Genomic DNA, 56,853 nt, shown 5'->3' with positions numbered 1-56,853 from the left:
GTGACTTATGCCAACTAGGCTGGATTTGGGGCTGGTTGCGTGGCATATGCTCCAGCTCACCACCCCAGACATGCGTCGGCCCCCGGCCGGGACTGGCATCCCGATCGAGGGCCTGACCACCGAGGAAGAAGCACCTTCCCGATGGATACGAAGAAGACTAGCGCGCGCCCTCACGCCTCCGGGCTCGTACACGTCAATGTCCGCCACACGACCCGGTACACGGTCGTCGGCAACCACCTCGCCCAGCACCGCGAGCTCTCGCTGCTCGCCAAGGGGCTGGCCCTCTACCTCCAGTCGCTGCCCGCCGGCGCCTCCGTCGGCATCAAGGCCATCGCCGCAGCGCACCCCGAGAGCGAGCTGCGCATCGCGGCGGCCATGCGGGAGCTGGAACGGCACGGATACCTGAAGCGGACCCGCGAGCGCCTCCCGGACGGGCGGATCCTGCCGCGCACCATCTCGTACAACCGGCCGGGGGCTGATCCGGAGCCCGTACGGGAGACCCCGAGGCGCGAGAGGCGCCCCCGCCCGGCGCCGATGCCCGCGCCCCCGGCACCAGCACCGGCACCGGCACCGGCACCGGCACCCGCTCCCCCGGTGCCGCTCGCCGAGCAGCACCTTCCCGCCGCCGCCCTGCTTGATCAGCTCCGCGTACGCGAGCCCCGGCTGACGCTGGGCGCGCGGGACATCGAGCGGCTCGCGCCGGGGGTCACGGACTGGCTCGCGCGGGGAGCCGCGCCGGAGGCGGTGTGCCGGACGCTGACGGCGGGGCTGCCGGACCGGCTGGGCCACCCCGCCGGCCTGCTGGCCCACCGCCTCGCGAACCTCCTGCCCCCACCGCCCCCGCCCCCGTCACCCCTCGTCTCGCGCAGCGGCCGGATGACGTACACCTCGCCGCGCTCGCCGTTCGCGGAGTGCGGGGACTGCGGACGCCCGTTCCGGGACGCGCCGGGCCCGGACGGCGTGTGCGCGGACTGCCGCGAGGAGCGGGATGGCGCGGGGGCGGAGGCGGCGGCGGCCTGAGGGCCAGGGATCAGAGGATCTCGATGTCCCGGACCTGCGGCGGGCGGTGCGGGAAGGTGATCTCGGTCCAGCGGTCGATACGGACCGAGTCGCCGTTGACGTCGTAGTAGATGAGGTCGTTGTTGCCGGTGGAGATCTTGTCGACCCACCAACTGCCGAAGCTGGTACGGCCCTTGTTCGCGTAGCAGTCGACGCTATCGCGACCGTTGCTGTGGGACCAGATCTTCAGGAAGTTCTCGCCGCCACGGCACTCGACGTGGTCGATGGCGTAGGCGCTGCCGGGGATGGCGATGGTGAGCGATGCCGCCGCGACGCAGGTCACGAGGGCTGAACGTACAAGCCTTGTCGACTTCTGGAGCACGATCTCTCCGTTCGGAGCTGTCGGGATCTATTGCGGGATCTGTGCAGGATCTGTTCAGGCATGTCGATCTAAAGGCGCGCCGCGAGCCGCCGAATGGCGTTCGCGGTCGCACACAGGAGACTTCTACGCGATCGATGCCCAGCGCAATCAACTTCACACGGGTCGACCGAAATTGGCACCATAGAGTCCGAATCCGACATCTAATGAATAGTTGCTACTTTTCGGCCAGATCGAGCCGCGAGCGGGAGGCCCCGCCGGCTGCCCCTCCCCGGCAGGAAGCGGGCCCCGTCGCTGCCGGGGCGCGGCGATGACAGGACTTCCGGCCACGGGGAGAGTGCGGCCCATGGGGAAAGACGGGGAGCTGTCGACGGCCGGCATGTGGGCGGCCCGGGCGCTGGTCGTGCTGGCCGGGGCGGCCGTCACGGCGATCTGCGTGGCACTGTGCGCGCAGACGTGGCGGGCGGCCGGGACCGGGCTGGGGATCGGCAGCGAGCGGGGGCGGTTCGTCGCGACGGCGTGCGAGGTGGACAGCGACGGCAAGGGAGGGGCGAGCACGGAGTGCGTCGGTACGTTCACGTCCGCCGACGGGCGCACGGTGCCGACCGGCCGGCTGCGAGCGCCGGGCGCGGACAGCATGGCGCCCGGGGATTCCTACGGCGTCCGGTGCGCCGTCGACGGAGGTGTGTGCGTGCGCGTGGAGGCGCTGGAGGTGACCGCGCGCGTCGTCGGCGCGGTCCTCGTCACCGTCGTCACGCTGCTCGTCCCCGCCGGGACGTGGGGCCTGGCCCGCCACGTCCACTCCGGGGCGGGGCGGGGCGGGGCGGGGCGGGGCGGGGACGGGTCCGGGCGGAGGCGGGGCGGCCCCGCCTCCGCCCGGACCCACCTCGCTGAAACGTTCGAAATCCGAACACTCCTGACCGGTTTCCGCCCTTGACGTGACCGCAAACTCTCACTGAACATTCGTCACACACAGCGCAACCGCACAGCACAACCGCACAGCTCCAACGCCTCGTACCACCACGGTGCGAGGCGCTCGTACGTTCCGTCCCATCCCCAGTTCGGAATCCGGAGCCCCCACATGAAGCTCTCCGCGAGATTCGCCGCCGCCGCCGGAGCCTCCGTGCTCGCGCTCGGCGCGTTCGCCGGGGCGGCGCCCGCCGCCTTCGCCTCGGGCCAGGCCGTGACGCCGCCCGACATATCCGTGGCCAACGTCAAACAGCACCTCACCGACCTCCAGGCGATCGCCACCGCCAACGGCGGCAACCGGGCCCACGGGCGCGCCGGTTACAAGGCGTCGATCGACTTCGTGAAGGGCAAGCTGGACGCGGCCGGATTCACCACCACGCTGCAGACCTTCACGTACAGCGGCACCACCGGCTACAACCTGATAGCCGACTGGCCCGGCGGCGACCCGAATCAGGTTGTCATGTCCGGGTCGCATCTGGACTCCGTGACGGCCGGCCCCGGCATCAACGACAACGGCTCCGGCTCCGCCGCGATCCTGGAGACCGCGCTCGCCGTCTCCCGCGCCAACCTCCAGCCCACCAAGCACCTGCGCTTCGGCTGGTGGGGCGCGGAGGAGCTGGGCCTGGTCGGCTCGAAGTACTACGTCAACAACCTGCCCGCGGCGGAGCGTTCGAAGATCAGCGGCTACCTGAACTTCGACATGATCGGCTCGCCCAACCCGGGCTACTTCGTCTACGACGACGACCCGACCATCGAGCAGACCTTCAAGACGTACTTCGCCGGGATCGGCGTCCCGACGGAGATCGAGACCGAGGGCGACGGGCGCTCCGACCACGCGCCGTTCAAGAACGTCGGGATCCCGGTCGGCGGGCTCTTCTCGGGCGCGGACTACATCAAGACCGCCGCGCAGGCGCAGAAGTGGGGCGGGACCTCGGGCCAGGCGTTCGACCGCTGCTACCACGCCTCGTGCGACACGACGGCGAACATCAACGACACCGCCCTCGACCGCAACGCCGACGCCATCGCGTACGCGGTCTGGAACCTGTCGAGCGGTACGACGACCCCGCCGCCCGGCAAGGTCTTCACCAACGACACGGACGTGACCGTCCCGGACAACGGCGCCGCGGTGACCTCGTCCGTGACCGTCACGGGTGTCACGGGCAACGCGCCGAGCAACCTGTCCGTCGGCGTGAACATCGTCCACACCTACATCGGTGACCTCGTCGTGGACCTCATCGCCCCCGACGGCTCGGTCTACAACCTGCACAACCGCGCCGGCGGCAGCGCCGACAACATCAACCAGACCTACACCGTGAACGCCTCCTCCGAGGTCGCCAACGGCGTCTGGCAGCTCCGCGTCCAGGACAAGGCGGCGGCCGACACGGGTTACATCAACCAGTTCAAGCTGACGTTCCCGTAAGGACGCGCCTACGCGCGAGAGCGCGGCGCACACAGCTCCCGGGTGGGTCGGTGACCATCGCCCCCGACCCACCCGGGGTCCCAACTCCGCTCCTACTTGCCCGCGTTGGCGGCATCCACGAGGGCCTGCGGCGTGACCGCGCCGACGTAGACCCTGCCGTCGTCCGTCATCAGGGCGTTGACGATCTTCGTCTTGAAGACCGTGCCCGAGCCGAACTTCCCGCTGACCTTGTCGCCGAGCGCGTCCAGGAAGCCCTGGACCTCCTTCGGCGCCTCGTCCGTCTTGGGCGCGGGGGCGCCGGAGTCGAGCTTGGCGATGGTGGTCCAGCCCTCGCCGATGACGTTGAAGCCGCCCTTGCCGTCGGCGCCCGCGGCCCCGCCGAGGCCGAAGTCGCCGAGCGCGCCCTCAAGCCCCTTGGGCAGCTGGTCGTGCGCCCCGCCCTTGTCGCCCGCCAGGCCACCCTCGCCGCCCTCGGCGCCCTCCGTCCCCTCCGTCACCTTGGCTCCCTTGGGAGCCTTGAAGGCGAAGGCGGAAGCATCCGGCTTGCTGAAATCGATCTTCGTGAAGCCCGCGTCGACGACGGGCTTGCCGCCGCTGACCGAGTTGAGCGTGAACTTCAGCGGGGTGCCGGTCCCCGCGTCGACGGCGATCTTGACGGACTCGACGGTCGAGCCGGACTGCTTGGGCTTGATCACGAGCTGGTACGCGTCACGGCCGGCGACCTTCGCGGTGCCGCCGACGGTGATGGAGGTGGTGTCGCCGGCGGCCTTCAGAACCTCGTCGGCGAGCTCCTTGGGCGTCCCGGGCACCCCCTTCTCACCCTTCTTCTCACCCCGTCCACCGTCCGTCTTCTCATGGAAGACCTCGTTGGACTTGCTGTCGTACGCCCAGACGTCGTCGCCGTTGTGGATCAGGCTGTACTCGTCGGAGCCGTCGACCAGCGTCAGCTTCTGGCGCTCGGGCCCGTCGGCGGCGAGCCGCAGGGTGTGCGAGCCCGAGACGAGCTGGGTCAGCTTGTCGGCCGGGTCGGCGGAGGAGGCGCCGGAACCGGCCCCGGCCCCGGCCCCGGACAGCAGGCCCGCGAAGGAGGGCAGGCCCAGGTCGGTGCTGATGCGGAACGTGCCGGACAGGGTCTGCGTGTCCGAGGCGGCGATCTTCTCGATCAGCTGCTGCGCGGTGATCTGGGGCAGGTCGGGGTCACCGGACGCCGCGAGCGCGGGGACGAGCCCGATCGTGGCCGCCGCCACCCCCGCCACGGCGACCGGGACGACGTAACGGCTCGCCTTACGCTGACGGTTTTCGTTCGTTGCCATGGTCTGCGCTACCTCCGTGGGCACCTTGGTCGATGACTCCATCTCACCAAACCCCCACCCCCGATACGTCAGCCCTCGGGATCAACCTGCCGTACCCCTCCAGGATGACCCGAACCCCGAGAACCCTGCCCTACGGCGGTCCCGCGGTAACCCGCCGAAACAGCCGCCGATCCTCCTCGGCGAGCTCCCGAAGCCCCGCAACCCCAGCCCGCCGCACCACCCGAAGCGACTCCTCCTGCCGGGCAACCTCCAGCTCCAGCAGGCTGCCCACAGTCCCGGCGGCAACCGCCCGAGGCCAGGCCAGAGCCGCCTTCCGCCCCATCTCGAAGCACTGCCCGAGCCGCTCCTCCCCAGCCTCCCGCACGGAGATGAAGGCGTAGAACCCGACCCGTACCCCCGCTTTCCAGAAGGGGGCCAAGGCGTGTGAGTCGGGGAACTCCTGCCCCATCTGCCAGTTGGCCGAGAACCCGGCGGCAGCCGTATCCACATCCATATCCCCGCCCAGATGCCGCCCGAGAACCGTCCGAACACCCCGCCCGACGACCCTCAGGGACTCCACCGCCCCCGCCTCCCCCGCCACGGACTCCAGCGCCCCCTCCATCCGCAACGTACCGACGCAGGCCAGCACCGCCGCCTCGGTGTAGCTGAGACCCGTCAGGTCGGATACGGGTAACGACACTCCTACCTCCACGTTCGCGGTTGGACTACGACGACGCGGTGACCCGCCGGAACAGCCGCCGATCCTCCTCGGCGAGCTCCCGAAGCCCCCCGACCCCGGCCCGCCGCACCACCCGAAGCGACTCCTCCTGCCGCGCGACCTCCAGCTCAAGCAGGCTGCCCACCGACCCGGCGCTGACTCCCCGAGGCCACAGCCCAGCCGCTTCCCGCCCCTGCTCGAAGCACTCCCGGAGACGCTCCTCACCCGCGGCCTGCACCGAAAGGAAAGCGAAGAAGCCGACGCGTACGCCCGCCATCCAGAAGGGGGCCAGTGGATGCGTGTCGGCAATCTCCTGATCGATCCGCCAGTTGGCAGACAAGCCCTTCGCGGCCGTCGCCACGTCCCTCTCCCCACCCAGATGCCCGGCGAAGACCGTACGGACACCCCGCCCGACAGTCCGCAGAGGCTCCACCGCCCCCACCTCCTCCGCCACGGACTCCAGCGCCCCCTCCATCCGCAACGTACTGACACAGGCCAGCACCGCCGCCTCGGCATAGCTGAGACCCGTCAGGTCGAGTTCAGGTAACGCCACTCCTGCCTCCCCCCTTCGCTCGGACTACGACGACGCGGTAACCCGCCGAAACAGCCGCCGGTCCTCCTCGGCGAGCTCCCGAAGCCCCGCCACCCCCGAAGCCCGCACCACCCTGAGCGACTCCTCCTGCCGAGCGACCTCCAGCTCCAGCAGGCTCCCCACCGGCCCGGCGCTGACTCCCCGAGGCCACAGCCCAGCCGCTTCCCGCCCCTGCTCGAAGCACTCCCGGAGACGCTCCTCGCCCGCGACCTGCACCGAAAGGAAAGCGAAGAAGCCGACGCGTATGCCGGCCTTCCAGAAGGGGCCCAGGGGATGTGTGTCGGGCAGCTCCTGCTCGATGTGCCAGTTTGCAGAGAAGCCCGTGGCTGCCGTAGCCACATCCATCTCCCCGCCCAGGTGACGAGCGAAGATCGTACGGACGCCCCGCCCGACAGTCCGCAGAGGCTCCACCGCACCCACCTCCTCCGCCACGGACTCCAGCGCCCCCTCCATCCGCAACGTACTGACACAGGCCAGCACCGCCGCCTCGGTGTAGCTGAGACCCGTCAGATCGGGTTCGGGTAACGGCATTCCTGCCTCCGTCTCACGGGCGATGGAGCGGCCGCGCCATCCGGCCCGCGGCGTCGCGGAAGGCTCGGATGGCTCGGATGGCCGGCATGTCGGACCGGCTCAGTGAGCGAACCACAGGTCGATGCCCGGATGAACCCGTTCCGGCGGACTCACCGGGCCGGAAGCGTCGCCGCAGCACGGCAGAGCGCGCTCCCGCGAAGCCCGTGCCGACAACCCCCCGTGACCACCCTCACCCCGCCCGGTGCACCACCGCGTCGCACATCTCCTCCAGGGCCGACTTCGCGTAGCCCTCCGGGAGCGGGGCCAGCATCGCGCGGGCCTCCTCCGCGTAGCGGACGGTGTCGCGGCGGGCCTGGTCCAGGGCGGGGTGGAGGCGGAGGCGGCGGAGGGTCTCCGCGTGGCGGGTGTCGTCGGTGAGGTCGCCGTCGACCAGGGCCACCAGCTCCAGGTCCTCCGGGCGCCCGTGGGCCGCCGCGGCGGCGCGCAGGTGGAGGACCGGGAGGGTCGGGATGCCCTCGCGCAGGTCGGTGCCCGGGGTCTTGCCGGACTCGTGAGAGTCGGACGCGATGTCCAGCACGTCATCGGCGAGCTGGAACGCGACGCCGAGCCGCTCCCCGTACTGGGTCAGGATCTCGACGACACTCGGGTCCGCGCCCGACATCATCGCGCCGAAGCGGCAGGAGACGGCGACGAGCGAGCCGGTCTTGCCGCCCAGCACGTCGAGGTAGTGGTCGATCGGGTCGCGGCCGTCCTGCGGGCCCGCCGTCTCCAGGATCTGGCCGGTCACGAGCCGTTCGAACGCCTCGGACTGGATGCGTACGGCCTCGGGTCCGAGGTCCGCCAGCGTGTGCGAGGCGCGGGCGAAGAGGAAGTCACCCGTGAGGACGGCGATGGAATTGCCCCAGCGGGTGTTCGCGCTGTCCACGCCCCGGCGCACGTCCGCCTCGTCCATGACGTCGTCGTGGTACAGCGTCGCCAGGTGGGTGAGCTCGACCACCACGGCCGAGGGCACGACACCCGGCGCGTACGGGTCGCCGAACTGGGCGGCCAGCATCACGAGCAGCGGCCGGAACCGCTTGCCGCCCGCCAGCACCAGATGCTGGGCGGACTCCGTGATGAACGGCACGTCGCTCTTGGTGGCGTCGAGGAGGCCGGCCTCCACCGCCGCCAATCCGGTCTGGACATCGGCTTCGAGAGCCTGGTCCCGCACGCTAAGACCGAACGGCCCGACGACGGTCACGAGGGGGTCTCCTGTCTGCTGACGCCTGCTGACGCTGTCCTTGACGCTGTCCGGACCGAGGCTGTCCGAACCACTCGCCGCTCGCGCCGATCACTCAGATTGTCGATGTGTCGGTCGATTCGCTCAAGCCAGCGTATCCGGTCACGTTTCGATCACCGTGGGCGCCTTCCCGTCACCCCCGGTATGTTCGTGATCAGCTCATACGACCAGGAGTAGGCGTTTTGTCCCGAACAACGATCGACACCGACACGAACGGCGAGCAACCGCCGCCCGAGGACGACCACGCGTTCTTCGGGCAGCCCCGAGGGCTGCTCACCCTCTCCGGCCTGGAGGTCTGGGAGCGCTTCTCGTTCCTCGGGATGCAGGCGATCCTCGTCCTGTACTTCGCCGACACCGTCGCCCACGGCGGCATGGGCATGGCACCCGGCACCGCCGCCTCCGTCTCCGCCGCGTACGGCACCCTCGTCTACCTCGTCTCCGTGGCCGGCGGCTGGCTCGCCGACCGGATCCTCGGCTCCTACCGCGCGGTCCTCTACGGCGGCGTCCTGATCGCCTGCGGGCACTACGCCATGGCCGTGCCCACCCCCGCGATGACCTGGGTGGGGCTCGGCCTCATCAGCGCCGGCACCGGCCTCCTCAAGCCCAACGTCGCCACCATGGTCGGCAAGCTCTACCGCACCGACGACCAGCGCCGCGACGCCGGATTCGCGCTCTACTACATGGCGATCAACATCGGCGCCTTCGCCGGCCCGCTGATCACCGGCTGGCTCGGCGACCACAAGGGCTGGCACTGGGGCTTCTCCGCCGCCGCGGTCGGCATGACCCTCGGCCTGATCCAGTACGTGGCCGGGCGCCGTCACCTGGCCGGACGCAAGCACTCCGCCGAGTACGCCCTCGCCCCCGAGGCCCTGCGCCGCGCCGTCCGCAACATGATCGTCGGCACCCTCGTGACCGCCGCCGTCGCCACCGTCCTCGCGCTGGCCGGCTGGCTCACCATGGACCGCTTCGTCGACCTGCTCACCCTCATCTCGGTGATCGCCCCGGTCGTCTACTTCTGGGTCATGTTCAAGAGCCCCCGCGTCACCGCCGAGGAGCGGGGCCGCCTCAGGCCGTACGTCGTACTCTTCCTCGCCTCCGTCGCCTTCAACTTCATCCTCTTCCAGGCGTACTCGACGATGATGCTGCTGGCCTCCACCAACGCCCGCACGACCATCCTCGGCTTCGACTTCCCGGCCAGCTGGTACGCCTCCGCCCTCGGCGCCTTCGAGGTGCTCCTGGCGCCCGTGGTGGCCGCCGTGTGGGCCCGGATGGGCCCCCGCCAGCCGCACGCCTCCAACAAGATCGCCTTCGGCGTGATCCTCGGCGGCCTGTCCTTCCTCCTCATGGTCCTGCCGACCTCCGGGCACGCCGACGACACGTACAAGATGGCCGCCTGGTGGATCGTCGGCTCCTACCTGCTGCTGGGCCTCGGCGACGTGCTCCTGGAGACCTCCGGGATGTCCGCCACCAGCAAGCTCGCGCCCAAGGCGTTCGGCAGCCAGACCATGTCGCTCTGGTTCCTCTCGCTGGCCCTCGCCAACGGCATCCAGGCCCAGACCGTGAAGCTCTACGACGACGTCTCCAAGCCCGCGTACTTCGGCGTCAACGGCGCCATCGCCGTCGCCGTCGGCCTCGGCGTCATCGCCCTGGCGCCCTGGCTGCGCCGCACCATGCACCCCGTCCACTGACGCATTCCGCCGAGGTCCGTCATGCACATCCGCACCGACTTCCCGTACGAGACCCGCCACGAGGACGTCCGCATCCCCATGCCGGACGGGACCCTGCTCTACGCCCGGGTGTGGCGCCCGGTCACCGACGAGCCCGTGCCCGCCCTCCTGGAGTACCTGCCCTACCGCCTCACCGACTGGACGGCGCCCCGCGACTGGCAGCGCCACCCCTGGTACGCGGGCCACGGCTACGCCTCCGTACGCGTCGACGTGCGCGGCCACGGCAACAGCGAGGGGCTGCCCGGCGACGAGTACGACGCCCTGGAGCTCGCCGACGGCGTCGCCGTCGTGCACTGGCTCGCCGAGCAGCCCTGGTGCACCGGCAAGGTCGGCATGTTCGGCATCTCCTGGGGCGGCTTCAACTCGCTCCAGATCGCCGCCCTCGCCCCCGAACCGCTCAAGGCCATCGTCACCGTCTGCTCCACCGACGACCGCTACGACAACGACGTGCACTACATGGGCGGCTCCGTGCTCGCCGTGGACATGCACGCCTGGGCGGCCACCATGCTCGCCTTCGTCTCCCGCCCCCCGGACCCGCTGTACGCGGGCGAGGAGTGGCGCGCGCTGTGGCTGAAGCGGCTCGCCGCCGTGGAGCCCCTCGTCCACACCTGGCTCGCCCACCAGACCCGCGACACCTACTGGAGACACGGCAGCGTCTGCGAGGACTACTCCGCCGTCCGCGCCGCCGTCCTCGCCGTCGGCGGCTGGCACGACCCGTACCGCGACACCGTCCTCCGGCTCGTCGAGCACCTCCCCCAGGACCGGGTCCGCGGCATCATCGGGCCCTGGTCCCACCAGTACCCGGACCGCGGGCTGCCGCCCGGCCCCGCCATCGGCTTCCTCCAGGAGACCCTGCGCTGGTGGGACCACCACCTCAAGGGCGCCGACAACGACGTCATGGCCGAGCCGCTGCTGCGCTCCTGGATCAGCGACTCGCACCCGCCGGCCACGGTGTACGAGGAGCTGCCCGGCCGCTGGGTCACCGACCCCTCCTGGCCCTCCCCGCACGTCACACCCGTCACGTACGCCTTCGGGGGCGGGCCCGTCCCGGTCGTCTCGCCCCAGCAGACCGGCCTCGACGCGGGCCGCTTCTTCCCCTTCGGCAACGACGCCGACCTGCCGCCCGACCAGCGCGCCGAGGACGCCCACTCGGCCTGCTTCGACCTCCCCGTGCCCGCCGACGGCGCCCCCATCGAGATCCTGGGCCGCCCCGCCGTCTCCCTCCGCCTGATGTCGCCCGCGCCCACCGGGCAGGTCGTCGCCCGGCTCTGCGACGTGGCCCCCGACGGCTCCTCCACCCTGGTCACCCGGGGCGTGCTGAACCTCTCCGCCCGCTACGGCCGCGACCGGGCCGTGGAGGCGCAGGTGGGCGAATGGGAGAGCGTCGGCTTCGAGCTCAACGGGATCGGCCACACCTTCCCGCCCGGCCACCGGGTCCGGCTGGCCGTCTCCTCCGCGTACTGGCCCTGGATCTGGCCCCAGCCCGACGCCGCCGGCTTCACCCTGGACCCGGCCGGCTCCTCCCTCACCCTGCCGGTACGGGCCCCCACCCAGGACGCCGTCGAGTTCGGCGAGCCCGAGCAGTCCGCGCCGCTCGGCGTCAGCTACCCGGCCACCCTGGAGGAGCCCCGGCCGGAGCGGCTGGTGGTGCGGGACGTCGCCAAGGGCGAGTGGCGGCTGGAGGTGGACCCGCGCTACGGCGGCACCCGGGTCTACCCGGACGGCCTGGAGTTCACCGAGGACGCCCTGGAGACGTACACGATCGACGAGGCGGACCCGCTGAGCGCCCGGACCCGCTCGGACTGGTCGATCCGGCTGCACCGGCCGGAGCTCGCCTGGGACGTGACGATCGACACCCGCTCCGAGATCCGCTGCGACGCCGACTCGTTCCTCACCTCGAACGAGGTGGTCTGCAAGGAGGGCGGCGAGGTGGTGTTCCACCGCACGTGGGAGCGGACCATTCCGCGCACGGCGGGCTGAGCCTCCCCGCACGGGACCGGCCCCCCACCCGCGTCCGTGCGCGGGTGGGGGGCCGGTGTGTGACCCGTGTGACCGGGGCGGTTACGCGTCCGCGCCGGCCTTGCGGCGACGCGCGACGACCATCGCGCCCGCGCCGAGCACGACGGCGGCGCCGCCCGCGAGGGCGAACGGCACGGTGGAGTCGCTGGAGCCGGTCTTGGCGAGCGTGCCGCCGGTCCCGGACCCGTTGGTCACGGGCGTCTTGGACGAGCCGCCCTGCTCGGAGGTGTTCCCGTTGCCGCCGGTGGTGCCGCCCTTGTCGGAGTCCTTGCCGGGGGCGGGCTTGTCGGCCTTGAGGATGTCGATCGGGATCATCGCGGTGCCGCCGTCCCACGTGCTGCCGCAGGAGCCGTCCTCGTTGAAGTAGCCGACGTCGCCGTCGAGCGATGCCTCACCGGCGGCGGCCTTGGCGTCGACGGTCACCTTGAGCTTGAAGTCGTAGGACTTGCCCGGCTTGACCGACGTCACGGCGGATATGTCCGTGAAATCGTCGACCGGCGTCCACTTCGGGCTGTCCACCGAGGACCAGGCCAGGTGGAGGTACTGGTCCTGTCCATCGATGAGGCTGTAGAGCGCGGCGCCTGCCCCGACCTCCTCGAACGTGACCGTCTTGCTCTTGTTGATCACGGTCAGGGTGTAGACGGCGCTGGTACCGGCCTTCACCTTCGCGGGACCGACGAGCCCGGCGGCGACATTCTTGTCGCCCTCGCACTCCGGCAGCTCCTCCTCTTCCAGCGCCTCCTTCAGCGCGGCCTTCACCGCGTCCAGGGCCTTGAGGGCGGCCGCCTTCGCCTTGTCCGCCTCGCCGATCCGCCTGAGGAGGTCGACGCGGGCGTCGTCGAACGCCTTGCGCGCGGCGGCCTGGGCCGCGGCCTTGGTCTCGGACGTGGTCTTCGCCTCGTCGGCGAGGGTCCGGGCGTCCGTCACGGCCTTCTCGGCAGCGGCCTTGTCGGCGTCCGAGGCGTCCTCGGGCAGCTCGGCGAGCGCCTTCTCGGCCTTCTTCAGCTCCTCGTCGGCGGCCGTCTTGGCCTCGGCGGCGAGCTCGGCCGCCTTCTTCGCGTTGTCGAGGGCGACGGAGAGCGGGTTGCCCGGCTTCTCGAAGTCGTCCATGGCGCGCTGGGCGTCCGCCGCGGCGACGACCGTCTTGTCGTACTCGGCCTGCGCCTTGGCGACCGCCAGGCGGAGGCCCTCGATCTTGGCGCTGTCGGCGCGCGGCGCGGGGCCCTTGTCCTGCTTGGTGTCCTGCGTGGTGCTCGGCTTGGTGTCCGCGAACGCGGGGGCGGCGGACAGGAGCACGACCGGGGTGGTGACCGCGGCGGCCACGGCGGTCGCGAGGATGCGACGGATCTTCAAAATCGTCCTTTTCCGGGTCGGACACAGAGGTGGAACGCGTGTGTGGGGGCCGCGCCCGCGGATACCTCACGCGGCGCGACGACCCCGTGATCGTATGGCCGGATCCGGACCTGGAGTAGACCTCTTTCCGCGCCCGCCGCCGCGGCGTGAACACACAGTGAACGCACAGCGGGAACAAAGCTCTTGAAACGGGACAGTTGCCCACGGAGGCCGCACTTTCCGTGTGACTCATGTCATCCGCGCCTCGGCGCCCGCCCCGTAACGTGTCCCCCACACACCTGGAAAGCGAGGCAAGCACCGATGCCCGAGCAGAGCCCGCTCGACCTGGCCGAGGGCGATCCCTTCGGCCCGCACAACCTCCCGTACGGCGTCTTCAGCACCGCCGACGAGCCCGGCAGGCGGCGGCTCGGCGTCCGGATCGGCGGGCACGTCCTCGACGCGGGCGCCGCGGCCCAGGCGCTCGGCTCCCCGTACGCCGCGCTGCTCGCCCAGCCGAGCCTGAACCCGCTGCTCGCCGCCGGCCGCACCGCCTGGCGCGACGTGCGCCGCGCGCTCACCGGCTGGCTGACGGTGCCCGCGCACCGCCCGGTCGTCGAGCCGCTGCTGCACCCGCTGGACGCGGTCGCCCTGCACCTGCCGTACGAGGTCGCCGACTACGTCGACTTCTACGCGAGCGAGCACCACGCCACCAACGTCGGCCACATCTTCCGCCCCGACGGCGACGCGCTCACCCCGAACTGGAAGCACCTGCCGATCGGCTACCACGGCCGCGCCGGCACCGTCGTCGTCTCCGGCACCGACGTGATCCGGCCGGCGGGCCAGCGCAAGGCGCCCACCGACCCGGCGCCGGTCTTCGGGCCCTCCGTGAAGCTCGACATCGAGGCGGAGGTCGGCTTCCTCGTCGGCACCCCCTCCACCCTCGGCACCCCCGTCGCGCTCGGCGACTTCCGCGAGCACGTCTTCGGCCTGAGCCTGCTCAACGACTGGTCGGCCCGCGACATCCAGGCGTGGGAGTACGTGCCGCTCGGCCCGTTCCTCGGCAAGTCCTTCCAGACCTCCGTCTCCGCCTGGGTCACCCCCCTGGAGGCCCTGGACGCGGCCCGGGTCGCGCCGCCCGCCCGCGACTTCGGCCTGCTGCCGTACCTGGACGACACGGCCGAGGAGGAGCCCGGCGGCTTCGACCTGCGGATCAGCGTCGCCGTCAACGGCGAGGTGGTGTCGGAGCCGCCGTTCTCCACCATGTACTGGACCGCCGCCCAGCAGCTGGCCCACATGACGGTGAACGGCGCCTCCCTGCGCACCGGCGACCTCTACGGCTCCGGCACGGTCTCCGGGCCCGAGGTCGGCCAGCGCGGCTCGCTCCTCGAACTCACCTGGAACGGCCGCGACGCCCTCGAACTGCCCGACGGCAAGCGCACGTTCCTGGAGGACGGCGACGAGGTCACGCTGACCGCCTGGGCCCCCGGCCCGGACGGCACCCGGGTCGCGCTCGGCGAGGTCACGGGCCGGATCGCGCCGAACGCGGGCTGAGACCCGGCGGCCCCGGGGCCCGGCTCAGGGGCCCCGGGGCCCCGGGTCAGCCGGCCCCGCGGCCCCGGGTCAGCCGGCCCCAGACCGCCGGGTCAGCCGGCCCCCGGCCGCCGGCTCAGGCCGCCCCGGGCCGCCGGCTCAGGCCGCCCGCCACAGGGCGGGCACCGCCGGCGGCTCCCAGCCGGGCTGGGCCGTGTGCGCCTGGAGGCACACATAGCCCCGCCCGCCGTACGTGACCGCGTCCCCCGCCCGGTAGGCCCGGCCCACCGCCCAGGTGCCGCCCGGTGTCGAGGTCGGCGTGGAGGTCGGCGTGGGCGTCGGGGTCGGGTTCGGGGTCTGCGGCACGTCCAGCACGAAGTCGAACGCCGCCTCCTTCGCCCCGCCCGCGTCCCGTACGGTCATCAGCAGCCGCGCGTCGAAGATCGAGTCCGTGTTGTTGCGCGGCTCCCCCGGGAAGTACAGCTGCGTGGTCAGGATCGGGCGGCCCGGGGCCTGCACCTTGACGTGGAGGTGCCGGGTGCGGCCCGGGTAGAGCCCCGGCACGATCGTGGTCAGCTTGAAGGAGCCGTCCGCGCCGGTGAACTGGTGCCCCCGGAAGCGGAATCCCGTGTTGTCGTACGCGCCGTTGGTGTCGGCCTGCCAGAAGTCGAGCAGCGCCCCGGAGATCGGCAGACACGCCCGCCCGAAGACGTAGCCGCTGACGGTGAGCCGCACCCCGACCGTGCCCGACTCCAACAGGCTGGAGCGCAGCGGGGAGTTGGGCTTGAAGTACGGCCCCTCTATCTGCTCGACGGTCGGGTGGTCGCCGTCGTCGCACTCCGGCGTGAGCGCGGGCGCGACCGGCCCGTCGCCGAGGGTACGGGCGAGCGCGGGGACGCCCATGAACGCCGTCGGCACCGCCATGCCGGCCGCGATCGCCGCGCGCAGCACCGCCTTCCGGCTGACGTGCCCGGTACTGGTCTCGCTGTCCATGCCTGCTCCTCGTGTGGGGGGCGGAACGATCGAGCAGAAACCTAGGCGGCTCACCGGTCCGCTTCGATGGACGCAGCCCGGTGGTCGTGGTGCTTTCGGAAGTCCCCCGGGCTGGTGCCGACCTCGCGGCGGAAGAAGCGGCAGAAGTACGCCGGATCGTCGAAGCCGGTCCGGGCGGCGACCTGGCGGACCGACAGCCCGGTGCGGGCCAGCAGCCGCTGTGCCTCCTGCACCCGGGCCTCGCGGAGCAGCGCGGCCGGGGTGCGGCCGGTGGCGGCCCGGACCGCCTCGGCGAGGTAGCCGGGGCTGACCCCGATCCGCTCCGCGCACTCCCGTACGGAGCGGGGCGCGTCGGTCCCGGTGCGGGCGGTCAGCCGGGCGAACTCCTCGGCGACGGCGGCGGTCCGGCCGGGCGGCGGGCGGCGGCGGTCCGGGGCAGGGCCGCCGAGCCGGGCCGTGCGGACCAGCAGGACGTGCAGCAGCGAGCGGAGCACCGTGGCGAAGCCGGTGTCCACCCGCCCGTACTCCTCGGTGAGTTCGGCCATCAGGCGGGCGGTGCGGGCGTGTTCGGCCGGGTCGAGCCGGAGCCAGGGGTGGTCGCCGAGGCGGCGCAGCAGCTCCCGGTCGCCGGGGTGGTCGAGCAGGAAGTCGGGGGTGAACAGGACGACGGTGCCGTCGAGGCCGCTCGTGTCCTCCCAGTGGTGGACCTGGCCGGGCAGGATCAGGCCCAGGTGGGGCGGGCGCAGCTCCCAGCGGGCCAGGTCGACGACGTGGGTGCCGGTGCCCCGGGTGACGTGGACGAACTCGTAGAAGGTGTGGCGGTGCGGGAAGGCGGCCCGGGACATCGGGCCGATGCTGTCGAAGCTGCCGACGGCGAAGGGGACGCCGTCGGGGAGCCGGACCTCCAGGCGGTGCAGGGGTAAGGCTCCGGGCTCGGGCGACGCGGTGGTCCCGCGCATGGCGCTGCCTCCCTCAACTGGTCGAGACCAATCCGGTCCCTCACGATGGCACAGCGCCCCCGATGGGTCACCCCGCGTGCGCCCGCCCGTCACCGGGGCGACGCTGCTGTCATCCCCCCGCGCGCACCCGAGGAGCGCAGCATGACCACTGGATCCCGCCGGAACCGCCCGCTCATGGCCGGGGCAGGTGCCCTGGCCCTCGTCCCGTCCCTGCTGGCCGCGGGCCCGGCGCGGGCGGACGACGCCTCCGTGCCGCGCGACCTGGCGACGGCGTACGCGGCGACGGCGCGGTACGCCTACGAGCCGCTTGCGGTGAAGGACGGCTTCGCGCGCACCGACACCTGTGTGGCGGATCCGGGCATGGGCGGCATGGGCGGGGCGGGCGGCATGGGCTACCACTACGTCAATCGCGCCGGCGTCGGCTCGACCGACCCCCGGCGTCCCGCCGCCCTGATCTACGCGACGGGCAAGGACGGCGAGCGGCACCTGGTCGCCGTCGAGTGGGTGGTCCCGGCCACCGGGCAGCCCGCGCCGCGCATGTTCGGCCGGCCCTTCGACGGCCCGTTCACCAACGCGGTCCTGGGCCGGATCTACGACCGGCATGTCTGGCTGTACAAGGACAACCCGGCGGGCCTCTTCGCCCGCTACAACCCGGACGTGCGCTGTCCTTAGGGCCTGTCGTCATACGCGGAGGGGCCCGGCCGCCTCTCCGGCGACCGGGCCCCTCCGCGTCGTACGACGGCGGCGCTTCGCGCTAGCGCACGAACACCCCCGCCTGGTTGGCCAGGTCCAGGAAGTACTGCGGCGCGAAGCCGAGCACCAGCGTGACCACGACACCGGCGGTGATCGCCACCGAGGTGAGCCCCGAGGGCACGGCGACCGTGGGGCCGTCCGCCTTCGGCTCGCTGAAGAACATCAGCACGATCACCCGGATGTAGAAGAACGCGGCGATCGCGGACGAGATCACACCGACCACGACCAGCGCGCCCGCGCCGCCCTCCGCCGCCGCCTTGAAGACCGCGAACTTCCCGGAGAAGCCGGAGGTCAGCGGGATGCCGGCGAAGGCGAGCAGGAAGACCGCGAAGACCGCGGCGACTAGCGGCGAACGGCGCCCGAGACCGGCCCACTTGGAGAGGTGGGTGGCCTCGCCGCCCGCGTCCCGCACCAGGGTGACCACGGCGAAGGCGCCGATCGTCACGAAGGAGTAGGCGCCCAGGTAGAACAGCACCGAGGAGACGCCGCTGGGCGTGGCCGCGATGACACCGGCCAGGATGAACCCGGCGTGGGCGACCGAGGAGTACGCGAGGAGCCGCTTGATGTCGGTCTGGGTGATGGCGACGATCGCGCCGCCCAGCATGGTGACGATGGCGACGCCCCACATGACGGGCCGCCAGTCCCAGGTGAGCCCCGGGAGCACCACGTACAGCAGGCGCAGCATCGCGCCGAAGGCGGCGACCTTCGTCGCGGCGGCCATGAAGCCGGTGACGGGGGTCGGGGCGCCCTGGTAGACGTCCGGGGTCCACATGTGGAACGGGACGGCGCCGACCTTGAACAGCAGCCCCATCAGCACCAGCGCGAAGCCGATGAGGAGCAGCACGTCGTTGCCCATGGTGTCGGCGAGCGCCGGGTCGATCCCGGGCACGTCGCCGTCGACGACGTCCGCGATCGCGGCGTACGAGACGGAGCCCGCGTAGCCGTAGAGCAGGGCGATGCCGAACAGCAGGAACGCCGAGGAGAAGGCGCCGAGCAGGAAGTACTTGACCGCCGCCTCCTGGGAGAGGAGGCGCTTGCGGCGGGCGACGGCGCACAGCAGGTAGAGCGGGAGGGAGAAGACCTCCAGCGCGATGAACAGGGTCAGCAGGTCGTTGGCCGCCGGGAAGACCAGCATGCCGGCGACCGCGAACAGGGCGAGCGGGAAGACCTCGGTGGTGGTGAAGCCGGCCTTGACGGCCGCCCGCTCCTGCTCGCTGCCGGGGACCGCGGCGGCCTCGGCGGCGAAGGAGTCGACCCGGTGGCCGTGGTCGGCCGGGTCGAGCCTGCGCTCGGCGAAGGTCATCACCGCGACGACGGAGGCGAGCAGGATCGTGCCCTGGAGGAACAGCGCGGGGCCGTCGACGGCGATGGCGCCCATCGCCGCGAGGTGCGCCTTGGTGGTGCCGTAGCCCCCGGCGGCGAGGCCGACGACCGCCGCGAAGGCGGTGACGAGGGCCAGGACGCTGAGGAAGAGCTGCGTGTAGTGGCGCCCCTTGCGCGGCACGAACGCCTCGACGAGGACGCTGAGGATCGCCGCGCCCACCACGATGAGGACGGGTGAGAGCTGGGTGTACTCGATGTGGGGTGCCGGGATCTTGTTGACCGGCTCGGCGGCCGTCGTCCACAGGGTGTGGACAGCGGGTGCGACGGCGAACGTGCTCACTTGGCCGCCTCCACTTCAGGCTGGGGGTCCTTCTGCTGGACATCGGACATGGTGTGCTGGACCGCCGGGTTGACGACGTCGGTCAGGGGCTTCGGGAAGACCCCGAGGAAGATCAGCACCGCGATCAGCGGCACGACCACGGCGAGCTCGCGCGGCCTGAGGTCGGGCAGCTCCCGCACCTCCTCCTTCACCGGGCCGGTCATCGTCCGCTGGTAGAGGACGAGGACGTACAGCGCGGCGAGGACGATGCCGGTGGTGGCGATGATCCCGGCCACCGGGTAGCGCGCGAAGGTGCCGACGAGGACCAGGAACTCGCTGACGAACGGCGCGAGTCCGGGCAGCGACAGGGTCGCGAGGCCGCCGATCAGGAAGGTCCCGGCGAGCACCGGGGCCACCTTCTGCACGCCGCCGTAGTCGGCGATGAGCCGCGAGCCGCGCCGGGAGATCAGGAAGCCGGCGACCAGCATCAGCGCCGCCGTCGAGATCCCGTGGTTGACCATGTAGAGCGTGGCGCCCGACTGGCCCTGGCTCGTCATCGCGAAGATGCCCATGATGATGAAGCCGAAGTGCGAGATCGACGCGTAGGCCACCAGGCGCTTGATGTCCCGCTGGCCGACGGCGAGCAGCGCCCCGTAGACGATGCTGACCAGCGCCAGGGCGACGATCACCGGGGTGGCCCACTTCGACGCCTCCGGGAAGAGCCCGAGGCAGAAGCGGAGCATCGCGAAGGTGCCGACCTTGTCGACGACGGCGGTGATGAGGACGGCGACCGGGGCGGTGGCCTCCCCCATCGCGTTCGGCAGCCAGGTGTGCAGCGGCCACAGCGGGGCCTTCACCGCGAAGGCGAAGAAGAAGCCGAGGAACAGCCACCGCTCGGTGTTCGTCGCCATCTCCAGCGAGCCGTTGGCCCGCGCCTCGGCGATCTCCGTGAGGGAGAAGTTGCCCGCGACCACGTACAGGCCGATGACCGCGGCCAGCATGATCAGGCCGCCGACCAGGTTGTAGAGGAGGAACTTGACCGCCGCGTACGAGCGCTGGGCCGCCGCGTTCTCGTCGGAGCCGCTGTGGGCGCGGTCGCCGAAGCCGCCGATGAGGAAGTACATCGGGATGAGCATGGCTTCGAACAGGATGTAGAAGAGGAAGACGTCGGTGGCCTCGAAGGAGAGGATCACCATCGCCTCGACCATGAGGATCAGGGCGAAGAAGCCCTGGGTGGGACGCCACCGCTTGGAGGAGGTCTCCAGCGGGTCGGCGTCGTGCCAGCCGGCGAGCACGATGAACGGGATGAGCAGCGCGGTGAGCGCGATGAGCGCCACCCCGATGCCGTCCACGCCCAGCTCGTAGCGCACGCCGAAGTCCTTGATCCAGGCGTGCGATTCGACGAGCTGGTAGCGGTCGCCGCCGGGCTCGAAGCGGGCGAAGACGATGCCGGCGAGGACCAGCGTGGCCAGCGAGACCAGCAGCGCCAGCCACTTGGCGGCGGTGCGGCGGGCGGCCGGGACGGCGGCGGTGAGGATCGCACCGACCGCCGGCACCGCGGCCGTCGCCGTAAGGAGCGGGAAGGACATCGGGATTACACCGCCCTCATCAGCAGGGTCGCGGCGATGAGCACCGCCGTACCTCCGAACATGGAGACCGCGTACGACCGGACATAGCCGTTCTGCAGCTTGCGGAGCCGGCCGGACAGACCGCCGACCGAGGCCGCGGTGCCGTTGACGACCCCGTCGACGAGGCTGTGGTCGACGTAGACCAGGGAGCGGGTGAGGTGCGTGCCGCCCCGGACGAAGACGACGTGGTTGAAGTCGTCCTGGAGGAGGTCGCGGCGGGCGGCCCGGGTGAGCAGCGAGCCGCGCGGGGCGACGACCGGGACCGGCCGGCGCCCGTACTGGAGGTAGGCGAGGCCGACGCCGAGGACCATCACGGCGACGGTCGCGGCGGTGATCGCCCCGGCGCTGATCGGCGGGTGCCCGTGCTCGAAGGAGGTGACGGGCTCCAGCCACTTCACGAAGCGGTCGCCGACGCCGAAGATCCCGCCGGCGAAGACGGAGCCGAAGGCGAGCAGGACCATCGGGATGGTCATGGACTTGGGCGACTCGTGCGGGTGCGGCAGCTCGCCCTTCTCGTCGGGCTGCCAGCGCTTCTCGCCGAAGAAGGTCATGAACATCACGCGGGTCATGTAGTACGCGGTGATGGCGGCGCCCAGCAGGGTGACCGCGCCGAGGATCCAGCCCTCGGTGCCGCCCTTGGCGAAGGCCGCCTCGATGATCTTGTCCTTGGAGAAGAAGCCGGACAGGCCGGGGAAGCCGATGATCGCGAGGTAGCCGAGGCCGAAGGTGACGAACGTGACCGGCATGTACTTCCGCAGGCCGCCGTAGTGGCGCATGTCCACCTCGTCGTTCATGCCGTGCATGACCGAACCGGCGCCGAGGAAGAGCCCGGCCTTGAAGAAGCCGTGGGTCACCAGGTGCATGATCGCGAAGACGTAGCCGATCGGGCCGAGGCCCGCGGCGAGGATCATGTAGCCGATCTGCGACATCGTCGAGCCGGCCAGCGCCTTCTTGATGTCGTCCTTCGCGCAACCGACGATCGCACCGAAGAGGAGCGTGACGGCGCCGACGACGGTGACGACGAGCTGGGCGTCCGGCGCCGCGTTGAAGATGTCGGCGGAGCGGACGATCAGATAGACGCCGGCGGTGACCATGGTCGCGGCGTGGATGAGGGCGGAGACCGGGGTCGGGCCCTCCATCGCGTCGCCGAGCCAGGACTGGAGCGGCACCTGGGCGGACTTGCCGCAGGCCGCGAGGAGCAGCATCAGGCCGATGGCCGTCAGCTTGCCCTCGGACGCCTCGCCGCTCGCCGCCAGGACCGGCCCGAAGGCGAAGGTGCCGAAGGTGGTGAACATCAGCATGATCGCGATCGACAGGCCCATGTCGCCGACCCGGTTGACCAGGAACGCCTTCTTGGCGGCGGTGGCCGCGCTGGGCTTGTGCTGCCAGAAGCCGATCAGGAGGTACGAGGCGAGGCCGACGCCCTCCCAGCCGAAGTAGAGCAGCAGGTAGTTGTCGGCGAGGACCAGCAGCAGCATCGCCGCGACGAACAGGTTCAGGTAGCCGAAGAAGCGGCGGCGCCGCTCGTCGTGCTCCATGTACCCGATCGAGTAAACGTGGATGAGCGTGCCGACCCCGGTGATGAGGAGCACGAAGGTCATCGAGAGCTGGTCGAGCTGGAACGCGATGTCGGCCTGGAAGCCCTCGACGGGGATCCAGGTGAACAGGCGCTGGTGCAGGGCCCGGTCGTCGGCGCTCTTGGAGAGCATGTCGGCGAACAGGGCGAGTCCGATGCCGAAGGAGACGGCGGCGAGCAGGGTGCCGAGCCAGTGCCCGGTCTTGTCGAGCCGCTTCCCGCCGCAGAGCAGGATCACGGCGCCGAGCAGGGGCGCCGCGACGAGCAGCGCGATGAGGTTGTCCACGGTCAGCCCCTCACAGCTTCATCAGGCTGGCGTCGTCGACCGAGGCCGAGTGGCGGGCACGGAAGACGGACACGATGATCGCGAGTCCGACGACGACCTCCGCGGCGGCCACGACCATCGTGAAGAACGCGATGATCTGGCCGTCGAGGTTTCCGTGCATACGGGAGAAGGTGACGAACGCGAGGTTGCAGGCGTTGAGCATCAGCTCCACGCACATGAAGAGCACGATCGCGTTGCGCCGGATGAGGACACCCACCGCGCCGATGGTGAACAACAGCGCGGAGAGGTAAAGGTAGTTGACCGGATTCACCGCGAAGCCTCCTCTGCGTCCCGGCCGAGCCGCTCCTCGGAGCGCTGTTCGAGGGCCTTGAGGTCGGCGATCGCCTCGCCCGACACGTCCCGGATCTGGCCCCGCTCGCGCAGGGTCGAGATGACGGTGAGCTCGGCCGGGGTGCCGTCCGGCAGCAGGCCGGCGACGTCCACCGCGTTGTGCCGGGCGTAGACGCCGGGGGCGGGCAGCGGCGGGAGGTGCTTGCCCTCGCGCACCCGCTGCTCGGCCAGCTCGCGCTGGGTGCGGGCGGGTTCGGTGCGCTCGCGGTGGGTGAGGACCATGGCGCCGACGGCCGCGGTGATGAGCAGCGCGCCGGTGATCTCGAAGGCGAAGACGTACTTGGTGAAGATGAGGGCGGCGAGCCCCTCCACGTTCCCGCCGGAGGCGGTGTTCGCGGTGCCCAGACCGTTGAACTCGGTGAGCGAGGCGTGGCCGATGCCGGTGAGCAGCAGGACGCCGAAGCCGGCGCCGCACAGGGCGGCCCACCAGCGCTGCCCCTTGATGGTCTCCTTCAGCGAGTCCGCGGCCGTGACGCCGACCAGCATGACGACGAAGAGGAAGAGCATCATGATCGCGCCGGTGTAGACGACGATCTGCACGATGCCCAGGAAGTAGGCGCCGTTGGCGAGGTAGAAGACCGCCAGGATGATCATGGTGCCGGCGAGGCAGAGCGCGGAGTGCACGGCCTTGCGCATGAGGATCGTGCACAGCGCGCCGAGGACGGCGATCGTGCCGAGCACCCAGAACTGGACGGCCTCACCCGTGGACGTCGCATAGGCGGCGAGGGTCGTGGCGCTCATGCGTCCGCCCCCTCCGGCTCGCCCTTCTCGCCCTTGGACACCGCGACCTGGCGGACGGTGCCGGGCGCCGCCTCGGTGACCAGGCCCCGGTAGTAGTCCTGCTCGTCCATGCCGGGGAAGATCGCGTGCGGGGTGTCCACCATGGTCTCTTCGAGCCCCGCGAGGAGCTGCTCCTTGGTGTAGATCAGGTTCTCGCGGGAGGAGTCGGCCAGCTCGAAGTCGTTGGTCATCGTGAGCGCGCGGGTGGGGCACGCCTCGATGCACAGCCCGCACAGGATGCAGCGGGCGTAGTTGATCTGGTAGACGCGGCCGTAGCGCTCGCCCGGGGAGTAGCGCTCCTCCTCCGTGTTGTCCGCGCCCTCCACGTAGATGGCGTCGGCGGGGCAGGCCCAGGCGCACAGCTCGCAGCCGACGCACTTCTCCAGGCCGTCCGGGTGGCGGTTGAGCTGGTGCCGGCCGTGGAAGCGGGGCGCCGTCGTCTTCTGCTGCTCCGGGTACTGCTCGGTCAGCCGCTTCTTGAACATGGCCTTGAAGGTCACGCCGAAGCCGGCCACCGGATTCTGGAAATCAGACACCGTCCGTCTCCCTTCCGTCACTCTCTGTAGCAGTATCGGGGCCGCCACTGACAATGAGCTCCCGCTCGACGCGGGGCCTGCGCCGCGGCACGGCCGGCAGCGTCTGTCCGGGCTTGGGCGGTACGGGGAAGCCGCCCGCCATCGGGTCGAACGGCGCGGTCTCCGCCGCGGCCTCCTCGGCCGCCGCCTTGCCCTTCTTGTCGCGGAAGACGTCGAACACGAAGGACAGCAGCAGCACGCCGAGCACGGCTCCGGCCACGTACAGCACGATGGTCTGGAAGTCGTAGTTCTCGTTGCGCAGCGCCCGGACCGTGGCGACCAGCATCAGCCAGACCACGGAGACCGGCAGCAGCACCTTCCAGCCCAGCTTCATCAGCTGGTCGTAGCGGACGCGGGGCAGCGTGCCGCGCAGCCAGATGAAGAAGAAGAGCAGCAGCTGCACCTTGAGGACGAACCAGAGCATCGGCCACCAGCCGTGGTTGGCGCCCTCCCAGAAGCCGGAGATCGGCCACGGGGCGCGCCAGCCGCCCAGGAACAGGGTCACGGACACCGCCGAGACGGTCACCATGTTCACGTACTCGGCGAGCATGAAGAGCGCGAACTTGATGGACGAGTACTCGGTGTTGAAGCCGCCGACCAGGTCGCCCTCGGACTCCGGCATGTCGAAGGGGGCGCGGTTGGTCTCGCCCACCATGGTGACGATGTAGATGATGAAGGAGACCGGCAGCAGCAGGACGTACCAGCGGTCGGCCTGCGCCTCCACGATCGTCGAGGTCGACATCGACCCGGAGTAGAGGAAGACCGAGGCGAACGCGGCGCCCATGGCGATCTCGTACGAGATCATCTGCGCGGCCGAGCGGAGTCCGCCGAGCAGCGGGTACGTGGAGCCCGAGGACCAGCCGGCGAGCACGATGCCGTAGATGCCGACCGAGGCGACCGCGAGGATGTACAGCATCGCGATCGGCAGGTCGGTGAGCTGCATCGTGGTGCGCTGACCGAAGATCGACACCTCGTTGCCGGCCGGGCCGAAGGGGATCACGGCGATGGCCATGAAGGCGGGGATGGCGGCGATGACCGGGGCGAGGACGTAGACGACCTTGTCGGCGCGCTTGACGATCAGGTCTTCCTTCAGCATCAGCTTCACGCCGTCGGCGAGCGACTGGAGCATGCCCCAGGGGCCGTGCCGGTTGGGGCCGATGCGCAGCTGCATCCAGGCGACGACCTTGCGCTCCCACACGATGGAGAAGAGCACGGTCACCATCAGGAACGCGAAGCAGAAGACCGCCTTGACGAGGACGAGCCACCAGGGGTCGCGTCCGAACATCGACAGGTCTTCGGCGGCGAGGAGCGTGTTCATGCCTCCACCTCCGTGAGGGGGGCCGGGCCGATGCGGACCAGGTCGCCGGGGCGGGCGCCGGTGCCGGCGAGGACGCCGCGGCCGGCCGAGTTCAGCGGGAGCCAGACCACCCGGTCGGGCATCTCGGTGACCTGGAGCGGAAAGCGGACCGATCCGGCGGTCCCGGTCACTTCGAGGGTGTCGCCGTCCTTGACGCCGGTGGCGGCGGCGGTCTCGGCGGAGAGCCGGGCGACGGCGGCGTGCCGGGTGCCGGCCAGCGCGGTGTCGCCCTCCTGGAGCCGTCCGAGGTCCAGCAGCAGCCGGTGCCCGGCGAGGACGGCCTCGCCGTCGCCCGGGCGGGCGGCGGACTGGCCGGGCTCGGCGGGCTCGGAGGCCCGCTCGCCGGTCCAGCCGCCGAGCCGGTCCAGCTCGCGGCGGGCCGCGCGCAGGTCGGGCAGCCCGAGGTGGGCGTCCATGGCGTCGGCCAGCATGTGCAGCACGCGGGCGTCGGCCGGGGGCAGCGTCCGGGTCATCTGCTCCGGCTTCAGCGCGGCCTCGAACAGGCGCGCGCGGCCCTCCCAGTTGAGGAAGGTGCCGGGCTTCTCGGCGACCGCGGCGACCGGCAGGACCACGTCGGCGCGCTCGGTGACCGCGCCGGGCCGCAGCTCCAGCGAGACCACGAAGGCCGCGTCGAGGGCCTGGCGGGCGCGCGCCGGGTCCGGCAGGTCGTCGACGTCGACGCCTCCGACGAGCAGCGCGCCGAGCTCGCCGGTGGCGGCGGCCTCGACGATCTGGCCGGTGTCGCGGCCGTAGCCGTGCGGGAGTTCGCGGACGCCCCAGACGGCGGCGACCTCCTCCCGCGCGCGCGGGTCGGTCGCGGGCCGCCCGCCGGGCAGCAGCGCCGGGATGGCGCCCGCCTCGACGGCGCCGCGCTCCCCGGCCCGGCGCGGGATCCACACCAGCGTCGCGCCGGTGGCGGCGGCGGTCCGCAGGGCGGCGGTGAGCGCCCCGGGCACGGCGGCGAGCCGCTCGCCGACGGCGATGACGGCGCCGTCCTGGCGCAGCGCCTCGGCGGCGAGGGCCCCTTCGGCGGAGAGCCCGACCCGGGAGGTGAGGGCGTCGAGCCACTCGGTCTCGGTGCCGGGGGCGGCGGCGAGCAGGGTGCCGCCGGTCTTCTCCAGGCCGCGGGTGGCGAACGCGGCGACCGCGTAGGTCCGCTGGCCGTGCTTGCGCCATGCCTTGCGCAGCCGCAGGAAGACGCCGGGGGCCTCCTCCTCGGACTCCAGGCCGACGAGGAGCACGGCGGGCGCGGCCTCCAGCGAGGTGTACGTGACACCCGTGCCGTCCAGGTCCCGGCCGCGTCCGGCGACGGCGGAGGCCAGGAAGTCGGCCTCCTCGCCGGAGTGGACGCGGGCCCGGAAGTCGACGTCGTTGGTGTCGAGGGCGACCCGGGCGAACTTGGCGTACGCGTAGGCGTCCTCGACGGTCAGCCGGCCGCCCGCCAGGACGCCGGTGCGCCCGCGCACGAGCCCGCGCGCGGCGGCTTCGAGCGCCTCGGGCCAGGAGCTCTCCTCCAGGGCGCCGGTCTCCGGGTTGCGGACCAGGGGGGTGGCGAGCCGGTCGCGCTGCTGCGCGTACCGGAAGCCGAACCGGCCCTTGTCGCAGACCCACTCCTCGTTGACCTCGGGGTCCTCGGCGGCGAGCCGCCGCATGACCTTGCCGCGCCGGTGGTCGGTGCGGGTCGCGCAGCCGCCCGCGCAGTGCTCGCAGACGCTCGGCGTGGAGACCAGGTCGAAGGGGCGGGAGCGGAAGCGGTAGGCGGCCGAGGTGAGCGCGCCGACCGGGCAGATCTGGATGGTGTTGCCGGAGAAGTACGACTCGAAGGGGTCGCCCTCGCCGGTGCCGACCTGCTGGAGCGCGCCGCGCTCGACCAGCTCGATCATCGGGTCGCCCGCGACCTGGTTGGAGAAGCGGGTGCAGCGGGCGCAGAGCACGCAGCGCTCGCGGTCGAGCAGCACCTGGGTGGAGATGCCGACGGGCTTCTCGTAGGTGCGCTTCCGCCCCTCGAAGCGGGACTCGGACTGCCCGTGGGACATCGCCTGGTTCTGCAGCGGGCACTCGCCGCCCTTGTCGCAGACGGGGCAGTCCAGCGGGTGGTTGATGAGCAGCAGCTCCATCACGCCGTGCTGGGCCTTCTCGGCGACCGGGGAGGTCAGCTGGGAGCGGACCACCATGCCGTCGGTGCAGGTGATGGTGCAGGACGCCATGGGCTTGCGCTGGCCCTCGACCTCGACGATGCACTGGCGGCAGGCGCCGGCCGGGTCGAGGAGCGGGTGGTCGCAGAAGCGGGGGATCTCGATGCCGAGCTGTTCGGCGGCGCGGATGACCAGGGTCCCCTTGGGGACGGAGATCTCGATGCCGTCGATGGTCAGCGTGACGAGGTCTTCCGGCGGCACGGCCGCGGCCCCGCCCCCTCCCGGGGCGGACGTGGTGACTGTCATGCGTTCACCTCCCGGTGCTTGTCCGCCCAGGCGGTGGACTTGGCGGGGTCGAAGGGGCAGCCCTTGCCCGTGATGTGCTGCTCGTACTCGTCGCGGAAGTACTTCAGGGACGAGAAGATCGGCGAGGCGGCGCCGTCGCCGAGGGCGCAGAACGACTTGCCGTTGATGTTGTCGGCGATGTCGTTGAGCTTGTCGAGGTCGCTCATGACGCCCTTGCCGGCCTCGATGTCGCGGAGCAGCTGGACCAGCCAGTAGGTGCCCTCGCGGCAGGGGGTGCACTTGCCGCAGGACTCGTGGGCGTAGAACTCGGTCCAGCGGGTGACGGCGCGGACCACGCAGGTGGTCTCGTCGAAGCACTGGAGCGCCTTGGTGCCGAGCATGGATCCGGCGGCGCCGACGCCCTCGTAGTCGAGCGGCACGTCGAGGTGCTCGTCGGTGAACATCGGGGTGGAGGAGCCGCCGGGGGTCCAGAACTTGAGCCGGTGCCCGGGGCGCATCCCGCCGCTCATGTCGAGGAGCTGGCGCAGGGTGATGCCGAGGGGGGCCTCGTACTGGCCGGGCGAGGTGACGTGCCCGCTGAGCGAGTAGAGCGTGAAGCCGGGGGACTTCTCGGTCCCCATGGAGGTGAACCAGTCCTTGCCCCGCTGGAGGATCGCGGGAACCGAGGCGATGGACTCGACGTTGTTCACCACGGTGGGGCAGGCGTACAGACCGGCGACCGCGGGGAAGGGGGGACGCAGCCGGGGCTGGCCGCGGCGCCCTTCCAGCGAGTCGAGCAGCGCGGTCTCCTCGCCGCAGATGTACGCGCCGGCGCCGGCGTGCACGGTGATGTCGAGGTTCAGGCCGCTGCCGAGGATGTCCCGGCCCAGGTAGCCGGCCTCGTACGCCTCGCGGACCGCCTCGTGCAGGCGGCGCAGGACGGGCACGACCTCGCCGCGCAGGTAGATGAACGCGTGCTCGGAGCGGATCGCGTAGCAGGCGATGATCATTCCCTCGATGAGGGAGTGCGGGTTGGCGAAGAGGAGCGGGATGTCCTTGCAGGTGCCCGGCTCGGACTCGTCGGCGTTGACGACGAGGTAGTGCGGCTTGCCGTCGCCCTGCGGGATGAACTGCCACTTCATCCCGGTGGGGAAGCCGGCGCCGCCCCGGCCGCGCAGGCCGGACTCCTTGACGTACGCGATGAGGTCGTCGGGGGTCATGGCGAGCGCCTTGCGCAGGCCCTCGTAGCCGTCGTGGCGCCGGTAGGTGTCCAGGGTCCAGGACCCGGGCTCGTCCCAGAACGCCGACAGGACGGGCGCCAGCAGCTTCTCGGGGCTGCTGTTGTTGATCTCGGCGGCCAAGGTCATCACTCCCCCTCCTCACGGGCCGACTCGCCACGCGGGTGGCCGATCCGGCGCTGCGGGGTCTCCCCCTTGGCCAGGCGCAGTCCGACGAGCGAGGCGGGGCCCGCGCCGCCGGTGGCGCCGACGGCGCCCTCGCGCTCGTCGGGGAAGCCCGCGAGGATGCGGGCGGTCTCCTTGAAGGTGCACAGCGGCGCGCCCCGGGTGGGGGCGACGGGGCGGCCCTCGCGCAGGTCGTCCACGAGCCGCTTGGCGGACTCTGGTGTCTGGTTGTCGAAGAACTCCCAGTTGACCATCACGACGGGCGCGAAGTCGCAGGCCGCGTTGCACTCGATGTGTTCGAGGGTGACCTTGCCGTCCGCGGTGGTCTCGTCGTTGCCGACGCCGAGGTGCTCCTTGAGCTCCTCGAAGATGGCGTCGCCGCCCATGACCGCGCAGAGCGTGTTGGTGCAGACGCCCACCTGGTAGTCGCCGGAGGGCTTGCGCCGGTACATCGTGTAGAAGGTGGCGACGGCGGTGACCTCGGCGGTGGTCAGGCCGAGGGTCTCGGCGCAGAACCGCATCCCGGTACGGGTGACGTGCCCCTCCTCCGCCTGGACGAGGTGCAGCAGCGGCAGCAGCGCGGAGCGGGACCCCGGGTAGCGGTCGATGATCGCCCTGGCGTCCTCGTCCAGCCGGGCGCGGACCTCGGCGGGGTAGTCGGGCGCGGGCAGTTGGGGCATCCCGAGACTGGTGTGTCCGTCCGTCATCGGTCGACGCCTCCCATCACGGGGTCGATGGACGCGACGGCGACGATGACGTCGGCGACCTGGCCGCCTTCGCACATCGCGGCCATGGCCTGGAGGTTGGTGAAGGACGGGTCGCGGAAGTGGACCCGGTAGGGGCGGGTGCCGCCGTCGGAGACGACGTGCGCGCCGAGTTCGCCCTTGGGCGACTCGACGGCCGCGTACGCCTGCCCGGCGGGGACCCGGAAGCCCTCGGTGACCAGCTTGAAGTGGTGGATCAGGGCCTCCATGGAGGTGCCCATGATCTTCTTGATGTGGTCGAGGGAGTTGCCGAGCCCGTCGGGGCCGAGGGCCAGCTGGGCCGGCCAGGCGATCTTCTTGTCGCCGACCATGACCGGGCCGGGGGCGAGCCGGTCGAGGCACTGCTCGACGATCCGCAGCGACTGGCGCATCTCCTCCAGGCGGACGAGGAAGCGGCCGTAGGAGTCGCAGCTGTCGGCGGTGGGGACCTCGAAGTCGTAGTTCTCGTAGCCGCAGTACGGGTCGGACTTGCGCAGGTCGTGCGGGAGGCCCGCGGAGCGCAGGATCGGTCCGGTGGCGCCGAGCGCCATGCAGCCGGTGAGGTCGAGGTAGCCGACGTCCTGCATCCGGGCCTTGAAGATGGGGTTGCCGGTGGCGAGCTTGTCGTACTCCGGCAGGTTCTTCTTCATGGTCTTCACGAACTCGCGCACGGCGTCGACGGCGCCGGGCGGCAGGTCCTGGGCGAGGCCGCCGGGGCGGATGAACGCGTGGTTCATGCGCAGGCCGGTGATCAGCTCGTACAGGTCCAGGATCATCTCGCGGTCCCGGAAGCCGTAGATCATGATCGTGGTGGCGCCGAGCTCCATGCCGCCGGTCGCGATGCAGACCAGGTGCGAGGAGAGCCGGTTGAGCTCCATGAGGAGCACCCGGACGACGCTGGCCCGGTCGGGCACGTCGTCGGTGATGCCGAGCAGCTTCTCCACGCCGAGGCAGTACGCCGTCTCGTTGTAGAACGAGGTGAGGTAGTCCATGCGCGTGACGAAGGTGGTGCCCTGCGTCCAGGTCCGGTATTCGAGGTTCTTCTCGATGCCGGTGTGGAGGTAGCCGATGCCGCAGCGGGCCTCGGTGACGGTCTCGCCGTCGATCTCCAGGATGAGGCGCAGCACGCCGTGCGTGGAGGGGTGCTGGGGGCCCATGTTGACGACGATGCGCTCGTCGTCGGCCTTGGCCGCGGACTGGACGACCTCGTCCCAGTCGCCGCCGGTGACCGTGTAGACGGTGCCTTCGGTGGTCTCCCTGGGGGAGGCGGAGGGGGTGTTCACGAGTACGACCTCCGCTGGTCCGGAGCCGGGATCTGGGCGCCCTTGTATTCGACGGCGATGCCGCCGAGGGGGTAGTCCTTGCGCTGCGGGTGGCCCGGCCAGTCGTCCGGCATCATGATCCGGGTGAGGGCGGGGTGGCCGTCGAAGACGATGCCGAAGAAGTCGTACGTCTCGCGCTCGTGCCAGTCGTTGGTCGGGTAGACCGCGACCAGCGACGGGATGTGCGGGTCGCCCTCGGGGGCGGAGACCTCCAGGCGCAGCAGCCGGCCGTGGGTCAGCGAGCGCAGGTGGTAGACGGCGTGCAGCTCGCGGCCCTTGTCGCCCGGGTAGTGGACGCCGGAGACGCCGGTACAGAGCTCGAAGCGCAGGGCGGGGTCGTCGCGCAGGGTGCGGGCGACCCGGACGAGGTGTTCGCGCTCGATGTGGAAGGTGAGCTCGCCCCGGTCGACGACCGTCTTCCCGATCGCGTTCTCCGGGACCAGGCCCTGCTCCTCCAGGGCGCCCTCCAGCTCGTCGGCGACCTCGTCGAACCAGCCGCCGTACGGGCGGGCGGCCGGTCCGGGCAGCCGCACCGAGCGGACCAGGCCGCCGTAGCCGGAGGTGTCGCCGCCCTTGTCGGCGCCGAACATGCCGCGCTGGACGCGGACCTCCTCGCCGTGCTCGCCGCGCTGTCCCGGGAGGTTCTGCTCGTTGAGCTCCCTCTCCGGGTTGGGGGTGTCGTCGCTCACCGGAGCAGACCCTTCATCTCAATGGTGGGCAGCGCCTTGAGCGCCGCCTCCTCCGCCTCGCGGGCCGCCTCCTGGGCGTTCACGCCGAGCTTGGAGCCCTGGATCTTCTGGTGGAGCTTGAGGATCGCGTCCATCAGCATCTCCGGGCGCGGCGGGCAACCCGGCAAATAAATGTCAACCGGAACAATGTGGTCAACGCCCTGCACAATCGCGTAATTGTTGAACATTCCGCCCGAAGACGCACAAACCCCCATGGAGATAACCCACTTGGGGTTCGGCATCTGGTCGTAGACCTGCCGCAGGACGGGCGCCATCTTCTGGCTGACGCGGCCGGCCACGATCATCAGGTCGGCCTGGCGCGGGGAGCCGCGGAAGACCTCCATGCCGAAGCGGGCGAGGTCGTAGCGGCCTGCGCCGGTCGTCATCATCTCGATGGCGCAGCAGGCGAGGCCGAAGGTCGCCGGGAAGACGGACGCCTTCCGGACCCAGCCCGCGGCCTGTTCGACGGTGGTCAGCAGAAAACCGCTGGGCAGCTTCTCTTCGAGTCCCATGGGTGCTCCTCAGCCCCTCAGTCCCATTCCAGGCCGCCGCGCCGCCACACGTAGGCGTAGGCGACGAAGACGGTGAGCACGAAGAGCAGCATCTCCACGAGCCCGAAAAGCCCCAGGGCGTCGAAGGTGACGGCCCAGGGGTAGAGGAAGACGATCTCGATGTCGAAGACGATGAAGAGCATCGCCGTCAGGTAGTACTTGATCGGGAAACGGCCGCCTCCGGCCGGAGTGGGCGTCGGTTCGATGCCGCACTCATATGCCTCAAGTTTTGCCCTGTTGTACCGCTTTGGCCCGATTAGCGTGGCCATGACCACGGAGAAGATCGCAAACCCCGCACCCAGGGCACCGAGCACGAGGACGGGCGCGTACGCATTCACGCTCCTCGCTCCTTCCAGTCGTCCTTGACCGTTGGACCGCACTGCCGGACGCGCCCCGGCACGGAAGATCGCTCCCATGTGAGGCAGTTCACAAGCCCGACTGCCCCGCATCTTAAGCCCGCCCCTCTGTGATCTGCGACACGGGGTGCAGCAACTAGTTTGTGATCTCCACCACCTGACGAACGATCATGAAGTCGGATGAGCGGTGATCTTGCCACGCGAAGCGCCCAGGTGATCACCAGATGTGACATCCGCACCGGAAAACGCTGGTCGGAGGGGGTGGCGCACTATCAAGACATGGGCAGTACAAGCAAATTGGCGACGAGACGCACACCGGTGATAAAGGAACCGCCCGTCGCCCGGTCGGGGGGTCCGGCGTACCGGGGTGGACGCGTGCACCGGTTCACGAGCACCGATGTGACCTGCACCACATCGAGAACCGGCCGGAAAGAACGGGGCTTGGCCATGGAGGTGAAGAGGTGGTAAGTGACGGGCAATTCGGACTTTTCATTGAAAACGCGTGATCAAGGCCCGATCGGACCGTGCCCGGTTTGCCCGTTACGGCGTCAATAAGGGCGCCAAGAAAGCGGATTATGGGCTTCCGAACGTAACTGTGGCGCAACCCACGTTTCTTGAAGGGAACCGGGAAGCCCTGATAGCGGTTGTACCCATGTCCCACACCGCTCACATACCCAGCCACCGGAAGCCCCGCCGCAGTGGCTCGAAGATGGCGTTCCGCGCCAGCGTCGCCACCGGCGTCTTCAGCACCCTCGCGGTGGCCGGCGCCGCTGCCCCGGCGAACGCCGAGCCGGTGACCGAGACGACCCTCGAGATGCCCACCCTGGGCTCGCTCGACGCCGACCTCGCCAGCGCCGTCTCCGCCTCCGCCGAGGCCAGCCAGCAGGAGGCCCTGGCGCAGAGCCTGGAGGCCCAGGAGGACGCGGCCCTCAAGAAGGCCGCCGCCGACGCCAAGAAGGCCAAGGCCGAGGCCGACCGCAAGGCCGAGGCCGAGAAGGCCGAGAAGGCCCGCGCCGAGGCCCAGGAGCGCGCCTCCCGCACCGCCTCGCGCACCGCGCTCTCCGCGACGAAGTCCTCCAGCGGCTCCTCCTCGGCCGTCGGCGGCTCCTCGTCGTCCTCGTCCTCCAACAGCAACTCGCAGGTCGCCACCGGCTCCGCCGCCGCGATCGTGGCCTTCGCCAAGGCCCAGGTCGGCGACGCGTACGTGATGGGCGGCACCGGCCCCAACTCGTGGGACTGCTCGGGCCTCGTCCAGGCCGCCTACCGCGCCGCCGGCATCGACCTGCCGCGCATCTCCGGCGACCAGTCCAGCCGCGGCACCTCCGTCTCGCTGAGCAGCCTCCAGCCGGGCGACATCCTCTACTGGGGCAGCCGCAGCGGCTCGTACCACGTCGCCATCTACGTCGGCGGCGGCAAGTACGTCGGCGCGCAGAACCCGTCGACCGGTGTCGTCGAGCGCTCCCTCGACTGGGACACCCCCTCGGGCGCCGTCCGCATCCTCTGATCCCGGCGCGCCACCCGCACGTGCCGAAGGGCCGTCACTCCTCGGGGGAGCGACGGCCCTTCGGCGTGCTTTCGGCCAACTGTGCTACTTGCGGAACGCCTCGATGATCCGGGCGTAGCTGTCGCCGCCGTGTCCGGCGGCCACCGCCTCCTTCATCAGTTCCAGGTGCAGCCGCGGCAGCCGGCCGTCGACGCCGCGCGCCTCACCGGCGTGCAGCAGGTGCGCGATGGTCGCGACCTGGACGTCGATCGTCGCGTCGTCGCCCGGGTACTCCCCCGCGTCGATCTGGTCCGCGTAGGTGGTCATGAACCAGGACACGGTGCGCAGCCAGCGCACGGCGACGGCCGTGAACTCCTTGGCGGGCACCCCGTCCGCGCCCGCCAGCGCGGTGGCGTGCAGCCAGCCGCCGAAGACCGACCACATCAGGCCGAGGAGCCCGGCGTCGTACAGCGAGGCGAGGCCCGGGTCCGCGCCCAGGTCGACCGGGTCGCCGAGGACCGCGAGGGCCGGGCGGTGCTCGGCGAGCAGCTCGGGGGCGCCCGCGTAGAGGATCATGTTGGCGCTGTCGCCGACGCCGGGCGGCGTGGTCATGATGCCGCCGTCCAGGTAGCCGATGCCGTGCCCGGCGGCCCAGGCGGCCTCCTCGCGGGCCTGCTCGGGCGAGCCGGAGGTCAGGTTGACCACGGTCCGGCCGCGCAGCTCCGCGGCGACGGGGTCCAGGAGGGTGCGGACCGCCGGGTAGTCGAGGACGCAGACCACGACCAGGTCGCTCGCGGCGACCGCCTCGGCGACGGTGGCGGCGAGGACGGCGCCGCGTTCGACGAGCGGGGCGGCCTTCTCGGGGGTGCGGTTGTGGACGGTGGTGGGGTGGCCGGCGTCGAGGAAGGCGCCCGCGAGGGCGGCGCCCATCTGCCCGAGGCCGATGACGGTCACTGGAGTGCGCTTCGTGCTCATGGCTCCACGCTCGCAGCGCGGGCGCGGCGCCGACAGCGGCGGAACCGACGCCAGTCGCACGATTCCTGCCACGTTGTCGGTGGGTCGGCGTACGGTCGTACGCATGAGCGCTGGAACGATCGCCGTCGTCCTGGTCCCCGACGAGCACGGGGGCCTCTCCCCCTGGGACCTCTACGAACTGTCCACCCTCTCCATGGTGTTCGGGGTGCCGCACAAGGACCTCGCCCCGTCCTGGTACGAGCTGCGGGTGATCGGCCCCGCCCCGTTCGGGACCCACGGCCTGGACGCTCTGGTGGGCGCGGACACCGTGATCGTGCCCTCGGTGCCGGACGACATCGCCGACGGGCGCCGGGAGGTCCCGGCCGAGCTGGTGGCGGCGCTGCGGGCGGCGGACGCGGCCGGGGCGCGGATGGTGTCGATGTGCACGGGCGCCTTCGCGCTGGGCGCCGCCGGGGTGCTGGACGGGCACCGGGCGGTCGTGCACCGCAGCTACGCGCCCGCGCTCGCCGCCCGGTACCCGGGGATCACCGTCGACTCCTCGGTGCTCTACACCGACGAGGGCCGGGTGTTCACCGGCGCGGGCGCCGCGGCGGGCCTGGACCTGTGCCTGCACCTGGTGCGGAAGGACCTCGGCGCCGCCGTCGCCGGGGCGCTCGCCGACCGGCTGGTGCTCGGGGCGCACCGCGCCGGGGACCGCCCGCAGTCGGTGGACGCGCCGCTGCCGCCCGCCGAGCGGCCGGACGAGCTGGGCCCGGTACTGCACTGGGCGCTGGAGCACCTGCACGAGCCGCTGACGGTGGACCGGCTGGCGCGGCGGGCGCGGATGAGCCCGCGCACCTTCCACCGGCGGGTGCGCGAGACGCGGGGCACCACCCCGTTGCAGTGGCTGCTGGAGCAGCGGGTCGCGCGGGCGCAGTCGCTGCTGGAGTCGACGGACCTGCCGGTGGAGCGGATCGGCGAGCAGAGCGGGCTGGGTTCGGCGGCCAATCTGCGCCGCCACTTCACCCGGACGGTCGGGGTGTCCCCGACCGCCTACCGGGCGGGCTTCACGCCTTCGGGGCCACCTTCGAGAGCCCGTTGATGATGCGGTCCATGGCGTCGCCGCCGGTCGGGTCGGTGAGGTTGGCCAGCATCTTCAGCGTGAACTTCATCAGCAGCGGGTGGGTCAGGCCGCGCTGGGTCGCGATCTTCATGACCTTCGGGTTGCCGATGAGCTTCACGAAGGCGCGGCCCAGCGTGTAGTAGCCGCCGTAGGTGTCCTTGAGGATCTTCGGGTAGTTGTGCAGGGCCAGTTCGCGCTGGGCCGGGGTTGCGCGGGCGTGGGCCTGGACGATGACGTCGGCCGCGATCTGGCCGGACTCCATGGCGTACGCGATGCCCTCCCCGTTGAACGGGTTGACCAGGCCGCCGGCGTCGCCGACGAGCAGCAGGCCCTTGGTGTAGTGCGGCTGGCGGTTGAAGGCCATCGGCAGGGCGGCGCCGCGGATCGGGGTGGTCATGTTGTCCGGGGTGAAGCCCCAGTCCTCGGGCATCGAGGCGCACCACGCCTTGAGGACCTCGCGCCAGTCGAGCTCCTTGAAGGCGGAGGAGGAGTCGAGGATGCCGAGGCCGACGTTGGAGGTGCCGTCGCCCATGCCGAAGATCCAGCCGTAGCCGGGCAGCAGCCGGTCCTGCGCGCCGCGCCGGTCCCACAGCTCCAGCCAGGACTCCAGGTAGTCGTCCTCGTGCCGGGGGCTGGTGAAGTACGTGCGGACGGCGACGCCCATCGGGCGGTCCTCGCGCCGGTGCAGGCCCATCGCGAGGGACAGGCGCGTGGAGTTGCCGTCGGCGGCGACCACCAGCGGGGCGTGGAAGGTGACCTCGCGCTTCTCCTCGCCGAGCTTGGCGTGGACGCCGGTGATCCGGCCGGTGCGGTCGTCGATGATCGGGGCGCCGACGTTGCAGCGCTCGTAGAGCCGGGCGCCGGCCTTCTGGGCCTGGCGGGCGAGCTGCTCGTCGAAGTCGTCGCGCTTGCGGACCAGTCCGTAGTCCGGGTAGGAGGCGAGATCCGGCCAGTCGAGCTGGAGCCGGACGCCGCCGCCGATGATCCGCAGGCCCTTGTTGCGGAGCCAGCCGGCCTCTTCGGAGATGTCGATGCCCATGGCGACGAGCTGCTTGGTGGCGCGCGGGGTGAGGCCGTCGCCGCAGACCTTCTCGCGGGGGAACGCGGTCTTCTCCAGGAGCAGGACGTCGAGTCCGGCCTTGGCGAGGTAGTACGCGGTGGTCGAGCCCGCCGGGCCCGCCCCGACGACGATCACGTCTGCGCTGTGCTCGGAGAGGGGCTGCTCGGTCACGGCGGATTCTCCCGGAGACTCGACGGTGGAGGGCGGTACGGACGTACCGGGGCAGTCTATGGGGGGACGGGAAAGGACCGGCTGAGGGGCCACCCCGCGACGCGGGACCGCCCCCCGCGCGCTGCCGCACGGGCCGCGGGAGGCCCTACGCGTCCTTGAAGCCGCGGTGCATCGCGACGATGCCGCCGCTCAGGTTCCGCCAGGCCACCCGCGACCAGCCGGCCTTGCGCAGCATGCCCGCGAGGGTCGGCTGGTCGGGCCAGGACTGGATGGATTCGGCCAGGTACACGTACGCGTCCGGGTTGGAGGAGACGGCCCGCGCCACCGGCGGCAGGGCGCGCATCAGGTACTCCTCGTACACCGTGCGGAACGGCTTCCAGGTGGCGTGCGAGAACTCGCAGATGACGACCCGGCCGCCGGGCTTGGTCACCCGGTACAGCTCGCGCAGCGCCTGGTCGGTGTCCTGGATGTTGCGCAGCCCGAAGGAGATGGTGACGGCGTCGAAGACGTCGTCGCGGAACGGCAGCTTCGTGCCGTCGCCCGCGGTGAACGGCATCCACGGGTGGTTCTTCTTGCCGACCCGCAGCATCCCCAGCGAGAAGTCGCAGGGCACGACGTACGCCCCGGCGCGCGCGAAGGGCTGCGAGGAGGTCGCGGTGCCCGCGGCCAGGTCCAGGATCCTCTGCGCCGGGCGCGCGTCGACCGCCTTGGCGACCTCCTTGCGCCAGCGCCGGTCCTGACCGAGCGACAGGACATCGTTGGTGAGGTCGTAGTTCGCCGCCACGTCGTCGAACATCGAGGCGACTTCGTGCGGCTGCTTGTCCAGGGTGGCGCGGGTCACCGGCGATCGCCTCACTTGGTTCGTTTGGTTCGTTGCGGGTCGGGGCTGGGCCCTGTCGTTACGCCCGCATTGTCGCAGGGCGCGGGGCGCCCCCGTCAGCGGGCCCGGTAGACCAGCCGCCCGGCGATGACCGTGGCCACGCAGGTGGCGGGGCCCCGCCGGACCAGCTCCGCCCGGTCGGCCACGTCGAAGACGGCGAACCGGGCCGGGCCGCCCGCCCGCAGCGCGGGCAGCAGCACCAGCGGGCTCGGGGCGAGCGACGGCGGTCCCGGCAGGCTCGGCGGGCGCTGCCCCACGGCGAGCCCGGCCCGGCGCACCGCGTCGGCGGCGGCCCGGTTGCGCAGCTCCCCGCCGATGGCGACCACGCCGTGCGCGAGCAGCCGCTGCACGCCCCGGCGCGCCGAGGCGCCCCGGCGGGCGGGGTTCGACTCGAAGAGCTCGTGCGCCCGCTCCCCCGTGATCGGCTCGGTGCCGAGGGTCTCGGCCTCCCGGGGGTCCGGGTGGTAGGTCGCCTCCAGCAGCTCGGGGCCGTAGGGGTTGAGCAGTCCGGGGGTGAGGATGCCGGGCCAGCGGCGCAGCCGGGCGTCCTCGTACGCCTCGGCCAGCGCCGCGTACGGTCCGACGGCCGCGATGACCGGGCCGTCGACGAGGACGGCGAGCTCGGGGGAGGCGTCGGCGGCGTGCAGGGTGGGCATCGGGGCCCTTCTCAGCGGGCGTCGAGGAGCTTCAGCTCGGGGTGGGCCGTGCCGCCCTCGATCGCGATGGACGAGATGTGCGAGGCCACGCGCTCGTCCACCGGGTCGTTCGCCGGGTCGTCGTGGACGACCAGGTGCTCGTACGTGGTGGAGCGCTGCGCGGGGACGCGGTCCGCGGTGCGGATCATGTCGATCATCTCGCGCAGGTTGGAGCGGTGCTTCGCGCCGGCGGAGGACACGACGTTCTCCTCCAGCATGATCGAGCCGAGGTCGTCGGCGCCGTAGTGCAGCGTGAGCTGGCCGATCTCCTTGCCCGTGGTGAGCCAGGAACCCTGGATGTGGGCCACGTTGTCCAGGAAGAGGCGGGCGATCGAGATCATCCGCAAGTACTCGAAGAGGGTCGCCTGGGTGCGCCCCTTCAGGTGGTTGTTCTCGGGCTGGTACGTGTACGGGATGAAGGCCCGGAAGCCGCCCGTCCGGTCCTGTGTGTCGCGGATCATCCGCAGGTGCTCGATGCGCTCGGCGTTGGTCTCGCCGGTGCCCATGAGCATGGTGGAGGTCGACTCGACACCCAGCCCGTGGGCGATCTCCATGATCTCCAGCCAGCGCTCGCCGCTCTCCTTCAGCGGGGCGATCGCCTTGCGCGGGCGGGCCGGCAGCAGCTCGGCGCCGGCGCCCGCGAAGGAGTCGAGGCCCGCCGCGTGGATGCGGGTGACGGCCTCCTCGACGGAGACCTTGGAGATCCGGGCCATGTGCTCGACCTCGGAGGCGCCGAGGGAGTGGATGACCAGCTGCGGGAAGTCCTTCTTGATGGCGGCGAAGTGCTTCTCGTAGTACTCGACGCCGAAGTCGGGGTGGTGGCCGCCCTGGAACATGATCTGGGTGCCGCCGAGCTCGACGGTCTCCGCGCAGCGGCGCAGGATGTCGTCGAGGTCGCGGGTCCAGCCCTTGTCGGTGTCCTTGGGGGCCGCGTAGAAGGCGCAGAACCGGCACGCCGTCACACAGACGTTCGTGTAGTTGATGTTGCGCTCGATGATGTACGTCGCGATGTGCTCGGTCCCCGCGTAGCGGCGGCGGCGCACCGCGTCGGCGGCGGCGCCCAGCGCGTGCAGCGGCGCCGAGCGGTACAGGTCGAGCGCCTCCTCGGGGGTGATCCGGCCGCCGGCGGCGGCACGGTCGAGAACAGACTGGAGCGCGGCCTTCTCGGTCACCGGGTGTCCCTTTCGGAGGCTGCGCACGCGCGGGCGGGCGCGTGCGGGTACGGACCGAACCAGCGTACGTCAGCCCCTTCCGGCGGATTCGTGCCGGTCCCGAGCCAACCGAACGCGCGTCGGAACCCTCTCCTTCTGCGGAATCCACCCGAAGCACCGGAGCCCGCCATGAACCGTCGCAAGCTGTCCAGGACCCTCACGGCCGTCCTCGCCGTCGGCGCCGCGCTCTCGCTGGCCGCCGGCTGCTCCGACGAGGGCGACCCGATCTCGTTCGACACCCCGCGCAGCGACAAGCCCGCGCAGCGCCAGGCCGTCCAGCGGCACAAGCCCGGCCAGGGGATCGGGGCCACCGCGCCGGAGACCGTGTTCCCCACCGGGCCCACCGCCTCCTTCACCGTCCAGCGGGACCTGCCGGACGGCACGAAGATCGCCCTCACGGAGCTGCACGGCGAGAAATCCGGCTTCACCGGCCGGGTCTGGGTATGGGCGCCGAAGCAGTATTTCGATCCCGCCTACGCGAACAGCGGCTTCCCCGTCCTGATCGCCCTTCCGGGCGGAAAGGGCTTCCCCACGAACTACTGGACGGGTAAGGGGATCGATCTCCCGGGGCACATCAGCAACTGGGTCGACGAGGGAAAGAGCAAGCCGTTCATCGTCGTGATGCCCGTTCTCAACCCGGACGCCCAGTTCTACTACGACGGCAGTGATATCCCGGGCCAGCCGAAAATGGGCACCTGGCTGACCGAGGACGTACCGGATTTCGCCCGGGCGAATTTCCGCACGTTCAAGTCGCGCGACGGCTGGGCCTTCATGGGGTCCTCTTCGGGCGGATTCGCCGGGCTGAAGGCGGTGCTCCAGAAGCCGGACAAGTTCAAGGCCGTGATCGCCTCCGGCCCGGACACCGTGCCGGACTCCCCGCTGTGGAAGGGGCACCCCGAGGAGATGCGGGAGAACAACCCGGAGCTGCTGGCCGCCGCGCTCGGGCAGAAGCCGGACACCCCGGCGAACGAGGTCTTCGTGGCCTTCCAGATCGGCACGAAGGAGTCGGGCATGAAGAACCTGCGCTCCTTCATGCACCGCTTCACCAAGGGCCCGGTGAAGACCCGCCTGGAGGTCATCCAGGACGGCGAGCACAACGCCCGCTCGTACATGCGGGGCATGGACGACGGGACGATGGCCTGGTTCAGCGAGCAGATCCAGGGCCCCATCCCGTCGTCGGTCTGACGGCGCCGCTCAGCGGCTCCCGAGCAGCTCCACACGTACGTCGGCGGGGAAGCCGGTCGTCGGGCCGGTCCTGCGGGCGAACTCGCGCACGCCGGCGAGCTGCTCGGGCCCGAAGCGGAAGTCCAGCGTCCGGAAGTAGCGCTCCAGGAGCTCCGCGTCGAACGCCTCCCACCGGGCCGCCTGCTCCGCCACCTTGGCGACCTCCTCCAGGGAGAGGTCGCGCGAGGCGAGGAAGGCCCGGTGGACGTCCCGTACGGTCTCCGGCTCGCGGGCCAGGAAGTCCTTGCGGGCCGCCCAGACGGCGAAGACGAACGGCAGGCCCGTCCACTCCTTCCACATCAGGCCCAGGTCGTGGACTTGGAGCCCGAGCCGGGGCGCCTCGTGCAGGGAGGCCCGCAGGGCGGCGTCGCCGATCAGCACCGCCGCGTCCGCCTCCTGCATCATCAGGCCGAGGTCGGGCGGGCACGTGTAGTAGTCGGGGCGCACGCCGTAGCGGTCGGCGAGCAGCAGCTGCGCCAGGCGCACGGAGGTGCGCGAGGTGGAGCCGAGGGCGACCCGGGCGCCGTCCAGCCGGTCCAGGGGCCGCTGGGAGACGATCACGCAGGACATGACGGGCCCGTCGCAGCCCACGGCGATGTCGGGGAGGGCGACGAGCTCGTCCGCGTGGCGGAGGTACTCGACGAGGGTGATCGGGCCGATGTCGAGGTCGCCCCGGACGAGCTGCTCGCTGAGCTTCTCCGGGGAGTCCTTCGTCAGCTCCAGATCGAGGAGCGTTCCGGTACGGGCCAGGCCCCAGTAGAGGGGCAGACAGTTCAGGAACTGGATGTGCCCGACGCGGGGCCGGCTGCGCTGGTGGTCATCGGTTGCATTGTCCACATCGCGAGGCTAGCCCCGTCCCGCCGGGAGCGCGGCGCCGGGGCGTCCTGGCCGTTCCGCGTCAGCACGTCAGAGCGGTTTCAAACATGCGGGTGACGTGATCTCTCCCTCTATCGCTTCGGCCACTCTGCGTGCTACGCTCAACGCAAGTTGCAGTTTGGTTTCCCTTGCAGTACAGAGCCTGCGGAGCATGTAACCCGCAGGCTTTTGTAGTTTTCAGACTTGGTTGCAGGTTCTGGAGCAGGGCGACCCTTTGGCCCATAGGAGGGCTCATGGCTACCGGAACCGTGAAGTGGTTCAACGCTGAAAAGGGCTTTGGCTTCATCGCCCAGGAAGGCGGCGGCCCGGATGTCTTCGTCCACTACTCCGCGATCAACGCGTCTGGCTTCCGCTCCCTCGAGGAGAACCAGGCCGTGAACTTCGACGTCACGCAGGGCCCGAAGGGTCCGCAGGCGGAGAACGTCACCCCGGTCTAAGTGACCCGGGTCGACTAATCGCGATCTCTAGAGCTGTACCCAAGGAGCCCCGCTCCGTGCGCGCGAGCGTACGAGCGGGGCTCCTGCCGTTTTCGGCCCTGTCCTCCCGAAGCTGCCGCGAAGTGACAAGTAGCGCTCTGTGATCAGAGTGGCGCCCGGTCGAAGGGTGCGTGGCGGGGCCCGGGGACGTCGTCCGCCCGGAGGGCGTCGAAGTCGGCGTGGGCTTGGGCGACGGCTTCGGGGTACGCCTCGCGCTTGGCGTGCTCGGCGAGGGCCCGGTAGACGCTGGCCACCGAGGGGTTGTGGCCCTTGCGCTTGCCGGTGGGGATGATCAGGTCGGGCTGGATCTGCTCAACCGACTCGCCATTCGCCCGGCGCCGGAGCACGGTGTGCAGCATGTCCTCGGTGATGACGGGTGGCCGGCCGCCTTGCTTGCCCTTGCGGGCCGCGGCGTCGAGTCCTTCGAGGGTCGACTCCCGGATGTTCTCCCGCTCGGTCTCCGCCATCGCGGCGAAGAACGCGAACAGCAGACGGCCGGGCCCGCTGGGGTCGTACAGGCCCGGCAGGGGCCCGGCGAGCATCTCCAGGACCAGGCCGTGCGCGGTGAGGTGGTCGGCGAGCGCGGTGAGTTCGGCCGCGTCGCGGCCGAGGCGCTTCATCTCGTAGACGGTGAAGATGACCCGGCAGTGCGGGGCGTGGGCCTTGATCTGCCGGGCGAGCGCGAGCGCGGCCTCGAACTGGGGGCGGACGCGGACGCGGGTGCTGATCTTCTCGGAGAACACCTTGTCGCGCGGGATGCCGTGCTTGGCCAGCGCGTCGAGCTGCGACTGGAGTTCCTGGGTGAGCGTCGAGCAGCGCGCGTACCCGATGCGGATGTCGGCGGTCGGGGTGTCCGGCGCGAGGGCGAGCGGGACCGGAGTCCCGGGGCGCCAGGGCTGGCCGGGCCCGCGGTCGGCTGGGGTGGGCACGCGCAGGAGCTTGGCGAGCCGGGGCACCTTGGTGAAGCGGCCGGTGTGATAAGTGCCGGCGACCGCGCCGGACCGCGAGCGGCACGGCGAGCCAGGGTCGGCCCGGCAGCGCGGGCAGGGGTGGCGCTCAACATCGTCCGCGTCACTCGCAGGGACCTCTTGAGGGACCGTCATGGCACCGGAGACTGTCACAAACAATTCCCAGAAGTACCCCGAACCCTCATTTGAGTGAGAACGGGTTCTGCGAACCGAACCGCCCGTTGGTGATCTCCTTGCAGTTCTTTTTGATCTTTCTCGGGCAAAGGACCGTTTCTGAGAGTTACCGTGCGTGCGGCTCTGGCTCCGGCTTCGCGCCGAGGAAGATCGTTGGTGACTCGACGGGCGGCGGTTCGAGCCTCGTAAGGAAGAACGACCGATCGGCGGCTGCTGCGCACGGCTGTGCCGTCTTCCGTGCCGAGCCGTACGCCGACTGGGTGATCATGAAGGAACGGCATTCTGGCCGGAGGCATGGCGGGTCCAGCCGGTGGTGTCGAGTACAGCGGCCGCGACGGCGGCTGGGCTGAGCCGGGTGGTGTCGATGGTGGCGTCCGCGAGAGCGGCTTGCTCTAGGACGAGGTCGAGTTCTTCGGCGCGTGTCAGATGCCAGGGCAGGGATGCCAGGTCGTGGTCGCTCTCGTGGCGGTGCCGCAGTCGGGTGTGAAGGATGTCGAGGTCCGCGGTCAGCCTGCATACCCGCAGGGGCATGCGGAGTGCTTCCTGGATGGCCTGCCGTTCACCGCTGGTCTCCGCGACTCCTGCCAGAACGAGGTGTCGGGCGCCTGCCGCCCTGAGGTTGAGCGTCACGGCCTGGAGGTTGGCCAGGAGCAGGCGGTGCTGGAAGGGATCGTCGTCGGGTGCGGGCCATGCCCGGCACAGTCCGTCGAGGTCGAGGACGGCGTGGGGGACGCCGGCGTCGACGAGGAGGTCGCCGACGAGTTCGGCGGTCGTGGTCTTGCCGACGCCGACCGTGCCGGTGATGAGCATTGCGCTCGGCTCGGGAGTGTGAGGACGCGGCTGCGGGTGGGTGGGGGAGGGCACGATGGTTGTTCTCCGGGCGCGAGGGTGGGAGGTCAGGTGGTCAGTGGATGATGGAGACGATGCGGCAGGTGGCTTCGGCGAGGTCGCGGTCGCCTTCGATACGGGCCGCAGCGAACGCGTCCGCGGGATTGATGCTCCTAGTGCACAGGCGCCAGGCCGTTTCTGAGTCGAGTCGGACCCTGGCATCGGGCGAGGCGTCGGATACCGGGGCGAGCGACCAGCCTGCGTCGGTCGAGGTGACGGTCCAGGTGCCTCCGGCCGGCCCGGTGATGCTCACCTGGACCTGGGTTCCGGGGCTGGCGTCGCTGTCGCGCAGGGTGTGGGGCAGCGCGCGCATGAAGGTGTCCAAGACCACGGAGAGCGTTCGGGGATCGGGGTCGGTGGCCAGGCCGACGGCGTGCCGGATCTGCTGGCGGTGGGTCCAGAACTCGGTGAGGTCGCGTGCGGTGTCGAGCCAGCGTGGCGCCGGATCGGCACCCGCCCAGGACACCCCCAAAGACAGTGCGGCGGGGTCGGTCGCCTCATAGAAGCGAGCCGTCTGGGCGCCGATCAGGTCGAGCATGTCGGTGAGCACAGCCGGGCTCACCCGACGGTGGGCCTGGACCCATTCCTCGTTGATGCGGTGGATGAACGTCTCCAGCGTCTCGCCCGACACGAACTCGGGTCCGCCCCTGTGGCCGTCGCGATCCCGGGCCAGACGCCCCACGCAGTCGCCCAGCAGATGCGCGACCAGGTCCCCTACCGTCCAGCCGGGAACCGCGACCCTGTCCCAGTCTCGGGGGGCCAGATCGCGGAGCATGCCGATCAGCGTGGCGTGCTCTGGGGCGAACAGCGAACGGGTGTCAACGGGAACACCGAGCCAGGCGAAATCCGGCAGGTCATGGGGGTGCGAACTCATGCCCCAACCCTGTCAACCACATCCCACAATCGCCACCAAATATCCCATTGAGTCCAAACGAGTCGCATCTTGCCCATGCGCTTTTCCACGCCCATCCCCACCTCCCGAGGCCGCCCGGGGCGCCCTGGCGCCGACCGGTCCGGCGCAAGGGCCTCAGGCCGGGGTCTGGGTCGGATCGCCGCTGCGCGGGCTGGGCACCGAAGCCGTCATCGCGGCGGAGAGGTCGAGGTGGGAGGTCATGTCCAGCTCGAACCGGCCGTAGGGGTTCACGTGCGTCCAGAACAGCGGGGACAGGCCCCGCCGGTCGGCGTCGGTGAGTTTCTTCTGCCACTTCTCCTCGGCGAGGATCTCCTGGAGGAGCAGGGTGTTGACGTGCACCAGCGCGGACTGGAGCAGGTGCAGGGCGAGCATCGAGACCTCCTGGGACTCCTTGTCGGAGCCGGTCAGGTCGCCGTCCTTGCCGTAGAACAGGTCGTGATTGGCGGAGTTCCAGTTCTCCACGACCTGGAGGCCGTCGTTGATCTCCCGGCGCAGCTCGGCGTCGGCGAGGTAGTCGCAGATGAACGCCGTACGCACGGCCCGCCCGAGTTCCTCGATCGCCCGGTAGGTGGGGTGCTTGGGGCCGCCGCGGGTGAAGCGCCGCAGGACCTGTTCGGCCTCGGCGGTGCCCAGGCGCAGGGCGGTGGTGTACTTCACGATCTGGTCGTACTGCTGGGCGATCAGGTCCCAGTCGATGGTCTTGGTCGACAGCACCGGCGCCAGGCGGGGCCAGGTGTCGTCCTCACCGGCCGCCGGCCGGTACAGCCGCGCGGAGCCGACGTTCTTCAGCCGGGGCAGCAGGTTGAAGCCGAGCATGTGGGCGAAGGCGAACCCGACGATCGAGGCCCCGTGGGTGTCGGTGTACTGGCGGTCGATCTCCACGTCCGTGCAGTGCCGCAGCACGCCCTCGATCATCGCGGCTACCTCGGAGGCGGAGCAGGACTTGAGCTGGGAGTACACGCACAGCGACTTCCGCTCTACGGTCGGGTAGCCGGGGCCCATTGCTGGGACCCCGGCCCCCTCAGAACCGGGCGAGCGGCTTTCACCGCACCACGGCTCAAGCAGGTCACTGGGACCGCCTCGCATCGAGTACTTCTGTCGCGTGATGCTGCTGATGGCACTGCGAGTGCAGGAGGATGAGGTTCTTCAGCTCGTTGCCACCGCCGTGCTGTCGGTGCACGACGTGGTGCACGTTCAGCGTCCGGCGGACCGAGTCGAACCAGGACACCCAGTCGTGGATGTCGTCCGGCTCGAACTCGGCTCCTTCGACAAGGTCGAGACCGCACCGGGCACAACGGCCCCGCTGACGGACAGCGAGGGTCTGGATGAATCTGTTCTCCAGCCCCAGCTTGGTCCGCCTGGCCGCGCGCTCGGTCCAGTAGCCCGTCAGCGCCGGATCGTCCTTGGAATGGGTTCCAAGGACCGGCACGTGACGGACGATCCTGGTCATCGCGGCGGGCTTGACGTACGCCGAACCCTCACCGAAGATCCAGCGGTTGTCACTCCCGGGAATCCGCTTGTCCCAGTACCGGGCCGCGATCCACTGCCTTCCCTTCCGCCGATGCTGCCTGCTCGCCCACTGCCAGAGCTGGCCGAACACGATCCGATCGACTTCCTTGAAGGCCCTCTTCGAGCTCCAGGGGCGGTAGTACGCGGTCCATCCCCGGAGAAACGAGTTGAGCTCGGGGACCAGGCGATCCGCAGGCTTCCCCCGATTCGACCGGACAACGTCCCGGATACGCCCCTTGGCCTTCCTCACCGCGTCCTTGCTCGGCGTCACGAGCGTGTATCCCTTGGCGTACGTCCGGACGGTGCACCCGAGGAAGTCGAAGCCGTCAGTGAGGTGGCGGACCGAAGTCTTCTCCTCGTTGAAAGCCAGACCCCTGGGCGTGAACCATTCCTTCAGCCGCCGGTACGCCTCGTGCGCGTCCTTCTCCGTGTGGCAGATGACCACGAAGTCGTCCGCGTACCGCACAAGGGCCGGAGACCCCTCCTTGAGGACCCGGGAGTTCCCGTGTCTTCTCCAGGAGACCCCGGCTGCTTCCTCCATTCCGTGCAGAGCAATGTTCAGCAGGAGCGGGCTGATCACCCCTCCTTGCGGAGTGCCTTCCACCGTCGGCGCGAAGGTTCCCCTGTCCATTACTCCGGCCTTCAGCCAGCCCTCGACGGCATCCCTGGCGGGGAAACCTGCGAGAGACCGCATCAGGTGCGAGTGGTCGATCCGGTCGAACGCCGCCGACAAGTCGGCGTCCAGCACCCACCTCCGGTGGCTGGCGGGCTTGCCCACCACCTGGAAGATGGCCGCCAGGGCGTCGTGACATCCCCGGCCGGGGCGGAAGCCGTAGCTTCGCGCCTCGAATCGCGCCTCCCATTCAGGTTCCAGGGCGTTCTTCACCCTGGCCTGGTGGACCCGGTCCCGGATGACCGGGATGCCGAGAGGGCGCGTCTTCCCATTCGCCTTCGGAATCTGCACTCGCTTCACCGGCCGCGGGCGGGCGGCCCCGTCCCGCAGGAGCTGGCGGGCCAGCTGGCCCCGCTCCTTCGGGCCGAGTGCCGTCTCCCCGTCCACGCCGGCGGTCTTTCGCCCCCGGCTCACCTGGGCCACCCGGCGCACGCTCAGGAGCGTGTTCGCGGCCGACCGCATCATGAGCTTCTGAAGGTTGCGGACCTTCTTCATGTCACCAGCTTGAGCGGCCTTGAAAATCCTCTGACGCAGCCTCGTTACGTCGCGGTCGACCCGGCCCCAGTCGATCTGGTGCCAGGCTTCCGCATCGTCGGCAGTTTCGTTCCAGAAGGACAGCTGCCCGGTGTTCTGGTCCATTTGCCCTCCCTGTCTAACGTGCGCTGCCGTTTACTCGGCGCCTCATTGTCTCTTCAAAGACCCACCTGGTCCGCTTGGGCGTCCTTTCGGACCCGGGCAGCAGCCCGGTATCCGCCGGGTTATAGCCGGAGGGTGGAGCCCCTGTATCCGGCCCTTCCCCTTGCCTTTCGGCGTGGCGGCGTTCGCTTATCGGACCATCCTTTACCCGCAGAGGAGTTGAGCCTTCGTTGCCTCCGGCCTACCCAGAGGGACCTCTACGGGGTTTCCCTGTTCCGCACATACGAGATGCGCCCGGGGTGGATGCCCTCTCTGACCCGGGAGCCGCGGTGACCTACTCCGGCCTTGACAGCCAGCTCGGAGTCGCGCTGGGGTTCTCACCCGGTAGCTCCTGGACCGCCTCGACCGCTCCCACTGAGGCGGGTGATCTTTACGAGTCCTCATCAAGGGTTCACTTGTGTTCATCCGTCCGGGCTTTCCCCTGACCCGTGCCGATTCAGTGGTCGTCTCGGCCTTCGGTTTTCTGGCCAGGCTTCGCACCGAGGAATTACTTCCTCCGCACGCTGGCTGGGGAATCGACCAGTTGGTCACAGGTCGAAAATGTCGGTATCTCCTTCCAGGCATTTGCTCGAAATGCGCGACTTTCAGGTCGCACTGCCAGTAGATCATCACGCCGGGGCCGCGGTAGCGCTGGTGCCACTCGGTCATGAAATTGCTGGACCAGGACCCGAACTTCTTCGAATCGCTCGCGCAGGCGGTGCCCTCGCCCCACCACGCCTGGTCGCGGGCGGCGAAGGTGGCGTTGACCAAGCGGACCAGGGCGGCGCGCAGGTTGGTGCGGTTGACGAACAGGTGCCGCACCCGGCGCAGGACGGCCTCGGACTCGCCGTGCTTGCCGGTCACCGCGACCCGCTTGATGCCCATGTTCGTGCCCAGCGCGAACAGCACCAGCAGCAGCCGGCGCCGCAGCACCGCCTTCGGCACCGCCTCCCTCGTGGCGACCGAGGCGAACTCGGACGTGAACCCGGTCGCGAACTCGGCCTCCTTGAGGATGTCGATCAGGTCGATGGTGCCCCACCGGCGCTCGATCTCCGCCTTCAAAGCGACCAGGTTCTCCGGCTCCTCCTGCCTGCCCAGCGGCGAGACCTTGATCCACGGCTCGCCGTGCTTGCGGACGATGTCCACCCCGCCCGTCGAGCCCGCCTCCAGCGCGGTGTCGAAGCGGGTCAGCCCCTCCCGCAGCCGCTTCTTCAGCGCCCCGATGAACGCCCCGGGGTCTTGGGGCTGGCGGATCGCGTCGTAGTGCACGTCGCGGTTGTCCTCGAAGTCGGGGGGCAGGTCGTCCTCCGGGTTCTGCCACCGAGCCGCGCCCGGCACCCAGATCTCCCGGCGCCGCAGCGCGTCCCGCAGCGAGACGAGCACGCACAGCTCGTACGGGATGCGCTCGACCCGGCCGCGCTCGTCCACCACCGCCTTGCGCCACTCCTCGCGCACCACCCCGGCCAGCGGAATCCTCTCCGACTCCTCGAAGAACGCCCCCTCCTTCGCGATGGGCTGGTCCAGGTACCGCTTCAGCAGGTCGATGGCGTCCATCACCGGCCGGTAGGCGGTGTTGTTGCACTTCAGCTCCAGCGCCCCCAGCAGCGGGGACAGCATCCGCCGCCAGTGCCCCGAGTACGACGACCGCAGCACCGTACGCACCCGCGCCCGGTAGCGGGCCTCGTTCGCCGCCGCCTCCGCCGCCAGCGCCTTCAGCGTCGACTCCCCGGCCACCGGGAAGATCACCTTGCGGACCGTGCCGCCCGGCTCCGCGACCGCGGCCTCCGCCAACCTGAGCAGGATGCCCTCCTTGCCGCGCACCCGCTTGAGGTCCTTGGTGAACTCGCCCTCGACCTTCTTCTCCGCCCGCGTGTTGATCCGCTGCACCAGCTGGATGAACAGCTCCACCAGAGAATCGGTGATCTCCGTCTGCCGCACATGGCACAACGCGGCCAGCAGCGTGTACCGCACCGGCCCCGCCGCCGCCCGCAGGTCCGAGGGGTACTCCTTCGACGCCCGCGCCCGCCACGCCGCCACCAGCTTCTCCGACACGTCCCCGAACAGCTCCGGTGCCAGCTCCAACCCGCGCACCCGCTGGAGCTTGTTCACCTCCGCCAGCAGACTGTCCAGCCCCAGTGCACCCGGGTCCGCCTTCAACTCGGAGAAAAACGACACCCCGCCGCCCGCCGACTCCTCACCGCCGGCGTCCTCGGCCACCAGGTCGTCCAGCCGGGACCGGGTCGCCGCCGACAACCGGCCCACCGTGGCCGCACAGAACCGCTCCTCGAAGGTGGTCACCGCCGACCCGACCAGCCGGGCGATGCGCCCCGGCGTCGGCGGCTCCATCCGATCCCCCCGGCAGCGCACGACCACGGCCTCCGCCAGCCGGTCCCGGTTCAGCTCCACCCCGCACAGCTCCGCCGCCAGCCACTCGGCGAGCTGGGCCTGGTCCTCCTCCGTGCACTCCCGGAACCCGAACGCGCCCCGGATCTCCACCCGGTGCCGCTTGATCGCCCGCCCCGACCAGTCGTACGCGGCCCACTCCCCGGCCGGCACCTTCACCTGCTGGGCCACGTACGACACCGCGGGCACCGGGATCTCCCCGGCCTCCTCCGGGAACCGGGCCTCCACCTCGAAGAACTTCAGCAACAACGCGAACCCCAGCCGGTTCGCCCCCGACTTGTTCCGCAGTCGCTCCTGGTCCTCCTCCAGCAGCGTCCAGACCTCAATCAGGTCCTCCGGCTCCCAGTCCTGCCGCACGCCGCGCTCCCTCCGGTCGTCGTGACCGGACCAACCTCGCGGAACTGCTCCCTCAACAACCCCAGAAGATCGAAAACCCGGACAAGCACACCCCCGCCTTGCTACAGAGCGCTACATGTCACTTCGCGGCAGCTTCGGGAGGACAGGGCCTTTTCCGGGGGCCGCGGACGGCCGGTTTCCATGGCCCCCGCAACCAGGCGGGCTCCCCACACGTCCACTTGACGTGTACTCATCTACGCTGAGCGCGGCAGGCACAGGGGCACACGCATACGACCTGGGGAGTCGGACCGCATGAGCGAGAGCGCCAAGCGCGTCGGGGGCGGCAAGCGGGACCGGAACGCGGGTGGCATGGAGCCGCTCGGCGCCGGGGACCCCCGGCAGATCGGGCCGTACCGGCTGCTGGGGCGGCTCGGCGCCGGGGGAATGGGGCGGGTGTTCCTGGCCCGCTCCGAGGGCGGCCGGACCGTGGCCGTGAAGGTCGTGCACGAGGAGCACGCGCAGGACCCGCAGTTCCGGGCCCGCTTCCGGCGCGAGATCGAGGCCGTGCGGAAGGTCGGCGAGCACTACACCGCGCCGGTCCTCGACGCCGACCCCGACGCCGAGCGGCCCTGGGTGGCGACCGGCTTCGTGCCCGGACCCTCCCTGGAGCAGGTCGTACGGGAGCACGGGCCGCTGCCCGCCGACTCGGTCCTCGCCCTCGCCGGCGGGCTGCTGCGGGCCCTGGAGGGCATCCACGGCGCGGGCATCCTGCACCGGGACCTCAAGCCGTCCAACGTGATGCTGACCGTCGAGGGCCCCCGGGTCATCGACTTCGGCATCGCGCGCGCCCTGGAGCCCTCCGTCGAGTCGCTGCTCACCAGCACCGGCATGGTCGTCGGCTCCCCCGGCTTCATGGCCCCCGAGCAGGTCCGCGGGGAGTCCCTGGGGCCCGCCGCCGACGTCTTCGCGCTGGGCTGCGTGCTGATGTACGCGGCCACCGGGCGGCTGCCCTTCGGGCACGGGGCCAGCAACCAGCACGCCATCATGTTCCAGATCGTCGAGGCCGAACCGGAACTCGACCGGATCGCCGCCGAGCCGCTGCGCGCCTTCGTCGGGCGCTGCCTCGTCAAGGACCCCGCCGCCCGGCCCGGCATCGACGCCCTGCTCGCCGACCCCGCCCTGACGGACGGCGCGGCGGAGGCGGCCCTGGACCGGGACGACTGGCTGCCGCCCGCCCTGGTCGCCCGCCTCGCCCGCCAGGCCGCCCGGCTGCTGGACGTCGAGGCCCTCGGCGAGGAGCTGGCGCAGCAGGCGGAGGCCCGCGCGGCGGGGGCGCCGGACACCGGGACCCTCGGGCTGCTGCCCAAGTCGGGCACCCCCGGCACCCCCGGAGCGCCCACCCCGCCCGTCACCCCCGTCGCCCCCGCCTCCTCCCCCGGTCCCCGCCGCGCCTCCCGGGTCTGGGCCGTCGTCGCCGCCGTCTTCGTCGTCCTCGGCGTCAGCGGCACGGTCGTGAAGCTGATCGACGACAACGCCAGGGCCCGGGACCTCCAGGGCGCTCCCGGTACGAGCGGCAGCACCCCGCCCGGCACGGCCGGCGGCCCCTCCACCGGAGCCTCCTCGGGCGGGCCCGGCACCGGCACGGGCCCGGCGACGACCGCCCCGGCGACCGGCGCCCCGACCCAGGCCGTCCCGCCGCCGGGCGGGCCCGGGGGCGGCGCGGGCGGAGCCGGAGGTGCGGGCGGTGCCGGAGGGGCCGGAGGTGCGGGCGGGGCCTCCGGGGGCTCCGGTGGCTCGCCCGGCGGGGCCTCCGGAGGGTCGTCGGGGGGCTCGTCCGGCGGCTCCTCCGGCGGGGCCTCGGGCGGGTCCTCGGGCGGCTCCTCCGGCGGTACGGTCACCAAGCCGCCCGCCACCACCACCGCGCCCAAGCCGAAGCCCCCGGCCACCCCCGACAACCGCGTCCCGTCGGCCTTCGTCGGCACCTGGAAGTACACCGCGCAGTTCAACATCAACCAGCCCCAGACGGTGTACATCTACCGGGTCGCCCCCGGCCAGATCGCCGCCAAGCTGATCACCGACGTGCAGAACGGCGTGCACTGCGAGCAGGTCGCCCGGCTGGTCTCGGTCAGCGACGGCGGCAGCCGGATCAACCTCGGGACCGCCGTCCTGGACCAGGCGCGCTCCGACAGCCTCTGCCAGGACGACGACCCGTCGTTCTTCGCCCTCACCGCCCCGACCGGCATCCGCCACGACGTGGGCCCCGCCCACGGCGACGGCTACCACTACGAGCGGACCGGCTGACGTGCCGCCCCCGGCGGCCACCCCGACCCGACACCCGTACCGTCCGGCTCCGTCCGGGTGAATTCCGTCCGTGCGGCGCCGGTCGGGGCCGGGGTGCGCGGCGGCGGGGCGGAGGGTGGTGGCATGAAAAGCTCCGACCTGCTGCTCGACGCGTTCGCCCGAGTCCAGGAGACCGTGCACGAGGCCGTCGAGGGCCTGTCGGAGGAGGAGCTGGCGGTCCGGCCCGACGCGGACGCCAACTCGGTCGCCTGGCTCGTCTGGCACCTGGCCCGCATCCAGGACGACCACGTCGCCGACGCCTTCGGCACCGCGCAGCTGTGGTCCGCCGACGGCTGGGCGGAGCGGTTCGGCCTGCCCTTCCCCGAAGCGGACACGGGTTACGGGCACGACCGCGCGCAGGTCGCCGCCGTCCGCGCCCCCGCGGAGCTGCTGCTCGCCTACTACGACGCCGTGCACGCCCGTACGGTCGCCCACGTCGGCTCGGTCACCGCCGCCGAGCTGGGCAGGGTCGTGGACACCCGCTGGGACCCGCCGGTCACGCTCGGCGTCCGGCTTGTCAGCGTGCTGACGGACGACAACCAGCACGCGGGCCAGGCCGCTTACGTGCGGGGCCTGGTCGAGCGGCGCTGACGGCGCTCGCGGCCCGCCCGTGCGCCCCTCCCTCTCCAGGGTCACCTTCCGTGACCGATCACGCTGCGCGACCGTTGGCCGGGCATGAACCTCTCCACGATCCCCCGCGCGTTCGCCGCCGCCCTGGCCCTGGCCGGGGCGGCCTTCGGCTTCGCCGCCCCGGCGGCGCAGGCCGCGGCCCCCGCCGCCGACGCCTCCGCCTCCGCCGTCACGCAGCACCTCGCGGACGGGCCGGAGCCGGTCGAGGTCGGCGAGGACGGCAAGGCCGATCTGACCGAGGACTGATCCTCCCGCGCGACGGCGGGACGTGACGGAAGCGGCAGGACGGACACACGGCCGGACGGCCGGACACCACGAGGGCGGTGTCCGGCCGTTCGGCTGCGCGCGCGGGTGCTCGGCCGTCCTCAGTCGTCCGAGGCGCCGACCGCGCCCATCAGCGCCTCGATCGCGTCGACCGCGCTGCCGTCGTGGTCGCTGCCGACGGTCCCGGTCCCGCCGAACTGGAAGTTCGCCGCCCGGTCCACCTCCAGGATCGAGTCCGCCTGCGAGTTGTCGATGACGGTCACCAGGCTGCCGGCCATCGCGGGCGCGGCGGCCACCGCGAGCAGGGCGGCGGCCAGCCCCAGCGCCTTCGGTACGGTGCGGATCACGCGCCCACCCGCGCGGGGGCGTCGTGGTGGCGGCTGATGTTCCGCTCCAGCAGCCGGGTCGAGGCGGCGACGCCGATGCCGTCGACCGGGTCGAACGACGGCAGCCGCCCGTCGGCCGCCTTGAGCTCCGCGAGCGCCGAGTCCATCGCGCGGTGCGCCGCGAACAGGCAGGGCGTGCTGTAGATCGCCACGTCCACGCCGAGCTCGGAGAGCTCCGGGAGCGACAGGCGCGGGGACTTGCCGCCCGCGATCTGGTTGAACAGCAGCGGCTTGTCGCCGACCACGTCCCGGATCCGCCGGATCCACTCCACGCTCCGCACGCCGTCGACCAGGACCACGTCCGCCTCGGTCGCCGCGAGCGCCTTCGCCCGCCGCAGGATGTCCGCCTCGTCCGTCGCGTCCGTACGGGCCACCACGACGAGGTCCCGCCGGGTGGCCAGCACCATCTCCAGCTTTGCCAGGTACTCGTCCAGCGGCAGCACCTGCTTGCCGTCCGCGTGCCCGCAGCGCCGGGGCCGCTTCTGGTCCTCCAGGATCACCCCGGACGCCCCGATCCGCTCCAGCCGCTCCACGACGTGGCAGGCGACCTCGGGATCCACGTAGCCGTCGTCGATGTCCACCAGAAGGTGCTGCTGTGGGAACGCGCCGCGCAGCCGCTCCACGAAGGCGACCATGTCGGGCCAGGCGATGAAGCCGATGTCCGGCAGCCCGTAGTACGAGGCGGCGAAGCCGAAGCCGGAGACGAACATCCCGTCGTAGTGGTCGGCGGCGACCGACGCCGAGTACATGTCGTACACGCCGATCAGGGGCGTGGTCCCGGGCGCCGCGATCTGTTCGCGCAGAAGATTCCCGTAGCTGGTCAACGTCGTGCTCCTCGTCATCTCGGGGAAAACGGCAGAGGACGGGGCGTCGCGGCAACACGACGCCCCTTTACCAAAACCTGATGATTTCCTGAGAGTTCGGAGAACTTCCTTATACGCCCGCTTTACTCACTCTCCAGGCGTAGCGCTTTCACCACAGAAACGTCACTGGACCCGGACCCCGCCCCCGGGTGAGAGCGCCACGAGCTCCCAAGCGACCATGCCCGAGGCCCCCTTGACGCCGGTGATGTCCAGCGTCAGCTCCTCCGGCGCGCCCGCGACCCGCAGCCCGACCGGCCGCTCGTCGCACGCCACGCGCCGCGCGGGAGCGCCCCCGACGACGACGTCCACCGCGCCCTCGCCGACGCAGGACACGTAGACCTGGTACGCGCCCTTCTTGAGCATCGACAGGTTGCGCACGCCCTCCTCGACCCGGGCGATCCCCGACTCGACGAACGTCGGCCCGCCCGG

The 56,853-nt window shown here is 71.1% G+C and carries 52 protein-coding genes (1 of these 52 running past the window's edge); 14 read left to right on the top strand and 38 right to left on the bottom strand.

From position 1 onward, the window contains the following. The first annotated feature begins 141 nt into the window (after positions 1–141). Complete coding sequence (locus AB0C99_RS02375) at positions 142–1,020, top strand: helix-turn-helix domain-containing protein (protein ID WP_362468382.1); 879 nt, start codon at positions 142–144, stop codon at positions 1,018–1,020. A 10-nt stretch (positions 1,021–1,030) separates the two neighbouring features. On the opposite strand, the gene AB0C99_RS02370 is transcribed toward AB0C99_RS02375, so the two are convergent. Then, positions 1,031–1,342 (bottom strand): beta/gamma crystallin domain-containing protein, encoded by a 312-nt coding sequence (locus AB0C99_RS02370; protein ID WP_362468380.1) that lies wholly within the window; start codon positions 1,340–1,342, stop codon positions 1,031–1,033. 382 nt (positions 1,343–1,724) lie between these two features. On the opposite strand from AB0C99_RS02370, the gene AB0C99_RS02365 reads away from it, so the two are divergent. Further along, positions 1,725–2,315, top strand: a complete 591-nt coding sequence (locus AB0C99_RS02365) for a hypothetical protein (protein ID WP_362468378.1) — start codon at positions 1,725–1,727, stop codon at positions 2,313–2,315. A gap of 144 nt (positions 2,316–2,459) precedes the next feature. Then, entirely contained in the window at positions 2,460–3,767 is a 1,308-nt protein-coding gene (locus AB0C99_RS02360) for a M28 family metallopeptidase (RefSeq protein ID WP_362468376.1), read from the top strand. A gap of 92 nt (positions 3,768–3,859) precedes the next feature. On the opposite strand, the gene AB0C99_RS02355 is transcribed toward AB0C99_RS02360, so the two are convergent. From AB0C99_RS02355 to AB0C99_RS02335, 5 genes are all read right to left on the bottom strand, one after another. Beyond that, entirely contained in the window at positions 3,860–5,080 is a 1,221-nt protein-coding gene (locus tag AB0C99_RS02355; protein ID WP_362468375.1) for a DUF2092 domain-containing protein, read from the bottom strand. Between the two features lie 130 nt (positions 5,081–5,210). Then, positions 5,211–5,759 (bottom strand): hypothetical protein, encoded by a 549-nt coding sequence (locus tag AB0C99_RS02350; protein WP_362468373.1) that lies wholly within the window; start codon positions 5,757–5,759, stop codon positions 5,211–5,213. A 25-nt stretch (positions 5,760–5,784) separates the two neighbouring features. Then, a complete protein-coding gene (locus AB0C99_RS02345) occupies positions 5,785–6,330 on the bottom strand; it encodes a hypothetical protein (protein WP_362468371.1) in 546 nt (181 codons plus the stop codon). A 24-nt stretch (positions 6,331–6,354) separates the two neighbouring features. Beyond that, positions 6,355–6,900 (bottom strand): hypothetical protein, encoded by a 546-nt coding sequence (locus AB0C99_RS02340; protein ID WP_362468369.1) that lies wholly within the window; start codon positions 6,898–6,900, stop codon positions 6,355–6,357. 229 nt (positions 6,901–7,129) lie between these two features. After that, the gene (locus AB0C99_RS02335) at positions 7,130–8,140 is read right to left on the bottom strand and encodes a polyprenyl synthetase family protein (protein WP_362468367.1); all 1,011 of its coding nucleotides are present in this window, start codon (positions 8,138–8,140) and stop codon (positions 7,130–7,132) included. 221 nt (positions 8,141–8,361) lie between these two features. Here AB0C99_RS02335 and AB0C99_RS02330 point away from each other — a divergent pair, with 221 nt between their 5' ends. Together AB0C99_RS02330 and AB0C99_RS02325 are read left to right on the top strand one after the other, a co-directional pair. Then, entirely contained in the window at positions 8,362–9,867 is a 1,506-nt protein-coding gene (locus tag AB0C99_RS02330) for a peptide MFS transporter (protein ID WP_362468365.1), read from the top strand. A gap of 21 nt (positions 9,868–9,888) precedes the next feature. Beyond that, positions 9,889–11,886, top strand: coding sequence for a CocE/NonD family hydrolase (locus AB0C99_RS02325; RefSeq protein ID WP_362468363.1), 1,998 nt, complete (start codon positions 9,889–9,891; stop codon positions 11,884–11,886). An 81-nt stretch (positions 11,887–11,967) separates the two neighbouring features. On the opposite strand, the gene AB0C99_RS02320 is transcribed toward AB0C99_RS02325, so the two are convergent. Beyond that, positions 11,968–13,278 carry an LPXTG cell wall anchor domain-containing protein gene (locus tag AB0C99_RS02320; protein WP_362468361.1) on the bottom strand — a complete coding sequence of 437 codons (1,311 nt, stop codon included), beginning with the start codon at positions 13,276–13,278 and terminating at the stop codon, positions 11,968–11,970. Positions 13,279–13,578: 300 nt separating this feature from the next. Here AB0C99_RS02320 and fahA point away from each other — a divergent pair, with 300 nt between their 5' ends. Then, entirely contained in the window at positions 13,579–14,808 is a 1,230-nt protein-coding gene (gene fahA, locus AB0C99_RS02315; RefSeq protein ID WP_362468360.1) for a fumarylacetoacetase, read from the top strand. Positions 14,809–14,946: 138 nt separating this feature from the next. On the opposite strand, the gene AB0C99_RS02310 is transcribed toward fahA, so the two are convergent. Then, the gene (locus tag AB0C99_RS02310) at positions 14,947–15,780 is read right to left on the bottom strand and encodes a carbohydrate-binding protein (protein ID WP_362468358.1); all 834 of its coding nucleotides are present in this window, start codon (positions 15,778–15,780) and stop codon (positions 14,947–14,949) included. A 50-nt stretch (positions 15,781–15,830) separates the two neighbouring features. After that, a complete protein-coding gene (locus AB0C99_RS02305) occupies positions 15,831–16,739 on the bottom strand; it encodes an AraC family transcriptional regulator (RefSeq protein WP_362468356.1) in 909 nt (302 codons plus the stop codon). A gap of 141 nt (positions 16,740–16,880) precedes the next feature. On the opposite strand from AB0C99_RS02305, the gene AB0C99_RS02300 reads away from it, so the two are divergent. Continuing rightward, positions 16,881–17,411 carry a hypothetical protein gene (locus tag AB0C99_RS02300; RefSeq protein WP_362468354.1) on the top strand — a complete coding sequence of 177 codons (531 nt, stop codon included), beginning with the start codon at positions 16,881–16,883 and terminating at the stop codon, positions 17,409–17,411. Between the two features lie 82 nt (positions 17,412–17,493). On the opposite strand, the gene nuoN is transcribed toward AB0C99_RS02300, so the two are convergent. Genes nuoN through AB0C99_RS02230 form a run of 14 tightly spaced genes read right to left on the bottom strand, consistent with a single transcriptional unit; the run spans position 17,494 to position 33,231 of the window. Next, positions 17,494–19,155: an NADH-quinone oxidoreductase subunit NuoN gene (gene nuoN / locus AB0C99_RS02295; protein ID WP_362468352.1), complete on the bottom strand. Its 1,662-nt coding sequence runs from the start codon at positions 19,153–19,155 to the stop codon at positions 17,494–17,496. Beyond that, on the bottom strand, positions 19,152–20,723 hold the full coding sequence (locus AB0C99_RS02290; protein ID WP_362468350.1) for an NADH-quinone oxidoreductase subunit M: 1,572 nt from the start codon (positions 20,721–20,723) through the stop codon (positions 19,152–19,154). Before AB0C99_RS02290 ends, nuoN begins: the two co-directional genes overlap by 4 nt. A gap of 5 nt (positions 20,724–20,728) precedes the next feature. Further along, positions 20,729–22,624, bottom strand: a complete 1,896-nt coding sequence (nuoL, locus tag AB0C99_RS02285; RefSeq protein WP_362468348.1) for an NADH-quinone oxidoreductase subunit L — start codon at positions 22,622–22,624, stop codon at positions 20,729–20,731. A 10-nt stretch (positions 22,625–22,634) separates the two neighbouring features. Next, positions 22,635–22,934, bottom strand: a complete 300-nt coding sequence (gene nuoK, locus AB0C99_RS02280; protein WP_046908839.1) for an NADH-quinone oxidoreductase subunit NuoK — start codon at positions 22,932–22,934, stop codon at positions 22,635–22,637. Next, positions 22,931–23,755 carry an NADH-quinone oxidoreductase subunit J gene (locus AB0C99_RS02275; protein ID WP_362468346.1) on the bottom strand — a complete coding sequence of 275 codons (825 nt, stop codon included), beginning with the start codon at positions 23,753–23,755 and terminating at the stop codon, positions 22,931–22,933. Before AB0C99_RS02275 ends, nuoK begins: the two co-directional genes overlap by 4 nt. Continuing rightward, entirely contained in the window at positions 23,752–24,330 is a 579-nt protein-coding gene (gene nuoI, locus AB0C99_RS02270) for an NADH-quinone oxidoreductase subunit NuoI (protein ID WP_362468344.1), read from the bottom strand. Before nuoI ends, AB0C99_RS02275 begins: the two co-directional genes overlap by 4 nt. After that, on the bottom strand, positions 24,323–25,687 hold the full coding sequence (gene nuoH / locus AB0C99_RS02265) for an NADH-quinone oxidoreductase subunit NuoH (RefSeq protein ID WP_362468343.1): 1,365 nt from the start codon (positions 25,685–25,687) through the stop codon (positions 24,323–24,325). Before nuoH ends, nuoI begins: the two co-directional genes overlap by 8 nt. Continuing rightward, positions 25,684–28,167: an NADH-quinone oxidoreductase subunit G gene (locus tag AB0C99_RS02260; RefSeq protein ID WP_362468341.1), complete on the bottom strand. Its 2,484-nt coding sequence runs from the start codon at positions 28,165–28,167 to the stop codon at positions 25,684–25,686. Before AB0C99_RS02260 ends, nuoH begins: the two co-directional genes overlap by 4 nt. Continuing rightward, positions 28,164–29,513, bottom strand: coding sequence for an NADH-quinone oxidoreductase subunit NuoF (gene nuoF / locus AB0C99_RS02255; protein WP_362468339.1), 1,350 nt, complete (start codon positions 29,511–29,513; stop codon positions 28,164–28,166). Before nuoF ends, AB0C99_RS02260 begins: the two co-directional genes overlap by 4 nt. Beyond that, positions 29,513–30,256 (bottom strand): NADH-quinone oxidoreductase subunit NuoE, encoded by a 744-nt coding sequence (gene nuoE, locus AB0C99_RS02250; protein WP_362468337.1) that lies wholly within the window; start codon positions 30,254–30,256, stop codon positions 29,513–29,515. Before nuoE ends, nuoF begins: the two co-directional genes overlap by 1 nt. After that, a complete protein-coding gene (locus AB0C99_RS02245; RefSeq protein ID WP_362468335.1) occupies positions 30,253–31,575 on the bottom strand; it encodes an NADH-quinone oxidoreductase subunit D in 1,323 nt (440 codons plus the stop codon). Before AB0C99_RS02245 ends, nuoE begins: the two co-directional genes overlap by 4 nt. Continuing rightward, positions 31,572–32,303: an NADH-quinone oxidoreductase subunit C gene (locus AB0C99_RS02240; RefSeq protein WP_362468333.1), complete on the bottom strand. Its 732-nt coding sequence runs from the start codon at positions 32,301–32,303 to the stop codon at positions 31,572–31,574. The genes AB0C99_RS02245 and AB0C99_RS02240 overlap by 4 nt, the downstream gene beginning before the upstream one ends. Next, positions 32,300–32,854 carry an NADH-quinone oxidoreductase subunit B gene (locus AB0C99_RS02235; protein WP_046908830.1) on the bottom strand — a complete coding sequence of 185 codons (555 nt, stop codon included), beginning with the start codon at positions 32,852–32,854 and terminating at the stop codon, positions 32,300–32,302. Before AB0C99_RS02235 ends, AB0C99_RS02240 begins: the two co-directional genes overlap by 4 nt. 17 nt (positions 32,855–32,871) lie before the next feature. Then, a complete protein-coding gene (locus AB0C99_RS02230; RefSeq protein ID WP_019888619.1) occupies positions 32,872–33,231 on the bottom strand; it encodes an NADH-quinone oxidoreductase subunit A in 360 nt (119 codons plus the stop codon). Positions 33,232–33,901: 670 nt separating this feature from the next. Between AB0C99_RS02230 and AB0C99_RS02225 the strand changes: the two genes are divergently transcribed. Then, positions 33,902–34,753 carry a C40 family peptidase gene (locus AB0C99_RS02225; protein ID WP_362468331.1) on the top strand — a complete coding sequence of 284 codons (852 nt, stop codon included), beginning with the start codon at positions 33,902–33,904 and terminating at the stop codon, positions 34,751–34,753. An 84-nt stretch (positions 34,754–34,837) separates the two neighbouring features. Here the strand turns inward: AB0C99_RS02225 and AB0C99_RS02220 are convergent, their stop codons facing one another. Next, on the bottom strand, positions 34,838–35,707 hold the full coding sequence (locus AB0C99_RS02220; RefSeq protein WP_362468329.1) for an NAD(P)-binding domain-containing protein: 870 nt from the start codon (positions 35,705–35,707) through the stop codon (positions 34,838–34,840). 103 nt (positions 35,708–35,810) lie between these two features. Here AB0C99_RS02220 and AB0C99_RS02215 point away from each other — a divergent pair, with 103 nt between their 5' ends. Continuing rightward, positions 35,811–36,788: a helix-turn-helix domain-containing protein gene (locus tag AB0C99_RS02215; RefSeq protein ID WP_362468327.1), complete on the top strand. Its 978-nt coding sequence runs from the start codon at positions 35,811–35,813 to the stop codon at positions 36,786–36,788. Here the strand turns inward: AB0C99_RS02215 and AB0C99_RS02210 are convergent. The 4 genes from AB0C99_RS02210 to mqnC form a co-directional block, all read right to left on the bottom strand. Continuing rightward, the gene (locus tag AB0C99_RS02210) at positions 36,754–38,040 is read right to left on the bottom strand and encodes a geranylgeranyl reductase family protein (RefSeq protein WP_362468325.1); all 1,287 of its coding nucleotides are present in this window, start codon (positions 38,038–38,040) and stop codon (positions 36,754–36,756) included. The genes AB0C99_RS02215 and AB0C99_RS02210 overlap by 35 nt on opposite strands. Positions 38,041–38,185: 145 nt before the next feature. Continuing rightward, positions 38,186–38,881 carry a demethylmenaquinone methyltransferase gene (locus AB0C99_RS02205; RefSeq protein ID WP_362468323.1) on the bottom strand — a complete coding sequence of 232 codons (696 nt, stop codon included), beginning with the start codon at positions 38,879–38,881 and terminating at the stop codon, positions 38,186–38,188. Between the two features lie 95 nt (positions 38,882–38,976). Continuing rightward, entirely contained in the window at positions 38,977–39,576 is a 600-nt protein-coding gene (locus AB0C99_RS02200; RefSeq protein WP_362468321.1) for a hypothetical protein, read from the bottom strand. An 11-nt stretch (positions 39,577–39,587) separates the two neighbouring features. Then, positions 39,588–40,787 carry a cyclic dehypoxanthinyl futalosine synthase gene (gene mqnC / locus AB0C99_RS02195; protein ID WP_362468319.1) on the bottom strand — a complete coding sequence of 400 codons (1,200 nt, stop codon included), beginning with the start codon at positions 40,785–40,787 and terminating at the stop codon, positions 39,588–39,590. A gap of 168 nt (positions 40,788–40,955) precedes the next feature. Between mqnC and AB0C99_RS02190 the strand changes: the two genes are divergently transcribed. Continuing rightward, positions 40,956–42,011, top strand: a complete 1,056-nt coding sequence (locus tag AB0C99_RS02190; protein WP_362468317.1) for an alpha/beta hydrolase-fold protein — start codon at positions 40,956–40,958, stop codon at positions 42,009–42,011. A gap of 9 nt (positions 42,012–42,020) precedes the next feature. On the opposite strand, the gene AB0C99_RS02185 is transcribed toward AB0C99_RS02190, so the two are convergent. Continuing rightward, entirely contained in the window at positions 42,021–42,887 is an 867-nt protein-coding gene (locus AB0C99_RS02185; protein WP_362468315.1) for a menaquinone biosynthesis protein, read from the bottom strand. A gap of 272 nt (positions 42,888–43,159) precedes the next feature. On the opposite strand from AB0C99_RS02185, the gene AB0C99_RS02180 reads away from it, so the two are divergent. Further along, positions 43,160–43,363, top strand: coding sequence for a cold-shock protein (locus AB0C99_RS02180; protein ID WP_100836743.1), 204 nt, complete (start codon positions 43,160–43,162; stop codon positions 43,361–43,363). Positions 43,364–43,506: 143 nt separating this feature from the next. Here the strand turns inward: AB0C99_RS02180 and AB0C99_RS02175 are convergent, their stop codons facing one another. From AB0C99_RS02175 to AB0C99_RS02150, 6 genes are all read right to left on the bottom strand, one after another. Then, a complete protein-coding gene (locus AB0C99_RS02175) occupies positions 43,507–44,331 on the bottom strand; it encodes a recombinase family protein (RefSeq protein ID WP_362468313.1) in 825 nt (274 codons plus the stop codon). A gap of 477 nt (positions 44,332–44,808) precedes the next feature. Beyond that, entirely contained in the window at positions 44,809–45,354 is a 546-nt protein-coding gene (locus AB0C99_RS02170; RefSeq protein WP_362468311.1) for a hypothetical protein, read from the bottom strand. A 94-nt stretch (positions 45,355–45,448) separates the two neighbouring features. Next, complete coding sequence (locus tag AB0C99_RS02165; RefSeq protein ID WP_362468309.1) at positions 45,449–46,306, bottom strand: maleylpyruvate isomerase family mycothiol-dependent enzyme; 858 nt, start codon at positions 46,304–46,306, stop codon at positions 45,449–45,451. 153 nt (positions 46,307–46,459) lie between these two features. After that, a complete protein-coding gene (locus AB0C99_RS02160; protein WP_362468307.1) occupies positions 46,460–47,347 on the bottom strand; it encodes a Tn3 family transposase in 888 nt (295 codons plus the stop codon). Positions 47,348–47,411: 64 nt separating this feature from the next. After that, entirely contained in the window at positions 47,412–49,166 is a 1,755-nt protein-coding gene (gene ltrA / locus AB0C99_RS02155; RefSeq protein WP_362468306.1) for a group II intron reverse transcriptase/maturase, read from the bottom strand. A 201-nt stretch (positions 49,167–49,367) separates the two neighbouring features. Continuing rightward, a complete protein-coding gene (locus tag AB0C99_RS02150) occupies positions 49,368–51,962 on the bottom strand; it encodes a Tn3 family transposase (RefSeq protein ID WP_362468304.1) in 2,595 nt (864 codons plus the stop codon). A gap of 291 nt (positions 51,963–52,253) precedes the next feature. On the opposite strand from AB0C99_RS02150, the gene AB0C99_RS02145 reads away from it, so the two are divergent. From AB0C99_RS02145 to AB0C99_RS02135, 3 genes are all read left to right on the top strand, one after another. After that, positions 52,254–54,242 carry a serine/threonine-protein kinase gene (locus tag AB0C99_RS02145; protein WP_362468302.1) on the top strand — a complete coding sequence of 663 codons (1,989 nt, stop codon included), beginning with the start codon at positions 52,254–52,256 and terminating at the stop codon, positions 54,240–54,242. Positions 54,243–54,365: 123 nt separating this feature from the next. Further along, positions 54,366–54,872 carry a DUF664 domain-containing protein gene (locus tag AB0C99_RS02140; protein ID WP_362468300.1) on the top strand — a complete coding sequence of 169 codons (507 nt, stop codon included), beginning with the start codon at positions 54,366–54,368 and terminating at the stop codon, positions 54,870–54,872. 84 nt (positions 54,873–54,956) lie between these two features. Continuing rightward, positions 54,957–55,157, top strand: a complete 201-nt coding sequence (locus AB0C99_RS02135) for a hypothetical protein (protein WP_362468298.1) — start codon at positions 54,957–54,959, stop codon at positions 55,155–55,157. Positions 55,158–55,276: 119 nt separating this feature from the next. Here the strand turns inward: AB0C99_RS02135 and AB0C99_RS02130 are convergent, their stop codons facing one another. The 3 genes from AB0C99_RS02130 to AB0C99_RS02120 all read right to left on the bottom strand — a co-directional run. Then, positions 55,277–55,522 carry a hypothetical protein gene (locus AB0C99_RS02130; protein ID WP_362468296.1) on the bottom strand — a complete coding sequence of 82 codons (246 nt, stop codon included), beginning with the start codon at positions 55,520–55,522 and terminating at the stop codon, positions 55,277–55,279. Next, complete coding sequence (locus AB0C99_RS02125; protein WP_362468294.1) at positions 55,519–56,385, bottom strand: isocitrate lyase/PEP mutase family protein; 867 nt, start codon at positions 56,383–56,385, stop codon at positions 55,519–55,521. Before AB0C99_RS02125 ends, AB0C99_RS02130 begins: the two co-directional genes overlap by 4 nt. 162 nt (positions 56,386–56,547) lie before the next feature. After that, positions 56,548–56,853: the 3' portion of a hypothetical protein gene (locus AB0C99_RS02120; RefSeq protein WP_362468292.1), read on the bottom strand. It continues 240 nt past the right edge of the window; only the last 306 of its 546 coding nucleotides appear in the window; the start codon falls outside the window, past its right edge; the stop codon is at positions 56,548–56,550.

This window comes from Streptomyces sp. NPDC048659 (assembly GCF_040650575.1).
In the GTDB taxonomy this organism is placed as follows: domain Bacteria; phylum Actinomycetota; class Actinomycetes; order Streptomycetales; family Streptomycetaceae; genus Streptomyces.
Note: the sequence above shows the minus strand (reverse complement) of the source record. Positions and strands in the feature narration are given on the sequence as shown.

Bases quoted from the DNA above. Each gene is read 5' to 3' on its own strand.
- AB0C99_RS02375 (WP_362468382.1), top strand. From the start codon at position 142: ATGGATACGAAGAAGACTAGCGCGCGCCCTCACGCCTCCGGGCTCGTA.
- AB0C99_RS02365 (WP_362468378.1), top strand. From the start codon at position 1,725: ATGGGGAAAGACGGGGAGCTGTCGACGGCCGGCATGTGGGCGGCCCGG.
- AB0C99_RS02360 (WP_362468376.1), top strand. From the start codon at position 2,460: ATGAAGCTCTCCGCGAGATTCGCCGCCGCCGCCGGAGCCTCCGTGCTC.
- AB0C99_RS02355 (WP_362468375.1), bottom strand. From the start codon at position 5,080: ATGGCAACGAACGAAAACCGTCAGCGTAAGGCGAGCCGTTACGTCGTC.
- AB0C99_RS02340 (WP_362468369.1), bottom strand. From the start codon at position 6,900: ATGCCGTTACCCGAACCCGATCTGACGGGTCTCAGCTACACCGAGGCG.
- AB0C99_RS02325 (WP_362468363.1), top strand. From the start codon at position 9,889: ATGCACATCCGCACCGACTTCCCGTACGAGACCCGCCACGAGGACGTC.
- fahA (WP_362468360.1), top strand. From the start codon at position 13,579: ATGCCCGAGCAGAGCCCGCTCGACCTGGCCGAGGGCGATCCCTTCGGC.
- AB0C99_RS02310 (WP_362468358.1), bottom strand. From the start codon at position 15,780: ATGGACAGCGAGACCAGTACCGGGCACGTCAGCCGGAAGGCGGTGCTG.
- AB0C99_RS02305 (WP_362468356.1), bottom strand. From the start codon at position 16,739: ATGCGCGGGACCACCGCGTCGCCCGAGCCCGGAGCCTTACCCCTGCAC.
- AB0C99_RS02300 (WP_362468354.1), top strand. From the start codon at position 16,881: ATGACCACTGGATCCCGCCGGAACCGCCCGCTCATGGCCGGGGCAGGT.
- AB0C99_RS02290 (WP_362468350.1), bottom strand. From the start codon at position 20,723: ATGTCCTTCCCGCTCCTTACGGCGACGGCCGCGGTGCCGGCGGTCGGT.
- AB0C99_RS02275 (WP_362468346.1), bottom strand. From the start codon at position 23,755: ATGAGCGCCACGACCCTCGCCGCCTATGCGACGTCCACGGGTGAGGCC.
- nuoH (WP_362468343.1), bottom strand. From the start codon at position 25,687: ATGAACACGCTCCTCGCCGCCGAAGACCTGTCGATGTTCGGACGCGAC.
- AB0C99_RS02260 (WP_362468341.1), bottom strand. From the start codon at position 28,167: ATGACAGTCACCACGTCCGCCCCGGGAGGGGGCGGGGCCGCGGCCGTG.
- nuoF (WP_362468339.1), bottom strand. From the start codon at position 29,513: ATGACCTTGGCCGCCGAGATCAACAACAGCAGCCCCGAGAAGCTGCTG.
- nuoE (WP_362468337.1), bottom strand. From the start codon at position 30,256: ATGACGGACGGACACACCAGTCTCGGGATGCCCCAACTGCCCGCGCCC.
- AB0C99_RS02235 (WP_046908830.1), bottom strand. From the start codon at position 32,854: ATGGGACTCGAAGAGAAGCTGCCCAGCGGTTTTCTGCTGACCACCGTC.
- AB0C99_RS02225 (WP_362468331.1), top strand. From the start codon at position 33,902: ATGTCCCACACCGCTCACATACCCAGCCACCGGAAGCCCCGCCGCAGT.
- AB0C99_RS02220 (WP_362468329.1), bottom strand. From the start codon at position 35,707: ATGAGCACGAAGCGCACTCCAGTGACCGTCATCGGCCTCGGGCAGATG.
- AB0C99_RS02215 (WP_362468327.1), top strand. From the start codon at position 35,811: ATGAGCGCTGGAACGATCGCCGTCGTCCTGGTCCCCGACGAGCACGGG.
- AB0C99_RS02200 (WP_362468321.1), bottom strand. From the start codon at position 39,576: ATGCCCACCCTGCACGCCGCCGACGCCTCCCCCGAGCTCGCCGTCCTC.
- AB0C99_RS02190 (WP_362468317.1), top strand. From the start codon at position 40,956: ATGAACCGTCGCAAGCTGTCCAGGACCCTCACGGCCGTCCTCGCCGTC.
- AB0C99_RS02180 (WP_100836743.1), top strand. From the start codon at position 43,160: ATGGCTACCGGAACCGTGAAGTGGTTCAACGCTGAAAAGGGCTTTGGC.
- AB0C99_RS02170 (WP_362468311.1), bottom strand. From the start codon at position 45,354: ATGCTCATCACCGGCACGGTCGGCGTCGGCAAGACCACGACCGCCGAA.
- AB0C99_RS02165 (WP_362468309.1), bottom strand. From the start codon at position 46,306: ATGAGTTCGCACCCCCATGACCTGCCGGATTTCGCCTGGCTCGGTGTT.
- AB0C99_RS02160 (WP_362468307.1), bottom strand. From the start codon at position 47,347: ATGGGCCCCGGCTACCCGACCGTAGAGCGGAAGTCGCTGTGCGTGTAC.
- ltrA (WP_362468306.1), bottom strand. From the start codon at position 49,166: ATGGACCAGAACACCGGGCAGCTGTCCTTCTGGAACGAAACTGCCGAC.
- AB0C99_RS02145 (WP_362468302.1), top strand. From the start codon at position 52,254: ATGAGCGAGAGCGCCAAGCGCGTCGGGGGCGGCAAGCGGGACCGGAAC.
- AB0C99_RS02140 (WP_362468300.1), top strand. From the start codon at position 54,366: ATGAAAAGCTCCGACCTGCTGCTCGACGCGTTCGCCCGAGTCCAGGAG.
- AB0C99_RS02135 (WP_362468298.1), top strand. From the start codon at position 54,957: ATGAACCTCTCCACGATCCCCCGCGCGTTCGCCGCCGCCCTGGCCCTG.